41 protein-coding genes, 1 tRNA gene and 1 pseudogene (1 of these 43 running past the window's edge) are annotated in these 57,671 nt (G+C 62.7%); 11 read left to right on the top strand and 32 right to left on the bottom strand.

The features are described from left to right. Positions 1 to 81: 81 nt before the first annotated feature. A complete protein-coding gene (locus tag ACTJKX_RS04420) occupies positions 82 to 1,119 on the top strand; it encodes a transglycosylase SLT domain-containing protein (RefSeq protein WP_440724510.1) in 1,038 nt (345 codons plus the stop codon). 135 nt (positions 1,120 to 1,254) lie between these two features. On the opposite strand, the gene ACTJKX_RS04415 is transcribed toward ACTJKX_RS04420, so the two are convergent. Further along, complete coding sequence (locus ACTJKX_RS04415; RefSeq protein ID WP_440724478.1) at positions 1,255 to 2,448, bottom strand: porin; 1,194 nt, start codon at positions 2,446 to 2,448, stop codon at positions 1,255 to 1,257. Between the two features lie 295 nt (positions 2,449 to 2,743). On the opposite strand from ACTJKX_RS04415, the gene ACTJKX_RS04410 reads away from it, so the two are divergent. Continuing rightward, positions 2,744 to 4,423 (top strand): tetratricopeptide repeat protein, encoded by a 1,680-nt coding sequence (locus ACTJKX_RS04410; RefSeq protein WP_440724477.1) that lies wholly within the window; start codon positions 2,744 to 2,746, stop codon positions 4,421 to 4,423. Positions 4,424 to 4,675: 252 nt separating this feature from the next. On the opposite strand, the gene ACTJKX_RS04405 is transcribed toward ACTJKX_RS04410, so the two are convergent. The 9 genes from ACTJKX_RS04405 to ACTJKX_RS04365 form a co-directional block, all read right to left on the bottom strand. Then, positions 4,676 to 6,025, bottom strand: a complete 1,350-nt coding sequence (locus ACTJKX_RS04405; protein ID WP_440724476.1) for a porin — start codon at positions 6,023 to 6,025, stop codon at positions 4,676 to 4,678. A gap of 972 nt (positions 6,026 to 6,997) precedes the next feature. Beyond that, the gene (locus tag ACTJKX_RS04400) at positions 6,998 to 8,290 is read right to left on the bottom strand and encodes a porin (protein ID WP_440724475.1); all 1,293 of its coding nucleotides are present in this window, start codon (positions 8,288 to 8,290) and stop codon (positions 6,998 to 7,000) included. Between the two features lie 681 nt (positions 8,291 to 8,971). Beyond that, on the bottom strand, positions 8,972 to 9,742 hold the full coding sequence (locus ACTJKX_RS04395; RefSeq protein WP_415086645.1) for a hypothetical protein: 771 nt from the start codon (positions 9,740 to 9,742) through the stop codon (positions 8,972 to 8,974). 323 nt (positions 9,743 to 10,065) lie between these two features. After that, positions 10,066 to 11,028 (bottom strand): phosphotransferase, encoded by a 963-nt coding sequence (locus ACTJKX_RS04390; protein ID WP_440724474.1) that lies wholly within the window; start codon positions 11,026 to 11,028, stop codon positions 10,066 to 10,068. Positions 11,029 to 11,095: 67 nt separating this feature from the next. Beyond that, on the bottom strand, positions 11,096 to 12,262 hold the full coding sequence (locus ACTJKX_RS04385; protein WP_367625725.1) for an iron-containing alcohol dehydrogenase: 1,167 nt from the start codon (positions 12,260 to 12,262) through the stop codon (positions 11,096 to 11,098). Between the two features lie 80 nt (positions 12,263 to 12,342). Beyond that, positions 12,343 to 13,728, bottom strand: a complete 1,386-nt coding sequence (locus ACTJKX_RS04380) for an aldehyde dehydrogenase family protein (RefSeq protein ID WP_440724473.1) — start codon at positions 13,726 to 13,728, stop codon at positions 12,343 to 12,345. Positions 13,729 to 13,900: 172 nt separating this feature from the next. Continuing rightward, on the bottom strand, positions 13,901 to 15,274 hold the full coding sequence (locus ACTJKX_RS04375; protein ID WP_311934417.1) for a glutamine synthetase family protein: 1,374 nt from the start codon (positions 15,272 to 15,274) through the stop codon (positions 13,901 to 13,903). A gap of 98 nt (positions 15,275 to 15,372) precedes the next feature. Next, entirely contained in the window at positions 15,373 to 16,965 is a 1,593-nt protein-coding gene (locus ACTJKX_RS04370; protein ID WP_311934416.1) for an amino acid permease, read from the bottom strand. A gap of 113 nt (positions 16,966 to 17,078) precedes the next feature. Beyond that, positions 17,079 to 17,882 carry an N-formylglutamate amidohydrolase gene (locus tag ACTJKX_RS04365; RefSeq protein WP_440724472.1) on the bottom strand — a complete coding sequence of 268 codons (804 nt, stop codon included), beginning with the start codon at positions 17,880 to 17,882 and terminating at the stop codon, positions 17,079 to 17,081. A 119-nt stretch (positions 17,883 to 18,001) separates the two neighbouring features. Between ACTJKX_RS04365 and ACTJKX_RS04360 the strand changes: the two genes are divergently transcribed. Beyond that, the gene (locus tag ACTJKX_RS04360; RefSeq protein ID WP_311934414.1) at positions 18,002 to 18,880 is read left to right on the top strand and encodes a MurR/RpiR family transcriptional regulator; all 879 of its coding nucleotides are present in this window, start codon (positions 18,002 to 18,004) and stop codon (positions 18,878 to 18,880) included. Here ACTJKX_RS04360 and ACTJKX_RS04355 read toward each other — a convergent pair. The 8 genes and pseudogenes from ACTJKX_RS04355 to ACTJKX_RS04320 form a co-directional block, all read right to left on the bottom strand. After that, a complete protein-coding gene (locus ACTJKX_RS04355; protein WP_394309716.1) occupies positions 18,877 to 19,707 on the bottom strand; it encodes a carbohydrate ABC transporter permease in 831 nt (276 codons plus the stop codon). The genes ACTJKX_RS04360 and ACTJKX_RS04355 overlap by 4 nt on opposite strands. Beyond that, positions 19,704 to 20,567 (bottom strand): carbohydrate ABC transporter permease, encoded by an 864-nt coding sequence (locus ACTJKX_RS04350; protein ID WP_440724471.1) that lies wholly within the window; start codon positions 20,565 to 20,567, stop codon positions 19,704 to 19,706. Before ACTJKX_RS04350 ends, ACTJKX_RS04355 begins: the two co-directional genes overlap by 4 nt. A 316-nt stretch (positions 20,568 to 20,883) precedes the next feature. Continuing rightward, positions 20,884 to 22,227, bottom strand: coding sequence for an extracellular solute-binding protein (locus tag ACTJKX_RS04345; protein WP_440724470.1), 1,344 nt, complete (start codon positions 22,225 to 22,227; stop codon positions 20,884 to 20,886). Further along, positions 22,220 to 23,799, bottom strand: a pseudogene (locus tag ACTJKX_RS04340) (putative N-acetylmannosamine-6-phosphate 2-epimerase). Before ACTJKX_RS04340 ends, ACTJKX_RS04345 begins: the two are co-directional and overlap by 8 nt. Positions 23,800 to 23,889: 90 nt before the next feature. Then, positions 23,890 to 24,705 carry a GntR family transcriptional regulator gene (locus ACTJKX_RS04335; protein WP_394309722.1) on the bottom strand — a complete coding sequence of 272 codons (816 nt, stop codon included), beginning with the start codon at positions 24,703 to 24,705 and terminating at the stop codon, positions 23,890 to 23,892. 356 nt (positions 24,706 to 25,061) lie between these two features. Then, positions 25,062 to 26,219 carry a LysM peptidoglycan-binding domain-containing protein gene (locus tag ACTJKX_RS04330; protein WP_394309724.1) on the bottom strand — a complete coding sequence of 386 codons (1,158 nt, stop codon included), beginning with the start codon at positions 26,217 to 26,219 and terminating at the stop codon, positions 25,062 to 25,064. Positions 26,220 to 26,360: 141 nt separating this feature from the next. Then, the gene (gene pbpC, locus ACTJKX_RS04325; RefSeq protein WP_440724469.1) at positions 26,361 to 28,481 is read right to left on the bottom strand and encodes a penicillin-binding protein 1C; all 2,121 of its coding nucleotides are present in this window, start codon (positions 28,479 to 28,481) and stop codon (positions 26,361 to 26,363) included. Between the two features lie 193 nt (positions 28,482 to 28,674). Continuing rightward, a complete protein-coding gene (locus ACTJKX_RS04320) occupies positions 28,675 to 33,900 on the bottom strand; it encodes an MG2 domain-containing protein (protein WP_440724468.1) in 5,226 nt (1,741 codons plus the stop codon). 356 nt (positions 33,901 to 34,256) lie between these two features. On the opposite strand from ACTJKX_RS04320, the gene ACTJKX_RS04315 reads away from it, so the two are divergent. Together ACTJKX_RS04315 and ACTJKX_RS04310 are read left to right on the top strand one after the other, a co-directional pair. Beyond that, a tRNA-Phe gene (locus tag ACTJKX_RS04315) sits at positions 34,257 to 34,332 on the top strand. Positions 34,333 to 34,604: 272 nt separating this feature from the next. After that, the gene (locus ACTJKX_RS04310; protein ID WP_311934406.1) at positions 34,605 to 34,817 is read left to right on the top strand and encodes a hypothetical protein; all 213 of its coding nucleotides are present in this window, start codon (positions 34,605 to 34,607) and stop codon (positions 34,815 to 34,817) included. A 520-nt stretch (positions 34,818 to 35,337) separates the two neighbouring features. Here the strand turns inward: ACTJKX_RS04310 and ACTJKX_RS04305 are convergent. The 6 genes from ACTJKX_RS04305 to ACTJKX_RS04280 all read right to left on the bottom strand — a co-directional run bounded on the left by ACTJKX_RS04305 (position 35,338) and on the right by ACTJKX_RS04280 (position 42,466). After that, on the bottom strand, positions 35,338 to 36,096 hold the full coding sequence (locus ACTJKX_RS04305) for a hypothetical protein (protein WP_367625715.1): 759 nt from the start codon (positions 36,094 to 36,096) through the stop codon (positions 35,338 to 35,340). A gap of 336 nt (positions 36,097 to 36,432) precedes the next feature. Then, positions 36,433 to 37,479 (bottom strand): ABC transporter permease, encoded by a 1,047-nt coding sequence (locus ACTJKX_RS04300; protein WP_105865301.1) that lies wholly within the window; start codon positions 37,477 to 37,479, stop codon positions 36,433 to 36,435. Positions 37,480 to 37,555: 76 nt separating this feature from the next. After that, positions 37,556 to 39,085, bottom strand: coding sequence for a sugar ABC transporter ATP-binding protein (locus ACTJKX_RS04295; protein WP_311934403.1), 1,530 nt, complete (start codon positions 39,083 to 39,085; stop codon positions 37,556 to 37,558). Between the two features lie 139 nt (positions 39,086 to 39,224). Then, positions 39,225 to 40,151 (bottom strand): sugar ABC transporter substrate-binding protein, encoded by a 927-nt coding sequence (locus tag ACTJKX_RS04290; RefSeq protein WP_367625714.1) that lies wholly within the window; start codon positions 40,149 to 40,151, stop codon positions 39,225 to 39,227. 176 nt (positions 40,152 to 40,327) lie between these two features. Beyond that, positions 40,328 to 41,158 (bottom strand): TIM barrel protein, encoded by an 831-nt coding sequence (locus ACTJKX_RS04285; protein ID WP_440724467.1) that lies wholly within the window; start codon positions 41,156 to 41,158, stop codon positions 40,328 to 40,330. A gap of 282 nt (positions 41,159 to 41,440) precedes the next feature. Further along, positions 41,441 to 42,466, bottom strand: coding sequence for a LacI family DNA-binding transcriptional regulator (locus ACTJKX_RS04280; RefSeq protein ID WP_367625712.1), 1,026 nt, complete (start codon positions 42,464 to 42,466; stop codon positions 41,441 to 41,443). A 255-nt stretch (positions 42,467 to 42,721) separates the two neighbouring features. Between ACTJKX_RS04280 and ACTJKX_RS04275 the strand changes: the two genes are divergently transcribed. From ACTJKX_RS04275 to ACTJKX_RS04260, 4 genes are read left to right on the top strand one after another with little or no spacing between them, the layout of a single operon-like run. Then, positions 42,722 to 43,837: a fatty acid desaturase family protein gene (locus tag ACTJKX_RS04275; protein ID WP_440724466.1), complete on the top strand. Its 1,116-nt coding sequence runs from the start codon at positions 42,722 to 42,724 to the stop codon at positions 43,835 to 43,837. Positions 43,838 to 43,873: 36 nt separating this feature from the next. Continuing rightward, complete coding sequence (locus tag ACTJKX_RS04270; RefSeq protein ID WP_440724465.1) at positions 43,874 to 44,188, top strand: MocE family 2Fe-2S type ferredoxin; 315 nt, start codon at positions 43,874 to 43,876, stop codon at positions 44,186 to 44,188. Positions 44,189 to 44,192: 4 nt separating this feature from the next. Beyond that, positions 44,193 to 45,428 carry an NAD(P)/FAD-dependent oxidoreductase gene (locus ACTJKX_RS04265; protein WP_440724464.1) on the top strand — a complete coding sequence of 412 codons (1,236 nt, stop codon included), beginning with the start codon at positions 44,193 to 44,195 and terminating at the stop codon, positions 45,426 to 45,428. Between the two features lie 55 nt (positions 45,429 to 45,483). After that, on the top strand, positions 45,484 to 46,284 hold the full coding sequence (locus tag ACTJKX_RS04260) for a 3-methyl-2-oxobutanoate hydroxymethyltransferase (RefSeq protein ID WP_440724463.1): 801 nt from the start codon (positions 45,484 to 45,486) through the stop codon (positions 46,282 to 46,284). 13 nt (positions 46,285 to 46,297) lie between these two features. On the opposite strand, the gene ACTJKX_RS04255 is transcribed toward ACTJKX_RS04260, so the two are convergent. From ACTJKX_RS04255 to ACTJKX_RS04230, 6 genes are all read right to left on the bottom strand, one after another. Further along, positions 46,298 to 47,347, bottom strand: coding sequence for a Gfo/Idh/MocA family protein (locus ACTJKX_RS04255; protein ID WP_245196656.1), 1,050 nt, complete (start codon positions 47,345 to 47,347; stop codon positions 46,298 to 46,300). Positions 47,348 to 47,553: 206 nt separating this feature from the next. Next, positions 47,554 to 48,339, bottom strand: coding sequence for a ThuA domain-containing protein (locus ACTJKX_RS04250; RefSeq protein ID WP_394309744.1), 786 nt, complete (start codon positions 48,337 to 48,339; stop codon positions 47,554 to 47,556). A 203-nt stretch (positions 48,340 to 48,542) separates the two neighbouring features. After that, a complete protein-coding gene (locus ACTJKX_RS04245) occupies positions 48,543 to 49,634 on the bottom strand; it encodes an ABC transporter ATP-binding protein (protein ID WP_394309746.1) in 1,092 nt (363 codons plus the stop codon). Between the two features lie 5 nt (positions 49,635 to 49,639). Continuing rightward, complete coding sequence (locus ACTJKX_RS04240) at positions 49,640 to 50,461, bottom strand: carbohydrate ABC transporter permease (RefSeq protein WP_311934393.1); 822 nt, start codon at positions 50,459 to 50,461, stop codon at positions 49,640 to 49,642. After that, the gene (locus ACTJKX_RS04235) at positions 50,458 to 51,384 is read right to left on the bottom strand and encodes a carbohydrate ABC transporter permease (protein ID WP_394309748.1); all 927 of its coding nucleotides are present in this window, start codon (positions 51,382 to 51,384) and stop codon (positions 50,458 to 50,460) included. The genes ACTJKX_RS04240 and ACTJKX_RS04235 overlap by 4 nt, the downstream gene beginning before the upstream one ends. 330 nt (positions 51,385 to 51,714) lie before the next feature. After that, positions 51,715 to 52,974 (bottom strand): ABC transporter substrate-binding protein, encoded by a 1,260-nt coding sequence (locus ACTJKX_RS04230; protein WP_311934391.1) that lies wholly within the window; start codon positions 52,972 to 52,974, stop codon positions 51,715 to 51,717. A 563-nt stretch (positions 52,975 to 53,537) separates the two neighbouring features. Between ACTJKX_RS04230 and ACTJKX_RS04225 the strand changes: the two genes are divergently transcribed. Beyond that, positions 53,538 to 54,554, top strand: a complete 1,017-nt coding sequence (locus ACTJKX_RS04225; protein WP_440724462.1) for a substrate-binding domain-containing protein — start codon at positions 53,538 to 53,540, stop codon at positions 54,552 to 54,554. On the opposite strand, the gene ACTJKX_RS04220 is transcribed toward ACTJKX_RS04225, so the two are convergent. Together ACTJKX_RS04220 and ACTJKX_RS04215 are read right to left on the bottom strand one after the other, a co-directional pair. After that, positions 54,555 to 55,448 (bottom strand): DMT family transporter, encoded by an 894-nt coding sequence (locus ACTJKX_RS04220; protein WP_440724461.1) that lies wholly within the window; start codon positions 55,446 to 55,448, stop codon positions 54,555 to 54,557. Between the two features lie 250 nt (positions 55,449 to 55,698). Then, on the bottom strand, positions 55,699 to 56,346 hold the full coding sequence (locus ACTJKX_RS04215) for a cyclic nucleotide-binding domain-containing protein (protein ID WP_367625705.1): 648 nt from the start codon (positions 56,344 to 56,346) through the stop codon (positions 55,699 to 55,701). A 437-nt stretch (positions 56,347 to 56,783) separates the two neighbouring features. On the opposite strand from ACTJKX_RS04215, the gene ACTJKX_RS04210 reads away from it, so the two are divergent. Next, positions 56,784 to 57,671 carry the 5' portion of a tyrosine-protein phosphatase gene (locus tag ACTJKX_RS04210; RefSeq protein WP_440724460.1) on the top strand. The gene runs 9 nt beyond the window's last position, so only the first 888 of its 897 coding nucleotides appear in the window; the start codon lies at positions 56,784 to 56,786; the stop codon falls past the right edge of the window.

Below are 57,671 nucleotides of genomic sequence, written 5' to 3'. Positions count from 1 at the left end.
CGTGCCTTGCTCGATCAGGGGGATGCCCGTACCGCCTATGCCGTGGTCGCCGGCTTTACCGCCGAAAGCGATACGACCCGCATGGAGGCCGAGTTCCATTGCGGATGGATCGCCCTGCGCTTCCTGAACGATCCTCGCAGTGCCGCCCAGCATTTTGCCAATCTGAGCGCCGATTCCCAGCGGCCGATCTCGGTTGCGCGCGGCGCGTACTGGCAAGGCCGCGCTGCCGAAGCAGCCGGCGACAAGTCCGGGGCGACCGGGTTCTACCAGGCAGCCGCGCGCTACCCCATCACCTATTACGGCCAGATCGCCCGGGCTCGCTTGGGGCTGCGGACGCTCGACCTGAATGCTCTCCCCGAGGCCACGCCCGCCAGCCGCGCGGCCTTCGAGGACCTCCTGGCGGTGCGTGCCATCAACCAGCTCTACACGCTCGGCAAGCGTGACTATGCTCGTATTCTCGTCGCCGACATGGGTCGACAGTTGCAGGACAGCCAGCAACTGGCCCTGCTCGGCCAGATTGCTCTCGACAATCTGGACACCAAGACGGCCCTCACGGTCGGCAAGTCGGCCACGCAGCGTGGCCTGCCGCTCGATGCGATCGCCTTTCCGATCGGCGCCATTCCCGGCTTCGAGAGTTCGGGCAATGTCGAACGCGCCGTGGTCTACGGCATAGCCCGGCAGGAGAGCGAGTTCGGGCACGAGGTCGTCAGCAGTGCCGGCGCCCGCGGGCTGATGCAGGTGATGCCTTCGACCGCCAAGGCGACCGCGCGCCTCGCCGGCATCGCCTTCGATGCCAAGAAGCTGACCAGCGATCCGGTCTATAATGCACGCTTGGGCGAGGCTCACCTGGGCGATCTGATCGGTCGCTTCCGCGGCTCCTACATCATGACCTTTGCCGCCTACAATGCCGGTCCCGGCAAGGTTGCCGAATGGGTGAAGGCCTATGGCGACCCACGCGATCCGAAGGTCGACCCGATCGACTGGGTCGAGCGCATCCCCTACACGGAGACGCGCAATTACGTGCAGCGCGTGCTGGAGAACGTGCAGGTCTACCGCTCGCGCCTCGATACCACGAGCACCTTGCTGATCGAGGCCGATCTTCGTGGCAAGAGCCGGTGATACCGAGAGGCTTTGGAAACGCCCCTCCGTACCGTTTCGTGATTTTCGCCAAACTTTTGATTTTAAATCCAGAATTTCGATGCAGTCGGGTTTCGTGGGCGCCTGCATCTTCGAGGCTTGGAATAAATTCCCGGCTCAGAACGTCCGGCGAACGCGCAGCACCCCGGTCCAGCCTCGGATGTCCTCCTCATAGGGAAAGAAGTCCTGCCCGCCCTTGGCCCGATAGGATGAATAGAACCCCTCGATGCCGAAGGAGAGACCGCGGGTTACGGTATAGACGGCGTTGCCGCCTGCAACCCATCCTCTCACATCCGGCGCCGCCGGATTGACATAGTCCCGCGTGGTCGCTGCGCTGTAGTCGAGGTAGGAGCCGAGCAGATTCAGGGTTAGCGCGGGCGTGATGTTGATGCCCGCCTCGCCGGTAACCGTCCAGCCACGGCCAATATCCTTGCGCCCACTGAAATTCTCATAGGCGGCATCGATCTGCTGCCAGCCGAGATAGGCAGAGGCCCCATTGGCGTAGGTTCCCTCCACGGCGATATGGGCGCCGGAGCGTATCGGCAAGTTGAGACCGAAGGCTGCGCCGACGGCATAGCCATAGTCGGAACCGCCGATCTGCGGCGGCCCGGGATATCGGACCTGGTGGCCAGCGCCGAATACGGCCAGCGTGCCCCAATCGCGATCGAGGCGGACATTGCCGACGATGTCGGGCATCGCGGTTCCGCCGGCAGGGCGTCGCGGGTCGGGAAAACCGAAGAAATTCAGCACGTCGCTGCGCGTGCCGCGCGCATCCTCGAGCGATAATGTCGCCGAAAGGCCGCCGCCGAATTCCTGCGTATAAGCGATGAGGTTGGTGGTGGCGGCATAGCCGAAATAGGGCTGCAGGAGATCATTGCCATAGTCGAGGTCATAGATGCCGAAGAAACTATGGGCATAGCCGGCCGTCAGCCCGCCAAACTGCAGAAAGGCCTTGTCGATCACGAATTCGGTGGTCGTCCTCGGGCCGACATAGGCGTCGATCAGGAAGAAGGAACGAAGCAGGCCGTAATCGGTATCGGTGCGGGCGTCGAAACCGATCTGGCCGCGCGTGACAAACCCGCTGAAGTCATCCTCACGCGTTCGTTGGCGGCTCACGACATAGTCGGCCCGCACTTCGCCGCTGATCTTCACGCAGGTATCGCTGCCCGGCAGCTGCCAGAACCCCACGCCCATGTCGACGCAGGCCTGGAGATAGCTGTCTGGCGCGCCCTTGCCAACCGGCAAATCCTGCGCATGGGCAGCGCCAGCCCCCAAGATTGCACCGGCAAGGCCGATCGCCACTGCCTTCATCGTTTTTCCCCAAGGTGGCGGCCCATCCCCAACCGCGCAACCTCTAGCTGCAGAGTGCGGCAAAAACCGAAGCAACTCAATGAAATGCGGCGGGCCGAGGCTTCGCAGACCGACTATTGAGACGACGCGTTGCAAAAAGAGCACGCCGCAACGTCAAGGCGATTCTGCCTGAAGTTGCGTTAGAAGGTCGTGACGCAGCACGATCAATTCAGCGCCCCGCACGCGGAAGTAGTTCCGTTTGGCAGGAACCCTCGATAGGCTAGGAGAAAAGCCCAACCCCGCTAGAGGTCCCCGAATGTCGACGCCTTTTCAGGTCAGCCGCGACCATGCCGTCGCTCTGCATCGCAATGGACATATCGACCGGGCGATTTCTGCCTATGTGGAACTTCTGAAGCAGCAGCCCGACAGCGCCGATCTTCTCGGCCTTCTCGGCGTCGCCAAGGAACAGGGCGGAGCCCCCGAAGAAGCCGAACGCCTGTTACGCTTGAGTCTGCGGGATCGGACAACGGTTCCCCTCGCCTACCGAAATCTCAACAATCTGCTTGGTCTCCTGATCGAAGCTGGCCGGCAGGGGGACGCAAAGGCAGCCGCCGAGACCTATTTGCCAGGTGCTTGGCCTTCGGGGCGCGTCCCGGACGCCGTCGAGCAGGGTACCATCGCCAGTCTTGTCAGCGCTCTCAAAGATATCGGCCTTGCCGACCGGGCGCTCGCGATCGGTCTCCCCCACCTATCCACGATGGGAGAGGACGTCGAATTTGCCTTGTCAATCGCCGAGTTGCTCCACGCCGCTGGCCGCAATGATGAAGCCTTTGCCGTGTTGGATCGGGACTTCGGTCCAGGAGAAGAGCTACCCAACCTGCATGCGGTTCGCGCCGCACTTGCCCATGAGCGTAACGATCGTGCCGCCTGCGGCCAAAGCAGTCAACGCTTCGTTGCCAGCATGCCCATCCTGCTCGCCGAGGCCGCCTCCTCCCAGCAATTCGTGCTTGCCGTATTCAACCGCTCGCCCGAATTCATCGCCGATTTCCGGCAGCCCTATGATCACCATTATAGTGGCAACTTCCCTTCGCAACTGGCGCAGGTCTTCGCCGATCGTTTCCGCTTCATGTCCATCCTGGCGGACTCCCCGACTGCCGCCGATGCATTGCGTGGCATGCCACGCCCGGCTCTGGCACTGAACAATGTCGTCAATGCCGAACAATTGATGGTGGAGAACACGCTGCAGCGTGTCAGCGCTCTGGAGGACAGCCTTGGCATCAAGGTGATCAATCATCCCAAGCTTGCCGTGCAGGCGACACGCCAGAAGAATTCGGAGCGCTTCGCCAATATTCCCGGCATCATTTTCCCGAAAGTATACCGCTATCAAAGCGACAGGGAGCAGAGGCCCGCGCTGATTGAGGATATCGAGAACCGATGTGGCTATCCGGCCATCATTCGCACCGTCTTCCAGCAGATGGGCGCGGGCACGTGGCGCATCGATGATCGACAGGCCCTTCATGAAGCTTTGGAAAAGCTTGACGGGCTGCAGTTTTACGCAATCACTTATGCTCAGACCCGCCATGCTGATGGCAGGTTCCGTGCGCTGCGCGCGGCGTTCGTCAACAAGCAGCCCCTCGTCGTCCGCGCCGACTATAGCGACCATTGGAACGTGCGAGCTCGTCGAACTCCGGGCCAGCAGGCCTTCTATCGTGAGAACCCACGTCTGTTGGAAATTGCCAATCGTATCGTCCTCGATCCAGAACGAGAACTGGGCAGGAATATCTATGGCAAACTTCGGACCATCGCGGAAGTAATGCCGCTCGAGATTTTCGGCATGGATTTCGATCTCACAGAAGACGGAAATCTGCTGATTTTCGAGATCAACGCGACGATGAACCTGCTTTCGACTTCACCCGCCGGACTTGAATACCCGCCGGAGAGTGAACAAAAACTCTTGCATTACATGGAACGGTTTTTCTGCGGCAGAAGACAATGAATCGTCTTCTTTGCAGGAGCGGGTGTGGCGCGAGGGCATGCTGCCTACAATACCCATGGACACTTAATATCAGCGCGTACTTCAGAATAAACGCACTCGATTCTCTGGGTTAAATTCAAAAAATCTTAAATTGAGTAGGCGGCCTCGCTTAACCCTCGCTGCCTCAGTTCCCCCCGCATAAGCTGCGGCAGTAATCAACAAAAAACCCAGCTGCTTGCGCAGCTGGGTCTTTTGTGAATGACCGAAAAACGATCAGAACACGCGCTTCAGGCGGATACCAGCCTGCCAGACATTGGCCTTGTCGTCGCGGAAGCCGGTGACTTCCTCGCCATCCAGGATCGGAGTACCGTTCTGCTGCTCGACACGGGTGTAAGAGACTTCGCCCGCAATCGTCAGGCCCTTCACGATCGTGTAGGTCAGGTTACCTGCGATCGTGAATTCCTTGATGCCGTAGTCGGAGACAGCACCAGCGTCCGTGGCCAGGAAGCGGTCATACTTGGTATCGATGTAGCTGCCGACCAAGTTCGCATTGAGAACCGGCGTGATGTTGCCGCCGAGTTCCGCCACGATCGACCAGCCCTTGCCGCTGGAGAAGCGACCGGAGGTGTTGAGGAAGCGATCGCGCGAGCCCAGGATGCTGTTGCCGGCGCCGAGATAATCGGTAGCGCCGTTGGCATACTGACCTTCCACGACGAAGTGGCCACCGTCGATGAAGGGCAGCTTGATCAAGCCAGTGGCGCCGACGGCGTAACCGAGCTTGTTGGTGTGACGGACAGTGACCAGATCATCCACATCACCGTCATCATCCGCGTCGACAAGGAAGTCTTCGCCGGAACGCGCCTGATGAAGAGCACCCTGCACCGCGATTGCGCCCCAGGACTGATCCCAGCGCAGCTGAGCGACAACGTCAGGATATTGCTGGCCGCCCGAGGTATAACCAACCAAGTTGCCGTCGATCGTGCGGAAGTTGCTCGAGTCAGCGCGATGGTCACGGCCATCTTCGATCGACAGGGTAGCCTGGAAGCCACCACCGAACTGGGCGGTGTAGGCGATCAGGTTGACGGTGTTGCTCTCGGCGTAATAGGGCGCCCAGATGGTATCGCCGTAGTCGTTGTCGTAGAAGCCGAAGAACGAATGGGCATAACCAGCCGTCAGGCCACCAAACTGGATGAAGGCCTTGTCGATCGAGAAGGTGTTGCCGTTATAGGCGTTGCTGCGGCCACCAGAGCTGATCGGATGCGAGTCAGCATTGATCTGGAAGTAAGAGCGCAGCAGACCCCATTCAGTCTCGGTGCGGGCATCGAACCAGACGCGAGCCTGGGTGTTGAAGGCCGAACGGTTGTCGTTGCGATCGAAGCTGCGAGCAGCACCAAATGCAGCGGGACGATCACCACCGAAGACGCGGTAGTCGGCGCGGATTTCGCCGCCGATCTTGAGGCAGGTGTCGCTGCCCGGAATGTAGAAGAAGCCGGGACCGAAAGCCGAGCAGACCTTCACATATTCAACAGCTTCGCCCTTGGTCATGGGCAGATCGGCAGCCTGGGCAGTGCCGATGGCGGCAATACCAGCAGCGGCGCCGAGGAGAAGGGACTTCATCGTCATTAGATGACCTCCAAGACAGTTATTATTTGATCGAAAGCGCCGCTTGGTGCTCCGATCGACTCGCGAGACCCCGATCACACGTTAAACTTGCAATCCGGACACGACCCATCGAGTGAATCGTTGTCATGACATTGCTTCACTGCCTCTGGTTGTACAATAGCGATTACACCCAACAACCTAGGGTCGTAACATTTTGGCAAAGCTGTGTAGCAAAAAGGACACACGCAGCATTTTCGCCACAATTGGGCACGATTTCAGCGAAAATCCGGGCTTTCCCGGCTGTCTTCACGCTCGGACGACACAATTTCAATGCAAGAGGCCAGGGTCGACAGCCGGTTGTTCGCCGGTGGCGCTTCCGGAAGTTCGAGGGCAGCAAAATCGCTTTGCACCTGTTCGGACCGGCAATTCCGATCGATTTTCTCCCTTCCGGAGACATCGACATGGAATCATCGCCGTCGAATTGCCTACCTTCGCACGATGGCTTGAGGCGTGATTCAGGCGCAGTTCGCTCGAAGGAATTGGCCACAACGAACACCCCATTCGCTGAACGGGTCAGTTTTGGGACTGGGGTCGCCCGTGCCGCTCAGGTGCACGCTATGCCAGGGCCTGTTGCCCATTGGCATTGGCGGTGAAGATTGGAATGGGCACACCGGCCTGGCGTGATCGCAAAGTGGCACTCGGCTCACATTGCAAGACCGGCGACGGGACCTACGACATCATCGTCCCGAATAGACATAGACAATAGGCAGTATCGCCCGGCACCTCCGACGGTCACCCGTGTCTGAGGTGCCGCAGCGGGATCGTGCCTACACCCGTAACTATGACAAGGAGCACATGGAACTGATATTATGCCGGTCATTGCAAGAGCGGATTGATTGATCCTGCATACCCGCAAGGTCATCCAAATGCTTCGCTCAAAAAAGAAAGGCCCAGCTTTCGCCGGGCCTTTCCTCGAATATTTGAACTGAATGATCAGAACTGGCGCGTAATGCGCATGCCTGCCAGCCAGTTGTTATAGCTGTCACGACCCGGCAGGGTATCAATCGCACCGTGATCAACCTTACCGTGTGTATAGCCAACTTCACCGGCGACCTTCAGACCCTTAACGACCGTGTAGGTCAGGTTGCCGCTAATGGTGAACTCCTTGATGCCATAGTCACCCAGATCGGAGAACCTGTCGAACGTGGTGTCGATATAGCTACCGACCAGAACGGCCTGCAACTGCGGCGTGATGTGTCCGCCCAATTCACCCGTGATCGACCAGCCCTTACCGGCATCGACTCGGCCCGCGGCGTTCACGAAGCGATCAGACTGGGCCACGAAGGTGTTGCCAGCGCCGAGATAGTCAAGGGCACCATCAGCATACTGGCCTTCCACAACGAACCAGCCATCGATCGCGGGGATCTTGATCAAGCCGGTGGCACCGACGGCGTAGCCATACTTGTTGCTGCGGCGAACGACAACGTTCGTATCGGCAATACCATCATCATTCGTGTCGATGCTGTAGTCGGTCCCCGAACGAGACTGATGACCTGCTGCCTGAACAGCGAGCGATCCCCAAGACTGATCCCAGCGCAGCTGGGCGACCACGTCAGGAACCTGCTGGCCACCTTCACGGTAGCCGTAAAGAACAGCTGGATTTCCAACCGGGACAGGATCGCGAGTTCCCTCGACGCGATGGTCACGACCGTCTTCGATCGACAGCGTGGCGCTGAAGCCGCCGCCGAACTGGGCGGTATAGGCGAGCAGGTTAACGGTCTTGGTCTGGGCGTAGTAGTTACCCTCAAGGGTATCGCCATATTCGTTGTCGTAGAAGCCGAAGAACGAATGCGCGTAACCAGCCGTCAAACCACCGAACTGGATAAAGGCCTTGTCGATGGTGAAATCGTTACGCCGGCCGTCACCACCGCCACGGCCCACTAGCCGGTTGGAGTCAGCATTGATCTGGAAGTAGGAACGCAGCAGACCCCAGTCGGTCTCGGTGCGGGCATCGAACCAGACGCGAGCCTGGGTGTCGAAAGCCGAACGGTTGTCGTTGCGATTGTAACCGGTACCGCCGAAAGCATAGTACTTGGCGCGGATTTCACCGCCGATCTTCAGGCAGGTGTCGGTGCCGGGGATATAGAAAAAGCCCGGGCCGAAGGCCGAGCAGACCTTCACATATTCTACGGCTTCGCCCTTGGTCATGGGCAGATCGGCGGCCTGGGCAGCGCCGATGGCGGCGATACCGGCGGCTGCGCCGAGAAGAACTGACTTCATCGTCATGAGATGACCTCCAAGACATTTTTACTCGGTCGGAAACTTGACCTCTCCGACCGGCTCGCGAGACCCCGGCCCCAACCTCTGGCGGCGGCCCGGAGACGACCCATTGCGTGAATCGTTGAAAGTGACAGTGCGGCAGGTGCCACCTTTCCACAACGCGAAAACGACCCGAGCCAAGGTATTCACATCGTTTTGCCCAAGACATGTCACCCAAAAGACACAACTTTTTCCGCAATTGAGAGTCTAGGCGCCGAAATATCAATTTAAGGTTGCAATCTTCTCATCCAATCAACCCGCGTTAGAAACGAAATCGCTCTTGAATTGGCCAAAATTAAACCAGATTTATTGCACGCATAAGTTTGGTTGCTATAATGAATAATATATATACTTAAAGTTATGAAAAATTCATTGCGCACCTTTTACGTGCATTTGATCGGGAAAAGCGCTGCTGAAGGATTGTAAGCATGGCCGGCAGGGCGCTGGATGCCCTTTGCCCATCCCGGCGCTCCACCTGGACGAATCGGCGGATCGACCGATGACGAACCCGCCTCGATAAAGAACTCAGAAAAACCAACCGACCTTCGACCCAGAACTCCGAGAGCATGGAGACCAAGCCAGTCGCGCTGCAGCGCCCATGACCGAGAATCGAACCAACGGCGAGAGCGTGTCTATTTGGGAGTTGAGCTAGACCTGGGGCAAAGCACGTCTGCGCAGGTCGAGCGTCTCGGCCAGATTGCCCCGATAGGAATGATGGCCATTGTGCCGGATGGTTGCCGTGGTATCGACCCAAAGCTCGCCGCCGCACGCGCGCCATCGATCGCAAAAGGCATAGTCCTCGCCGATCGCCTCGCCGTTCACCACCGGGATGTTGAACAACGGAAACAGGCGGAACGGCACATTATGATAGGAATAGCCTTGATCCCGACAACGGGCGACCATCGTCTCCAGCATGTCGCGGCGGCACAACATGGCACCGGCCCCGACGCGTATGGCGCGCGCAAAGCCGTTGCGCACCTCCAGCCGCCCCTGCCCCGTCAGCGCCTGCGGATCCTCGAACATGACGTTCCAGCGCGACGCGGCAGCGTGAAAATCTTCAAGGTCGCGGGCGAAAACCCTGCTGGTCTTCTCATTGTCGTAGCCCTTCGACACATAGGGCGCGGCCGTGAACGGCTTGTCGTGAAGTTGGCTGAACTGGAGCAAGCGTCCGATCGTCTTGGGCAATATCTCCATGTCCGAATCCAGACAAAGAAGATAGTCGCTGCGGCCTTCGAGAAAATAGCTGACGACCGCATTCCGCGCATGCTCCAGATGTGGAATGCCAGACTGCCCGAGAAAGTCGACCTCGACCTTCCGTTCCTTCAAGTCCAGGGCGATGCTGAGGAAAGAGCGCACGGCATCGATGTCGACAAAACGGTTTCCACAGACACAGGCGATAAGAATACTTGGCTTTTTCATCGCAACACCGTCTACAATATAACTCTAAATAACTTCGAAGTTTTGAACAATTCGACACCTCAACCAAAAGTTGAATTATATAAACTTCTCTATCTCCGACATCTAAACACAAAGAATCAAATATATTTACAAAGAGATAGCGAAATAAACTTCATCGTACAACGCTAAAACATTGATCTCACGCAGACATCACCTAATAGTGAAGCGGTAAATTGGCACCACCCCCGCGACCTTCTTACGAATGAAGAAAACGGCAAGAGCAGAACTATCGACTTGCTTGGAAGACGTCGAAAGCCCCCTGTCAGGGGCAGGCCTGCGGACGATCAAAGGCCTGCGGCAGCAACGCGCACCCGATTTTCGTTGATGGCGATATAGCCGTCGAGTTTGCCCGGCCGACTTGCCACCAGGCCGTCCTGAGCATAGCCCCAGAACAGGTCACGCACAGCCGCCGCCAGACGCATGGCCATGAAGCCCTGCATCTCTTCTGCCGTCGGCGGACGCCCTAGCCAATCGGCAAGGCAGATAGGAGCCATCCCGCCATCCAGGCCGGCATTGTTGAAGAAGCTGGCGAGATCGACCAGGGACTGGCCCTGCCCGGCATATTCCCAATCGACCAGCCAAAGGCGCTGGCCATCGTCGATGATGTTATCGCCATGGACATCGTTATGGGCAAAGCCGGCAGGCAGGCCGGCAAGCTGCGCCGCCAGCTTGTCGAGCAACGGCCGGTAGCGATCGATGACTTGCTGCCAACGATTGGGTTCGGCAGACAGCCTGCGGAGGTAACCATCCAGGATGGCGAGCGGGTACCTATCGCGTAAGGGCCCCCGATAGTGCTCCGGCAAGGTGCGTCGAATCCTGTTCAGCAACGCCAGAACTTGTCGGAGCTTTCCCCGGTCGCGGAGATTCGCACTGTCGAGCATGCGCCCTTCGATATGGCGCAGGATCATCAGCCCGGGTTCCGCCCAGACCAGATCGGGTCCGAGCCCGCATGCCGCCGCGGCGCGCGTGGCAGCTTGCTCGGCAGCGCGATCGATATCGTGCGCCGGATTGTCGCCGGCAATGCGAGCCACGAAGCGACCGTGCCGTGCAGTAACCAAAAGATTTCGATTGGTCAGCCCCCCCGCAATCGGCTCGACAACGATGGCACCGTCCCACAAGGGCAAGGCTGCGAGGCGGTCGTAATGATCGGGCTTGCTCGGCATGACAGTTTCAAACATAGCGCCTCGGGATCGGCTATCCCGACACGCCAAAGGCAAAGCGCATGCGAATGACGCGCTTTGCTGCACGATTGCCAGCGCTTCGTCGCTAAGGCGGGAAGTTGTCGCCGCCCCGGCCGAGCACCATCAGATCAGGCTAGATAGCCCCTTCCAGCGTCTTGCGATAGAGTTTGAGGGCACCGGCCTTGGTGAGCGTGACGGGATTGCCGCCGGCGGTCGGATCCTTCGGAGCCATCTTCGACATCAGGTCGAATTTCTGGTCGTCGACCTTGAGGCCGGCGAGGGTATGCGGCACGCCGAGTTCCTCGCGCAGCGCCAGCGTCCAGTCGAGGAAGGCCGAATAGCGCGGCTTCAGCCCGATATAGGCGGCGAGGCGCTCGATCTTCTCCTTCACCGCCTTTTTGTTGAAGGCGATGACATAGGGCATGAACACCGCATTGGTCAGGCCGTGATGGGTGTCGTAAAGCGCGCCAACCGGATGGGAGAGAGCGTGGATGGCCCCGAGCCCCTTCTGGAAAGCGGTGGCGCCGATCGCCGCCGCCGACATCATGTGGGCACGGGCTTCGAGATCCGTGCCGTCCTTATAGGCACGCGGGAGGAACTCCTTGACCAGGCGCACGCCCTCCACCGCCATGCCCTCGGCCATCGGATGATAGAAGGGCGAGCAATAGGCTTCCAGGCAATGGGCCAGCGCATCGAGACCCGTACCGGCGGTGATGTGCTTGGGCATGCCCACCGTGAGCTCGGGATCGCAGATCACCACCTTGGGCATCATCAGGGGGTGGAAGATCACCTTCTTCGTGTGGGTCTTCTCCTGGGTGATCACCCCTGCCCGGCCGACTTCCGAACCGGTGCCGGCCGTGGTCGGCACGGCGACGATCGGCACGATGCCGCTGGGATCGGCCCGGGTCCACCAGTCGCCGATATCCTCGAAGTCCCACATCGGCCGCTTCTGGCCGGCCATGAAGGCGATGACCTTGCCGGCATCGAGACCGGAGCCCCCACCGAAGGCGACGACGCCGTCATGCCCGCCCTTGCGCAGCACTTCCAGGCCCGCATAGACGTTCGATTCGACCGGGTTCGGCTTCACGTCCGAAAAGATGGCGGCATGCAGCCCGGCCGCCCTCAGACTCTCCAGCGCGTCCTTGGTCATCTTCTGGGTGGCGAGGAAGGGATCGGTCACCAGCAGCGGCGCGGTGATGCCGGCGCTCTTGCAGGCTTCCGCCAGTTCCGAGATGCGGCCGGCGCCGAAACGGATGGCGGTGGGGTAGCTCCAATTGGCGCGGGGAGACGTGGTGGTCATGGGCAGGGTCCAGAAAATGGGGCGGGTCTTCAGAGCCGCCATTGGCGAGATGAAGGCGGGTCCGAAGACCCGCCCCCCGATCACAGGTTGCGCAAGTGATAGCTCTTGGGTTGGGTCAGCGAGTCGTAGCCGAGCCGCGACAGGCCTGTGCCGCGGCCGGTATCCTTCACGCCGGTCCAGGTCAGGCCGGGGTCGAGATAATCGCAACGGTTCATGAAGATGGTGCCCGTCTCGATCTCGCCGCCGATGCGCTCGGCCGCATCGATATCCTGGGTCCAGATCGCCGCCGTGAGGCCATAGGGTGAGTTGTTCATCAGGGCGATTGCCTCTTCGTCCGACTTCACCTTCATGATGCCGACGACGGGGCCGAAACTCTCTTCCATCATCACCGACATCGAATGGTCGACATTGGTGAGGACCTGAGGGCCGAGGTAGGCCGTGCCGGCGACGTCGGCGGTAAATTTCGACGTGTCGATATGGGCCTTGGCGCCCTTGGCAAGGGCCTCGGCCGTCTGCTTGCGCACCCAGTCGGCGAAGCGGACATTGGCCATCGGGCCGAGCGTCGTCCCCTCCTCGAGCGGGTTGCCGAGCACATATTGGCTGGTGAGACTGGTGAAGCCGTCGACGAAGCGATCGTAATGGCTCTCATGCACATAGATGCGCTCGATGCCGCAGCAGCACTGGCCCGAATTGAAGAAGGCGCCATCCACCAGGTTTTCGATCGCATGTTCGACATTGGCGTCGGCCCGCACATAGGCTGGGTCCTTGCCGCCGAGTTCGAGTGCCAGCGTCATGAAAGTGCCGGCAGCAGCCTTCTCGATGGCCCGGCCGCCCGCGACGGAACCGGTGAAATTGGTATGGTCGACCAGCCCCTTGGCCAGGATATCGCTGGTCTGCTCATGGGTGAGCACGAGGTTCTGGAACACGCCCTTGGGCAGGCCAGCCGCATCCATCGCCTTCTGGAAGCGTTCGCCGACCAGGATGGTCTGCGCGGCATGCTTGAGGATCACCGCGTTGCCGGCGATCAGGGCCGGCGCCACCGTGTTGACCGCGGTCATGAACGGGTAGTTCCAGGGCGCCACCACGAAGACCAGGCCGAGCGGCTCGCGCTTGATCATGCGCTTGAAGCCGGGGCGGTCATCGTCGGGGATGGTGGGAGCCAGGCTGTCCTTGGCAATGCGCACCATGTAGCGCACGCGCTCCTCGAAGCCGCGGAATTCGCCGCCATAGCGTACCGGCCGGCCCATCTGCTGGGCGAGTTCGGGCACGACTTCCTGGTTCATCGCCAGCATGGCGTCGAGGAACTTCAGGACATAGGCGCTACGCTCCTCGATGGAGAGCCGGCGCCATTCCTTCTGGGCCTTGCGGGCCGCGGCCAGCGCCGCGTCGATCTCGGCGGCACTGGCGGCCGGGCGACGCACCAGCTCCTTGCCGTCGATGGGAGAGATACAGACGATGTCGGACATGATTGAGAACCTCGAAAATGCTGGTCATCCCGGACGCGATGCGGCGCGAAGAGCCGCTTCGCAGATCCGGGACCGCCAGCCGAATGAGACATAACTGACGGGCGGTCCCGGATCTGCATCGCATCATTTCATGCTGCAATGCGTCCGGGATGACCTGTCTTTGTGATCACATCTAGATGATTTCGAAATAGCGTTCCAGCTGCCAATCCGAAATCGTCCGGCGGAATTCACGCTCCTCCCATTCGCGGGTGGCGGCATAGTGTTCGACGAAGGCATCGCCGAACAAGGACCGCGCCGCCTTGGAAGCCTTGAGGCGCTGCGCCGCGTCCCAGAGCGAGCGCGGCAGCTGCCTCGCCTTCGGGAATTTCTTGTCATAGGCCGAGCCCTGCACCGGCGCGTCGGGCTCGATACGATTCTCGATGCCCCACAGGCCCGATCCGATCGCCGCCGCCAGCGCGATGTAGGGATTGATGTCGGCAGCGGCCACGCGATACTCGACCCGCTGGGACTTTTCGGAGCCGGGAATGACGCGCAGGGCGCAGGTGCGGTTCTCCACGCCCCAGCTTGCATCGGTCGGGGCCCAGAAGCCCGGGATCAGGCGGGTGTAGGAATTCACCGTGCAGGCGATCATCGCCAGCAATTCGGGCATCAGCGCCTGCTGGCCACCAACGAACCAGCGCATCTCGTCCGACATCGCATGCGGCTTGGAGGGATCGTAGAATGCCCCTTTGCCCGTCTTCAGATGCGAGAGCGAGGCGTGCAGATGCCCCGATTGGCCCGGCCAGTCATGCGACCACTTGGCCATGAAGGTCGCCATCCAGCCGCGCTTCTGCGCCAGGATCTTGGTATAGGTCTTGAACAGGGCGGCCTTGTCGGCCATGGCCAGGGCCTCATCGACCTTGAGCGCTGCCTCGAGCACACCGGGGCCGGTCTCGGTGTGCAGCCCCTCGATCTCCATGTCCATCTCCCGGCACATCTGCAGGAGATCCTGGTAGAAATCGGCATGCACGCCGGCGCGCAGCATGGAGTAGCCGAAAAAGCCAGGCGTGATGTTGTTCAGATTGCGGAAGCGCTTCTCGCGCACGCTGTGCGGGGTCTCGTCGAAGACGAAGAACTCGAACTCCGCGGCGGCCGAGACCTTGTAGCCCATGTCGGCGGCACGCTTGAGCACCCGGCGCAGCGTGCCGCGCGGACAATAGCTCTCGGCCTCACCCGCAAATTCGCCGATGAAGAGCGGCATGCCGTCTTCCAGCGGGATGACGCGCATGGTCTCGGGCAGGAAGCGGGCCTCGGCATCGCGATAGCCATTGTGCCAACCGGCGAATGAGGTGTTGTCATAGAGCTGGTCGTTGGAATCCCAGCCGAGCACCACGTTGCAGAAGCCGAAGCCCTTTTCGAGAGCACTCTCGAACTTCTCGCGAGCCATGTATTTGCCGCGGAAGACGCCGTCTATGTCGAAGACACCGACTTTCACATCGGAAAATCCGTGCTCGCGCACATAGGCGATCGCCTCGGCCGCATTGGTTGGTCTCGCTGGGTTCGCCATGATCCGCTAGTTCCGTCTCTCTAGATTATTCTTGGTGGATGGTTCGGTGCACTGGATTGGCCGGCCCCGGCTGCGACCAGGGCCGGCCGTCGTCGTGTTTAGGTGCTCTGGCCGACCGCCTTCTCGGCCTCGGCGATCTCGCTGGCGCGCCTGGCGATGTCACCGCCGATCGGCGGGCCCTTGAACCGGCGCGCCTCGATGCCGAACCACAACACCAGCAGCAACACCAGCAGGCCGATGGCATAGTTGATCAGGATATCGAAGGGCGGCTGGATGCCGGCATACATCAGGACGAGCACGCCGAGCACGGCGATCGCGCCGAGAGGTTTGGACCAGATGCCGAGGCGGAAGGGTCCGAACTCGGTCCAGGTCTTGCCCTCCGCCAACAGGCCGGCAGCGATCGGCATGGCATAGGAGACATAGAGGAACAGCGCGCAGCCCGCTGCAAGCGCCGCGAAGGCCGGCGAATAGAGCGTCGCGGCGACCGAGAGCACCGCTCCGAGCCAGATCGCCGCCACCGGGGTGCGCCAGGTCGGGCTCACGCCCTTCCAGATGCCGGAAGCCGGCAGGCCGCCGTCACGGGCAAAGGCATAGATCATGCGCGAGGTCGAGGTCAGGCCGGCCAGGGCACAAATGAAATTGGCCAGCACGATGCCGATGGCCAGGATGTCCTTGAGCAGGCCCGGCGCGGGCAGGTTGTTGAACAGGTTGAACCAGCCGGCGCCGCCGTCCTTGGCGGTCTGGGCCAGGTCCGGGCTGGCCAGCACGAAGGACACCGCCATCGCAAAGCCGAACACCAGCGACCAGAACACCGAATGGATCATGCCTCTGGGCACGGCCACGCGGGCATTCTGGGTTTCCTCGGAGGTGTGCGCCGAGGCATCGAAGCCGGTGATGGTGTAGAGCGGGTAGAGCAGGCCGACCAGGAAGGCGATGAAGGCAGGCCGTGCCTCGGGCACGTAATTGCCGCCCGGATCACCCGTATTGTTCACGAAGGTGGTGAGACGCGAAAAGTCCCAACCGGCGCCCCAACCCAGGAAAGTCAGGGTCAGCACCACGGCAATCACCAGGATGAGATAGCCCGAGAAGTCGGTCAGCAACGTGGTGAGCTTGATGCCGAAATGGTTGATCAAGGCCTGGGCCAGCGTGATCAGGCTAACCGCAACGACCTGCGCGGTATAGGCAGAACTGTTGATTGCCGTTGCCTGTTCGGCCGTCATGCCCGACGGCAGCGGGTCGGTGGTGACAGCGGTCCAAGCCGTTACGTCGACATGGAAGACACCCGAAAGCACCAGGTCCCTGAACAGCAGCCAGACGCCGACATTGACCGATGCGACCACGAAGATCAGACCGAGAAGGTTGATCCACGCCGTTGCCCAGCCCCAACCGCGACCGCCGAGAATCGAGGACCAGTGATAGAGGCCGCCCGCCGTGGGATAGGCCGAACCGATCTGCCCGAGACAGGCCGCGACAACAAGGGCGAAGACACCGCCGATGACCCAGCCGATCGTCGCCTCGAAGCCGGAGCCGGTCCCCATTGCCAGCGGAAACGAGGTGATGCCGCCCGCCAGGATGCAGATGATGGAAAAGGAAATCGCAAAATTCGAAAAGCCGCCCATGCGGCGCGCCAATTCCTGCGCGTACCCCATGGAATGGAGGACTTTGACGTCCTCGTCAGTCGATCCACTCATAGAAAGTCCCCCGACTTATGGTCCAGGATCGGTCGACATTGGACCGATAGCCATTGGACCGATGGATATTGCCTTTCACACTGCTGTCGTTTCCGGCCGGCGCTCCGGCTCTCTCATTTTGGCGAATCGTCCCCCGGCAGGCCGATCTGCTTCAAGATGGTAGCAAGTTTCATGCCCCATTCTTCCTGCTGTTTCGGCGTCGCCAGGAGATCGTTGCGGATTTCGATCATCACGCTGGGAAGGCCCTGGCTTTGGCCATGGCGATCGAGCGTGTGATAGACGCGATCCCCCGGGCTGTAGGGCTCGTTGACCCCGACCACGAGATCCGGGTCCTCGCGCAGAGCTGTAATCATCGGTGCCGACAGGCTCTCGTCGCGATCGAAGAGAATGCCGACATGCCAGGGGCGCTGGGTGCCGTTATAGACCGGCGTGAAGCTGTGAATACCGATGACGGCGGCCGGTCCGTCCAGCCGCTTGGCCACCACCGCGGCGGCAACGCCGGCATGGAAGGGTTCATAAACCTCATGCACCCGCCGCGCGCGCTCGACCTCGCTGAGATCCACATTGCCGGGAATGACCGTGTCCTCGCTCTTCAGGGCAATGGCATCGAAGACCGAAGGATCGCGGTTGCAGTCGATCACGAGACGACTGACGGCGCAGGAGACCAGCGGCGCATCGAGTTCGCGTGCCATCGCACGGGCAACGCCGAGGGCACCGGGATCCCAGGCGATATGGCGTTGCAGGTCGGCGTCGGACAGGCCGAGCTTGCCATAACGCGCAGGAACGAAGTTGGAGGCGTGCTCGCAGACGAGGACATAGGCTCCCCTACCCCGACCATTGTCCAGGATAGCGGTTTCGGGCTGGGTTTCCCCTTCCGATGTCCCTCCGGCGGCTCTCTCGGCGAGCGATTCTAACATTCATTACGTCCGAGCTTGTTTTTGTATTGAGTGTTATTTTGAGTACAGCCGTAGCCGACTTGTCAATTGTGAAAATTGTGTCCACCTTCCACTCTCGCTTTTCCAGAGGGAGTCGCCTGATGACCAAAAGCCCAGACGCGGCGGCCACGGCAAGCGATGAGACCTTGGCGACGACCATCCGCGGCAAGCTCGGCTCGCTGACCCCCACGGAGCGCCGCGCCGCCCATGTCCTCTTGTCGAACTATCCGTTCGCAGGCCTTGAAACCGTTGCGCAATTTGCCTCGCGCGCCGGCATCTCCGCGCCCTCGATCCTGCGTTTCATCGCGCGGCTCGGCTTCGGCGCCTATGCCGATTTCCAGCGTCATCTCAAGGACGAGCTCGAAGCGCAGTTGCAGTCGCCGCTGATGAAGCAGGCGCCGGAGCAGGCCAACGCATCTCCACTCTCCGCCTTCGCCGCCGCAGTGGTCGCCAACATCACCCACAGCTTCGAGGCGATGGCGCCGACCGAGTTCGATGCGATTCTCGCGATCATCACGGACACCAAGCGCCGGCTGCATGTCGTCGGCGGCCGCCTCACCGAGGCCGTCGCGCTCTATACCGTGCGCCATCTCAGGGTCATCCGTCCCGACGTCACGCTGGTGGAGGGACAGGCGGCGACCTGGCGCGATCAGGTCATCGATTTCGGCAAGCGCGACGTGCTGATCGTCTTCGATATCCGGCGCTACCAGGACGATGTCATCCTGCTGGCCCAGGAGGCCACCGAACGCGGCGCCACCATCATCCTGTTCACCGATCAGTGGCTGTCGCCGATCGCCCGTTTTGCCCGCCATGTCATTTCGGCGCGCACGGGGGTGCCGTCGAATTGGGACTCGAACGCGGCGATCCTGGCGATCATCGAGGCCCTGATGGCCGCCGCCACCAAGACGCTGTGGGACCTCTCCAAGGCTCGCATGGAAGCCCTGGAGATCCTGCGCAAGAACAGCCAGCGCCCGGTTTAGCCCTTGACCGCACCGGCCGTCAGCGAGCGTCCGATATAGCGATAGGCCAGCAGGCTGAGCAGCAAGGGCGGCAGCACGGAGAGGATCATTACCGCCGCCGCCGTGCCCCATTGCACCCCGCCGCCGCTCGCGGCGAAGAAGAACGAAGCCCCGACGGTGATCGGTACGGCGCTCTGCGTCGTCAGCATCAGGCCGAACAGGAATTCGTTCCAGGCATAGATGAAGGCGAGGATCAGCGAGGAGGCGATGGCCGGGGCGGTCAAGGGCAGCACCACCCGCCACAGCACATAGAAGGTGCTGGCACCATCGACCAGCGCGGCTTCCTCGATCTCGATCGGCAGGTCCCTGACGGCATTGGCGACCAGCACCAGCACCAAGGGCAAATTGACGAGACACAGGATCAGGGCGAGCCCGAAGCGGGTGTCGAGCAAGGCCAGGCGCTGATAGATCAGATAGATCGGGATGGAGAAGATGATCAGCGGAATGGCGCGCAGATTGGTCACGCCGGGCAGCAGCCAGCGCTGGCCGACGCCATGGCGAACGATGGCATAGGCTGCCGGAAAACTGAGCAGGATCGCGAACAGGGAGCCCAACGAGGCGGCAATCAGGCTGTTGACGAGATAGTGGGCAATGTCGAAGCGGTCGGAGATTTCGAAGACCTTGGCGAAATTCTCCAGCGTCGGCGCCTCGATCAGCAAGGACGGATTCTCGGCAATCTCCGCTTCGCTCTTGAGGGCCGCGACCAGGGTGGCGATCAGCGGAAAGTTCAGCGCGAAGGCCGCGAGAAGAAAGACGATCCAGCGCAGCAGGGTGAGAAACCGTGTCATGCGCGGCGCTCCGCCAGCTTCATCAATCCCGCCACCACGACGTAGGACATGATCAGCAGGATCAGGGATGCTGCCACGGCAACCCCGATATTGCTGCCACGGAAGAAGGCTTCGTAGATGTAGATGCTGATAGTGGTGGTGCTGCCGCCGGACCCGCTGCCGGTGAGGACATAGACATTGTCGAAGACCCGGAAGCTGTCGATGAAGCGGAAGAAGAAGGTGATGGCGATGGTCGGCGCCATATAGGGCAGATCGATCCAGCGCAGCCGTCGGAAATAGCCCGCACCGTCGATGGCCGCCGCCTCCCTGATCTCGATGGGGATTGCCTGATAGGCCGAATAGAGGATCAGCAGGGCAAAGGGCGTCCACTGCAGCACCTCGATGGTCACCAGCGTGGCGAAGGCATTGTCCGGGCTGAGGAAAGCCGGGCTGTCACCGGTGAACAACAGGAAATAATAGGGGATCACGCCGACGAATTCCTGCAGCACCAGGCGATACATCAGGCCGACCAGGGCCGGGGCCAACATCATCGGCAGCATCAGGACGGCCATCAGCCAGGGGCGCCTGGCCAATAACGGGCTGAGAAAGATGGCGAGGAACAGGCCGAGCAGGATCTGTGCAATCGAGGCGGCCACGGCGAACTTCAAGGAAAAGCCCATGGCCTTCCAGAACGCGCCGTCCTGGAGCACGGTGAGGAAATTGCCAAAGCCCTGCAGGCTCGGGCTGCGCAAGGTCTCGAAGGTCACTTTCGAGAGCGCATAGATGATGTCGATGCATAGCGGCAGCGCCACCAGAAAGATCAGGAATCCGGTGATCGGAGCGATGAGCAGATAGGGTGTCTTGCTCTTGGCGAGCGCCATCAGGCTGTCTCCGGCAGATGATAGCAAGTCTCGAGAATATCGACAAAAGCCCGCCACATAGGTGCACACCTCTATCACCAAGGTCGCACCGCCCCTCACCTTACCTCTCCCCGTAGAAACGGGGCGAGGGAGCGCAGGCGTCGCGATCGGTCCTCGAACCTTCCATCTCGCCCAGCGGTTGGGCGAGATAAGATCGCTGCACGATGGAACGCGCCATCGAAGTCCCCCCGCCCCGTTTCTACGGGGAGAGGTAAGGTGAGGGGCGGTGCGACCTTGGCGGCAGGAGGTGAGTATTTACCAGCGGCAGGACAATTGCCTATTTCTTCAGCAATTCCTGCATCTTGGCGGCTGTTTCCTTCAGTGCCGCATCAAGATCGGTCTGTCCGGCCCAATAGCCGGTGAAGTTCTTGGCCTGGGTCTCATAGACCTGCAGGGCGCCAGCCGAGGTGCCGCCCGTCATCACGAAACCATATTGGCCGGCGAAGTCGCCGATCTTGGCGAGATCCGGCCGTTTCGGCAGCGCGGCAGTGAGACTGTTGTCGAGTGCCGGCGAACCGCCCGCCTCGGCATAGATCTTCATCGCCTCGGCTCCCGCGAGCCAGTTCAGGAACTTGACGGCTCCCTCCTTATGGGTCGAAGCCTTGTTGAGGCCGAAGCCGAGGCCGTGAATATGGGTGGTGCGTCCCTCGGGTCCCTTGGGTGGAGCCAGCGTGTCGATCTTGCCCGCCACCACGGCATTCTTGGCCGGATTGTCGAGATCGGCCGCGGCAGCGTTCCATTGCAGCATGGTGGCGACCTGCCCGGCGCCGAAGGCGGCATTGGCCTCGGCATATTCGTAGGACAGCGAATCCTTGGGGCTGGCGCCGGCATCGTAGAGCTTCTTGTAGAGCTCCAGGCTGGTGCGGTAGGCGGGCGAGTCCACCGTGATCTTGCCTGTGGCGTCCTGCCAATCGGCGCCGTAGGAGCGCGCCATGGTCTGGAACACCATCATGTTGAACAGAAGGTTCTTCATCTGCAGCACGGTGCCGTAGCGCGTCGGGCTGGCCCGATTGATGCTCTTGGTGAAGAACAGGGCCGTGGCTGCATAGTCGTCCCAGGTCCACTCCTCCGGCTTCACCGGCTGCAGCGGCTTGCCGAGATAATTCTGGGCGATCTCGCCATAGGTCTTCTTCCAGCCGTCATCGGCCAGGAGCTTTTCCATCAAGTCCTTGCGCACATACATGAAATGCAAGGACAGGTCCGTCGGCACCCCATATTGCTTGCCGTCGAACTGCATGGTCTTCAGCACCTTCTCGCCGAAGACCTTGGCGCTGTCGGCGGGCAGGTCCACCGGCTGCATGAAGGGCGCATATTTGCCGAGCGAATAGGTGGCGACCAGGTTGAGATCGAATTCAGTCGAGCCGGCGGCGAGGTCCGCCTGCAGCTTGTCCCAGAACCCTTCGCGGTTGAAGAAGATCAGCTTGACCTTGTCAGCCTCGGCAAGGCCGGAGCGTTCGTTGTAGGCCTTGGTGGTCGCCCGCAGGGCCGTCTCCTCCGGCCCGCCCGGCCAGCCGAGGACGGTGACCTCGGCCAGGGCGCTGGTGCTGCCCGCCAGCACCAGCGCCAGACCGGCCAGCAGCGCCCTGCATCTGTTCCTTCGGCCTCGTTTCAGCTCAAACATGATCCACCTCCGGTGCGCTTTCTGCTTTTGGGTCGACGAGATCGGCCACGCCGATCAGTCCCGCTTCGGCGCCGAGCGCGGCAGCGCGGAATTCGGGACGGTATTGGGAAGGAAGCGCCGCGGCGTGGCTGTGCAGCCGGTCAAGGAAACCTTCGGCCAGGCCGAGGCCGCCGCCGATGATGAAGCAATCCGGATCGACCAGCATCTGCAGGGAGCGCGCAGCACGAACCAACGGGAGCACCGCGCCGTCGATCAGGGATTCGGCGCGAGCATCGCCGGCCCGCGCAGCCGCCAGCAGGGCCGGCGGGTCGGGCCACTGCCCGCTGCCGCCCGCCAATCGCGCCAGGGCAGAGCCGGCGGCGACATCCTCCAATCGCTGCTCGCCTGCCATGAGATCGGTCAGGATCTGGCCGACATGCCCGGCCAGGCCGTTGCGGCCGGTCAGCAGGCGCCCGCCCAGGACCAGGCCACCGCCGACGCCCGTCGATACCGTCATGAACACCATGTCGGCGCCCTGCCCGGCACCGAAGCGATATTCGCCCCAGGCAGCGGCCTGGGCATCGTTGACCGCGGTGACGGGCACGCCCAGGCGCTCAATGAGAACCTCCACGAGAGGATAACCATCCGGCACCGGCAGGATGGCCGGGTTCAGCGCCGACCAGCGGCCGCCTGCAATCCGACCGGTGACGGCGATGCCGGCCGCGGCATAGCGTCCGCGCCAATCGGCGATGCTCGCGACGACGGCATCGAGCCAGGTTTGCGGACCACTTTCGCGGGCGGTTTCGACACGGCGCTGCTCCAGCACCCTGTTACCGTCGACCAAGGCCGAGAGCGTCTTGGTGCCGCCGATGTCGATCGCAAGGACAGGCCGTCGCTGCATGGGCGTTCCTAAGAAGATGGGGCGGAGGGCGACTTGACCGCCTCGACGAACCAGCTCGTGATATGCTCGGGGCGCGTGATGGCGGACCCGACCACCACGGCATCGGCGCCGGCCTGACGCGCAGCCTGCACCTGGGCCAGCGTGCGATAGCGCCCCTCGGCGAAAATCGGCCTGCCGAGCGCCGCGGCCCGGCGCACGAGATCGATATCCGGCTCCTCCGGCACCGGCCCGCCGACATAGCCGGACAGGGTGGTGCCGATCACGGATGCCCCTGCTTCTACAGCCGCGGTGGCATCCGCTAAGCCGGCGCAATCGGCCATGGATTGACGTCCGGCGGCATGGATGGCGGCGATCATCGCCGGCACAGGGACGGGGCGCGAGCGCTGCGTGGCATCGAATGCGATGATGTCGGCACCGGCTTCCGCCAGGTCCGCGACGTCCGTCAGCAGAGGCGTGATGAACACGGGCGTGTTTGCCTCGGCCCGTTTGATCAGGCCGATGACCGGCAGCGACGTCGCTGCCCGCACGGCCCGGACATTGGCCAGCCCCTCGATGCGCAAGGCCGCGGCGCCACCTGCCACGGCGGCCAGTGCGAAGCCGACGACGATCTCGGTCCGGTCCATCGCGCCGCCGATCACCGGCTGGCAGGACACGATCAATCCGTCGAGCGCTCGTTCAACTGCGGATGCCACCCGATGCTCCTCGCTTGCTGATGAGGAAGCCTGACATCAATAGGACCAGAATGCAACCTGTTTAATACCAGTTTGGAAATCATTCACCCTTCAGCCGCGACGGGCCAGTTCGACCATGAAATCATAGGCATCGCCGCGATAGCGGCTGCGGGTCAGTTCGACCACCCGCCCGTTTTCAAGCGAGCAGCGACGCTCCATTTCGAGAATGGGCGCTCCCGTCTCGATCTCGAGCAGGCGCGCCTCGTGGGCGGTCGCCACATCGGCCCTGACCCGCTGGAGCGCGCGTACCGGCTGGCAGCCGCGCCGCTCGAGCGTCACATAGAGCGACCCCTCGATCAGATCCGGGTTCGGCAGGAACTCTGCCGGCAGGACCGAATATTCGATCGCTATCGGGACGCGATCCGCCAGCCGGAGCCGGTGCAGGCGGCACACCCCTGCCCCCGGCGAGAGCCCCAGGGCCATGGCTTCGGTCGTGTCGGCCACACCGACCTCGCGGCGCAGCCAGGTCGTGCCGGGCACGCGACCGCGCGCCTCCATATCTTCGGAGAAGCTGGTAAACACCGTCATCGGCTTTTCCAGGCGCAGCGCTACGCTGGTCCGCGCCCCGTGACGCTGAACCAGCAACCGCTCCTCGACCAGCCCCTTGATGGCATTACGCACGGTCACGCGCGACAGATCGAGGCGCTGGGCCAGTTCACGTTCGCCCGGGATCATGGCGCCCGCCGGAACGATTCCCTCCGAGATGGCGCTCCGCAGAGCTTCCTGGAGACGCCGATACAGGGCCGTAGGGCTTTCGGCTTCCAAGCGCCCCTTGCGCTGCAGATACTCGATCAGGCGCACCACTTCCGGGCTCTCCGTCGGTTCGGCAAGATCGGCGGTCTGGTCGGACGAGAAAGATGAAGGCATGCATACACCGGTATTTTCAGGCCAGGACACAGCGCGATATCGCGGAGCAGCCGTCGATTGCAAAGGCGCGCCACGGCGAAAAGAACGGGCAAGGCATCCTCGCTCAAGCCCGCCGCGCTCGCATGAACGCGATCGCAAGGGCGCGACTGCACTTCCGCAAACCGGTGCGCAGCGTCGCTCTTGCCCCGTTGGACCTGTCTAACACGCAATCTCGATCGACGCATCGGCGACAAGAAAAGGCCGGTCAGCACTGCTGACCGGCCTGCAAAACTCTGAAACCGCATCGAAGAACAGATTTCGTGCTCAAAAAGCGAGAATCTCGATAAGGGGATGTCCAGCCGTGAACGCGCTTTGCTTTAATAGGCCAGCGCCGGCGCAAGCCTCGGCGCCGCCTGTACGGCCGCCCGGCGCAAACCCCAGCGCAGCAGAGCACCGGCAGCGGCGAAGCTCGCCGGGTCATCGGCCACACCGCCGCCAGCGGTGGCCGCGTCCTCGAGCAGGGTCAGCCCGACGATGACCACGGCCCCGACAATGGCCACCGTCGCCTTACCCCAATGAATACCCGACGAGGGTTCCGGGGATGCCGGAGGCTTGCGATCGGTGTGCACAGGCTGAGGACGCCACACCCGCGTTGCATCGGGAACGGGACGATAGCTCGGCACCAGGACCGGCTCGGGCAGCGGCGGACGCAAATGCTGGTCCGGCTTCAGTTCGATCTCGACCTTGAACTCGCTGGCGACATAGACATAGTCGCGGATTCGCCCGGTCATGCGCGGATAGGTCAAGGTGGCCTTGAGCACCGGCTCGCCCGCGCTCGATATGCCGGCAGAGAACTGGGCACCCGGCGAATGCGCATTCGCGCGCAAGGTGAGCTGGCATTCATAGGTGACGCTGTTGGACTTGCGGTCCCAACTCAACTTGCCGCCGGATACCAGCTCGCCGAGCACGGTCGAGGTTTGCTGGCGCGCCTGCGACTCGAGCCCCTTATTGCTGTAGACGAGAAGCGGCACCTTGTCGGTCGGCTGCAGGAAGATCGCCCCCTTCAGCTTGACCTTGGCCGAGAAGCCATTGCCCTTGATCTCGATGATCGGCAGGTCGTCGAGCTGATAGCCGAAACCGAAATTGTTCGCGAGCGTCCTGGCCGCCGGGTTGCTGCCAGCATCGGGCTGAGTGCGCGTATGGGAATGGGACGGAGTCGTGCCGCCCCTTGTCGGAGTGGGGGCGGGCGTGGGTGAGCTGGGTGCGGGCGGATTGGCGGGTTGTGGCTTCGCCGTCGGAGCCGGGCCTGTCGACGTACCGCGCAGAACCACGCGACGATGCTGCTTCGGCAGGTAGATCACCGCTCCAGCTTTGATGAGATCGGGATTGACGATGCCGTGTCCGGTCTTGGCCACGATCGCCGGCTCATTGTTGTAGGCATAGATCTCCGGCCAGCGCACCGGATTGCCGTAGTAGCGGCCGGCGATTCCCCACAAGGTATCGCCTTGCTTGATCACATAACGCCCTGCCTGCACGATGCCTCTCCCGGAAAATGGTTTTCTGCCAATGGTTGGAATGTGCTGCGCCCGAGGCTAGGCTTGCTTCTTGACAGGAATATTATGGTTCCGGGTGAAAAATCTTGTCCTAGGTCATCGGCCCCTTACGAAAAGCGGACGTCAATCCAACCTGATCTGCACACTGGCCGTATGCCCCCTGGCGTCGATCACCGAGAGCCGCGCAAAGCCTTTGCCTGGCTTGTCCCAAACGGCCTCCCGGCGTTCTTCGCCGATCACGATCGGCAGGCCGTCGGCGAGCCAGGTGAAGGGCGGCGCGCCCCCCATCGCCTTGAGAGCCAGCGCGGCATCCGGCTCTCCCCCGGCAACCTCGACCCGTGCGCCATCGGGCGGGAAGGAAATCACCAGAGGGGCATCGCCCGAACCGGCGGCGGCAATTTCGGGTAAGGCGCCGGGACGGAAGCGCTGCAAGGCTGGCGGCAATTCCGAGGTCCGCGCAAACACCACGCCCGACGGCGGCGGCTTGAGCGGCACCCGCTTCTCACCGATGCGCTGGAATGCATCGAACAGGATGGGAGCGGCGGCCTTGCGCCCGACCAGATCCGAGACAGGGGCGCCATCGGGCCGCCCGACCCAGACGGCGACCGTGTTGGCACCGTCGAACCCGACCGCCCAGGCATCGCGATAGCCGTAGGACGTGCCGGTCTTGTAGGCGATCTTGCCGCCAACTGCGTTCTCCGGCGGCGGCGCGCCGATCAGGACATTGCCGACCTGCCAGGCCGCGGCCTTCTCGAACAGGCGATGGGGCTGCGCGCCGAGCGCGCGGTCCTGCGGCCGCCAGATCAGTGGCAGTGCCTCTCCGTCCCGAGCCAGCGCCAAATAGAGCGTGGCGAGGTCGGTGAGCTTGACGCCAGCTCCGCCAAGACCGACGGCCAGGCCCGGCACGGCGTCGGGCGGCAAGGACGGCTCGGCGCCGGCATTCTTCATACGGGCGATCAGCCGGTTCGGACCGATGGAATTGAGCAGCATCACCGCCGGCACGTTGAGCGACTGCTGCAAGGCACGGCGCATGGTGACGGTGCCCTGAAAGGCATCGTCGAAATTCTCGGGCTTGTAGACGCCGAAGCGCGCGGGACGATCATCCACCAGCGTCTCGGGATGGGCGAGGCCATCCTCGAAGGCAAGACCATAGATGAACGGCTTCAGGGTGGACCCGGGCGAACGCAAGGATTCGGCAAGATCCATCTGGCCCGCCCTCGCCTTGTCGAAATAGCCGACGCCGCCGACATGCGCCCTCACCTCGCCGCTGGCATTGTCGACGGCAACGATGGCAACCGAGACGCCGCCGCCCAAGGCGGTCGCCCGCTCGCGCGCCAGGTTCTCGAGCTGCTCCTGCAGGAAGCGTGCAATCGTGGTGGTCACCACCGGATTGGGCTCGCTTTTGCCGGCCTGGGCCTGAAGCAGCAGGTCCTGGCGCACCAGCCGTTCGGCGACATGGGCCGCCAGAATCGGAAAGGGCTTGCGCCCCTGCGGTGCCGCTTCCAGCGTGGCGGCCTCTGCCTGGTCGGGATGGAGCGCGCCCTTGCCGGCGAGAAGCCGCAAGACCCGATTGCGGGCTGCCTTGGCCGCGGCCGGAGCCCGGTCCGGGCGGCGCGATTCAGGGGCCTGCGGCAAGGCCACCAGCATCGCCGCCTCCGCTGTCGAAAGGCGCTTGGGCTCCTTGCCGAAATAGGCGAGCGAGGCCGCCCGTGTTCCTTCCAGATTGCCGCCATAGGGCGCCAAAGCCAGATAGAGGCCGAGGATCTGCTCCTTGCTCAGTCGGTTCTCGATCTGGACGGCGCGGATCATCTCCGCCGCCTTGTCGGCAAAAGTGCGATCGGGACGCGGCTCGAGCAGGCGGGCGACCTGCATGGTCAAGGTCGAGCCGCCGGAGACGATGCGCCCCCGGCTCACCATCTGCCAGGCGGCGCGGGCCATGGCCACCGGATCGATGCCGTGATGGGAATAGAAGCGCTTGTCTTCATAGGCGACCAGCATCGACAGGAAGCGCCGGTCGACCTCCTCCGGCTTTGCCGGCAGGCGCCAATAGCCGTCCGCCGTGGTGAAGGGTCGCAGCAGCTTGCCGTCGCGGTCCACCACCAGCGGAGAATAGGTCACGTTCTCGCCCAGGGGCACCGGCCCGAGGCGCCTGACAGCTTCCGACAGCGCAAAGCCGCCGGCGTTCACGGCGACAATGGCCGTGAACAGAAGCGCGCAAAGGATATGGACGCGCCGGGCGGTCATGGGCGCAGCGCTGGTTTCACCCTCCCCTGGAGGGGGAGGGTCGACGCAAAGCGTCGGGGTGGGGTGACAATGCCAGCTTCCCAGTGGAGAGCGACAGCGAACGATACAATGTGTTTCGAGGTGAGGATCACCCCACCGCGGCCCTTCAGGCCGAGCCTCCCCCTCCAGGGGAGGGTATAGCGCGGCCTTCTCCTCATTTTTCGGTCACCGTCAGCGTGCCGGTGGCAAGCGTGGCGTTGCGCTCGGGCTGGTACATGTCCTCCACCGTGGTACCGGGCAGGATGTAGCGGCCAGGCGCCACCGCGCGCACGACATAGGCAACCTTCGCGGCCTGGTCGGTGAACGCGGCGACGAAGCGGTCGTCTCGGAACTCCGAATGAGTGACCTCGGTGAGATCCTTGAGCCAGGACATGCTGCCGGTCTCGCCGGTGACGACCAGGTTCGGATTCTCGATCTCGAAGCCGGCCGGCAGGCGATCGACGAGCAGGAAGTTGCCGGTCTGGTTGTCGCCGCTGCGGCTGGCGCTCACCACCACTACCAGCCTGGTGTTCTGCTTCACCTCGGTAGGATCCACAGCCTTGCCGTCGAGCGAGAAATAGCTCCGCGTCAGGTTCATGCCGTTGTTGGCAGCGGGCTCGGGTACGACGGGCGAACCGGAAACCGCAACCACGGCCTGCAGGGCCGAGGCGCCGGGGTTGGAGACGGAATGCGGGGTCTTGAGTGCCTCGCCGCGATAGACCTTGTAGAAGGCGCCCTGCTGCTCCGAGCCATCGGCGATCAGCTTGAGGGAACGGGCCTGGTCGGCGACGCTGCGGGCCGCAAGCACCATCCAGGTCATCTCCTGGGTCGAGGCATAACGGGATTTGGAGCGCGCATCGGTAATGACCTTGAGCGCCGTCCTGATCACCGGCAGGCTGGCATTGTTGTCCCCTGCAAGCGCCACCACCGCCGCGGCGTCGCGCAGCGGCGAACCATAATTGCGATAGGCCAGGCTGGTATCGCTGGTCTCCTTCTGGAGCGCCTCGGCTGCCGAGCCGAACGCCTCGCCGGCCCGCGGCTTGTCGCCGAGCATGCCGAGAGCGGCGGCGATCTGGGCCCGCGCCATGGCGCTGCCGAACTGGCCGATCTTGGTATCGGCGAGATATTTCAGATCACCCGCCGGCGCCCTGCCGGCCCGGGCCAGCGTGTAGAGGGCATAGGCGATATCCTCGCCCTTGCCCTCTTCCACGTCAGGCGCATTGCCGACGCGGTTGCGCAGATAGTCGACCGCCTGGTTGAGCGCCAGTTCCGGCACGACGAAGCCCTTCTCGCGAGCCCGCAGCAGGAAGTCGGTGACATAGGCCGACAGCCATAATTCACCGCTGTCGGCATTCCACAAGCCGAAGGCACCATTGGAATCCTGGCGTGCGAGCAGACGCTGCACCGTATCGCCCAGGCGTTCCTTCACCGTGCCGTCGAGATCGATCGCATTCCCGCCGAGTTCGCTGAGATAGAGCAAGGGCAGCGCGCGGCTGACGAGCTGTTCCGAGCAGCCATAGGGATAGCGATCGAGATCGCGCAGCAGGCCGGGCACGTCGAGGGCGCTGAACGGCCCCACCGAAAGCGAGACCGCGCCGGTGCCAGGCACCATTTCGGCGACCAGGTCGGCATTGACGGTGATACCGCCGCCATTGGCCGCGATGGTCTGGATCGTGCGGCGCGTCACCGGCGGATTGGCCGGCAGGACGCCGAGCGTGAAGCTCTGGTCGATGGCGACATTGCCGGGACCCGCCAAGGTGGCGACCAGCTTGCCGGTGCCGATGCCGTTGGCGGTGATGGGAATGTTGACCGGCGTACGCGAGCCAGCCGCCCCTATCTTCACGGTCTGGTAGAGGGCAGACGGCTGGGCACCGATCGGCCCTTCCATAGTGACGGCGAGCGTATAGTCGCCCGGCGCGGCCTCGGCGTTGACGAGATCGAGGCGGAAGCGCGACTGATCGCCCACGGCAAGGAAGCGCGGCAAGGTGCCGGCGATCACCACCGGATCGCGCACTTTGACGTCCGCCGAGGCATGGCCAACCTTGGTCGGTGTCCAGGCCACCGCCATCACCCGCACCAGACCGTTGAAGGCGGGAATGTCGAAGCTGATCTCGGCCGTGCCGTCGGCACCGACCTCGACCATGCCGGAGAACAGGGCCAGGGGCGCCTGCGTCGGCGGCGGGCTGTTGAAATTGGCTCCGCCGTCGCCCCCGGTGCGGATCCGCCCCTTCGCTCCTTCCATGCCGTCGATCAACTGGCCGTAGAGATCGTGCAGCTCGGCCGAAAGGCGCTTCTGGCTGTAATAGAAAGTCTCGGGCTCCGGCGGCTTGTAGCCCGTGAGGTTGAGGATGCCGACATCGACGGCCGCCACGGTGACATAGGCCTTCTCGCCGGCAAGGCCCTCGACCTTCACCGGCACCTTGAGAGGCTGGCGCGGCTTCATCAGCTCTGTCGGCGTGAGCGTGACCTTGAGCGTGCGCTCATTGCGGTCGATGCCGAACCAGGCGAGGCCGATCGCGCGCGTCGGCATGCGTTTGGCGGCAACGTCCATCGGCCGGAAATGGGTGACCACGACATAGGCGCCCGTGCCCCAATCCTTGCCGACGGTGACGGGAACGGTCGTCCCCTTTTCCGGCACGTCGACCAGGGTGGAGGACAGCAGCTTCTCGCCGACCACCTGCACCGAGGCCTTGCCGGCGAAACGGGCGTCGATCTTCACCTGCAGCGTATCGCCGGTCTTGACGCTGGTCTGGTCGAGGGCGACCGGCAGCATGTCGGGCGTGTCGGCCTTCTCGCTGGTGTAGTAGCCCGCATAGAAGGAGCTGGAGGAGGAAGCCAGCCCATCCGCCGAGATTTCGAGGCGATACTGGCCCCACTGCACCTGCGCCGAGATCTGGGCGGGCTTGTCGGCCGCGAGGTCGACCGTGCCACCCCCGACCTTGCGGGCGGTGGTGACGGCCTCGTAGTTCCAGCGATTGTTGCTCTTGTACCACTGATAGGTCGTGGTCAGGCGCTTGAGCGTCCAGGTCGCGCCCTTGGCCGCCACCTGGTTGCCCTGGGGATCGACGGCAATGGCATCGAACAGAGCCTGCTGGCCCTCGGGTACCGTTCCCTCGCCGAAGCCTGGCTTCAGCGCCAGCATCGGGCCGGTGGAGGCGATCGGCAGGGAGGCGCTGCGCACCACGCCACGGCCACCGCCTTCCTTCATGCGGATGACGAAATTGGCCTTGAGCGGACGGGTGGTCGTGGGCAGCTGCGGCAGCGGCACTGTGAATTCGGCATGGCCCTTGTCGTCGGTCTGGGCGAGATCGTCGACGGTGTTCTGCACCGTATCGACATTCTCGTCCGACAGTCCGAAGGCATAGTTCTTCCATTGCGAGAAAGGCTGGCTGTCGGTGGAAACAGAGACATCGCCCTCAATGTCGAGCCCGGCGGCCGGGGCACCGAAGAGATAGCGCCCGTCCACCTTCAGGTTGGCGCCGCTGGTGCGGTCGATGCGGGTGCCCGAGGTGGCGAGGTCGAACTCGATGCGATCGGGCACATAGTCCTCGACCAGGAAGGTGGTCTCGCCGACCGGTGCCGCCTTGGGATCGGTATAGGCGACGACGCGCCAGGTGCCGCTGGCGGCAGAGGGAATGATGGCGATGTCGGCCGTGCGGCCGCCGGCGCCCTGGTCCTTCAGCACGGTGCGCGAATATTCAACGCCATCGGGACGCTGCACCACCATGGTGACGGGCACCTCGGCCAGGGCATTGGCATTGCCGTCGCGCAACAGGATGGCGGCATGCACCGTCTCGCCGCGGCGGTAGACACCGCGCTCGACATAGACGAAGGCATCGGCCGGCCCCGGCGGGTCGCGGCCGGTAACGCCGCGATCGGTGAGGTCGAAGGCCTGCTGGGTAAGGTCGATGAAGGCGTAGTCGCTCTTCTCGTCGGACGCGACCACGAGGGCCGGCTCCTGGCCCTCATTGCCCTTGGTGAGGCCGGCATCGAAGAAGGCAGCGCCATCGGCATCCGTCTTCACCGAGCCGAGAATCTCGTTGTTGCGGGCAAGCAGGCGCACCGTGACATTGGCAAGCGGCTCGGCCGAGGCGATGGAGCGCAGGAAGACGTGCAGGCCATCCTTGCCCTTCAGTGTCGACAGGCCGAGATCGGAGACGACGAACCACTGCGTCGCGAGCTGGTTGTCCTCGTCTTCCTTCACTTCGCCGGGCTGGGCCGTCATCACATAGAGGCCGGGCTCGATCTTGCCGAGCGCCTCGTCGACCGGAAAGGCGGTGGTGACGTCCTGATTCGGGGTGCTGGTAAGGTCCATCGTGCCTTCCCAGACCTTCTTGCCCTTGGTGCGGGCAATCTCGCTGGCCTGGGAGCCGTAGATCTGGTCGAGGAAATTGGAATCGATCACGGCGGAGATCAGGCTGCGGTCGCCGACCCGGTAGAGCGCGAGCTTGGCCTGGGTGGAATTGACCGAGACCAGAGGGATGCCGTTCTGGCCGGTGCGCGGCAGGACGTAGCTCTTGCCGACGAACTGCACGGATGGCAGGCGATCGCGCACATAGATCTCATACTCGGCGTTCTTGAGCAGGCTTTCGTCCACGGCAGAAGGCAGACCCTGGCGCACGGTGACCTTGTAGCGCCCGCCATGCTTCAGGCCTTCGACACAGAGCTTGGTGCCGTCGACCGTGACGGCCGAGACAGGCCCAGGATCCTGGGTGAAATAGGGCGTGTAGTCGGCGACCGCATTGCTCAACGGATCGGAAAACTGGAAGCACAGGCGCGGCTGCGGCGCATCGCTCTCCACCGTATAATCGGTGATACGGAAGCCATGATCCTTGCGCACGTCCTCATAGGCTTCACGAATCTCGGCATTGTCGACCAGATCGAGGCTGGCGCGATAGGCGTTGAGGGCTGGCCGCCAATCCTCGCGCTTGACCAGCGCCTGGGCGACATCGTTGAGCGCGTCGGCCTGTTCCTGCGGCGTCTTGGCAAGCTGATAGGCGCGAATCGAGGCGCCAAGCGCCTTGTAGGGCAGTTCGTAGCCGTCCTGGCTGTTGAAGGGCTCGGCCACCAGCAGCAAATCGGCGAGGCGCTTCCACATCGCACCGTCATTGGGGGACAGGGCGATGAACTGCTCCACCACCACGGCGGTGTTGCGCGCATTGTCGGAGCTGATGGCCGCCTTCAGCTCCTCCTGGAGCTGAGGCGCGCTCTTCTTCATGGTCTTGGCGAGCTTGGCGATGCTGTCCTTGTAACTGTCGGCCGCATAGGAATAGCTGTCGGCCTGGAACAGCGGCGCCGCCTGCACCGGGCCGGCGGCCACCCAGCCCAGCACGGCGAGCATGAGCACGAATGCTGAGAAAAACCGCACGAAGACGCCTTGGCGCGCTGCCTGCCTGACCATGTTGCCTGTCCTCTTACCCGCCCCCGGGCTTGTTGCGGCGGTCCTGTCCACGCTAGCGAGTCGGCGTGACCCGGGCGTGTCGTCAGTTATGGATGGGACCCAATCGATAACTGACGACACGCCCGGGTCACGCGATATGCACAGGGAACGGGCCACCGAGCCCGCAAGATTAAGGGCGCCCTGGGTCGGCGGCAATCATGATTCAGAGAGTTTTTACCATCTGTACCGGTGGGAACAGGATGCGTACCGGTGTTTTTGCAGCCGGCTTATTTTTTCCGTGCAAGAGGGCTGGACAACCACGGAGGCGCTGGCTATACACCCGCGGTCTCGCGGCGGCCTCGGCTGACTCGCCGGATGCCTGAGTAGCTCAGTTGGTAGAGCATGCGACTGAAAATCGCAGTGTCGGTGGTTCGATTCCGCCCTCAGGCACCATCAGCCCTTCCGCTGATTTCCAAATTCTTCGAAATCGTCGAAAAAATCAACGCTTTGACACCAAAGCGCGCGTTGTTACGTGCTTGGTCTATCCGCTCGCAGATGTGAAAGTCTGCAAGGATCTGCGCGCTGCGACGTTCTCCAGGGTCACGGCGAGGCTCCAGTCGAAACGAATAGCCTGATAGTCGCGCGGGCCAAAGAGCGCCTCCACAACCGAACATTAACCCCATGCCGCGAACACTGTGCCGGAAGGCATAACGGTGGGGACTGATATGGACTTACGCGACACGGCGAACGTGATTGATGCGCGCCAGGCGTTTCTCGATGCGGAGTTCGATTTCATCTGCCGCCTCCCGCCAGGATATGCTGCCCCGACCTCGGGCGGCTCGCCACCGGCAGATCTGTCCGCCTTTCGCCAAGCCAAGGCCGCTGCGAGCCAATCAAGCGTTGAAACGATCACACCGCCCCGATCGCAACAAATCTAGCTGGTCAAACGACAAAAGCAGTTGTGACCATAGCCTGTCCGCACCCACGATCCTCTCATCGCCGGCCCGTTTTCGGCCCATGCCCCGAGCGACGCAACGGAAACCCGGACCGCCCCACTCCCGCGCATTTCCGTCATGGAAGCGTTCAACAAAGCCCCGGTCAGAAAGAACTCTGCCCTTCTGATCGGGGAGCGAAGTTCGGTTAAAGCGTTTTTCGATTTGGTTGAATCACCAAGAATCGCAAAAACGCATCGTATCAAAGAGTTAGAGCAAAAAAGCGTTCACGCTTGAACGCGCTTTGCTCTGGGGGTCATCGGCCCGGGCGCGTGGGCCATGGGCGGATCCATGCGCTCGGGCCTAGCCGACAATCCGATAAAAGCCGAGGATTGCTCTTCGCAGGCCTCGTGGACGCCAGCCTGTTGTCTGCTTAGCACGGGATCAGGGCAAGAGTTTGAAACGCCCGGGTCGCCCCCCTCTGAGGAGGGCACCCGATGGACGCTTCTCCCCTTCCCTGTCGCGGCTATTGCCAGGTCCAACGATTGTTCAGACCCTGGCCACGTTCCAGCGTTGGATTGTCTCCCCATTTGCGCTCGGCCCAGGTTTCGTAGAGGGCCAGGTCGAGCGCATTGTCCTGCAGGATCTTCTGACGCAGTGCCTCGCCAATATCCTGGCTGCGCAGCGCATTGGTGGGCGCGGCATTCTCATGGGGCAGTTTCTCGAACTTCCAGCCGATATCCTGGGTCATCTGCTCCATCACCGCATCGCAATTGCGATAATCGCCGACGAACCAGAACGTCTCGAACTGCCTGGACAGGAATTCGAACCTCTGGCGCTGGCTCATCTTGCGGATGCCCAGGGAGGACAAGCCGAAATAATGCCTGAAATAAAAGCGGCTGATACGGTTGTGCTTGTTGGTCGGGTACCATTGCTCGAAGGACATGCCCACGATACGATGTCTCTCGGGCGTCTTCTGCAGGAAATTATAAAGCGAGACATAGAAGGACACCGGTTCCCGGAGCAGGCCGACCTCCCGGATGACGCGACCCTCGAACCCCCGGGCGGCCGTGCGCGGCAATCTGTGGCCGAACAGGATGCGGATTTCGTCGCGGTCGGCTTGGGGCACGCGGTTCACGGGATCGAGCCAAGGCCGTTGCTCGGGCTTGGAATAGATCACGGCGGAACCGCGCGACGGAACATCATGCAGGAGATAGTCCCTGACGCTCAGGCCGGCGCATTTCAGGATATGCGGAAAGAGATAGACGGTGGTGTTGCTGCTCATCAAGTCTCGCCAGGCTCAACCTCCTGCCGGCACCGGCCGGAAGAGTTGACCCTCTCACCCCTCATTTCTTGGCCAGGGGAACATTCGTACCGCATTGACCATGGTGTCATTCGATCTTCTGTGCTGCCCCTGCCCGACAATCACTAGACCGACAAGCCATCAGCAGTCACTACAAGGATCGACTACATATAGTAAGTCGGCGGCGAGGCAACGGGCCTGTTCGCGAGGGCACGCGTGATTGCAACCAATCGTGTATGCCTCTGCAAGGGCGACAGGCCTGGAAACGACACCGGCCCGTCCTCACGAACGGGCCGTTCGATCGCGGTCCCCCTCGCCTCAGACCTTCCGGCGCCGGCGATACTGGTCGATCACCACGGCACCCACGATGATGGCGCCGAGCACGATCTGCTGCAGGGAGGCAGGAACGCCGAGGAAGGTGAAGCCTGACGTCACCACCGAGAGGATGAGGAGGCCGATCACCGTGGAGGTGATGCGTCCCACGCCGCCGGAGAGCGAGGTGCCGCCGATCACCACCGCCGCGATGGCCTGCAGCTCGTAGCCGAGGCCTGCGCCGGCCTGGCCGGAGCCGGCACGAGCGATCTGCACCACGCCGGCCAGACCCGAAAGCAGGCCAGCGAAGCCGTAGACCTTGACCAGGTGCCACTTCACGTCGATGCCCGAAACGCGAGCGGCCTGCATGTTCGAGCCGATGGCATAGGTGAACTTGCCGTAGCGCGTGTAGCACATCGCGATATGGAAGATCAGCGCCACCACCAGGAAGATCACCGTCGGCACGTCGATGGAGAAGCCGAAGAGTTCCACGGGCGAGCCGATGACGCGGAAGGAAGGCGTGAAAGTGCTGACGGGCTGGCCATTGGTGTACCAGGTGGCGAAGCCGCGCGCCGAGACCATCATGCCGAGCGTGGCGATGAAGGGCGGCACATTGGCGTAAGCGATCAACGCGCCGTTGATGACGCCGGCAAGCAGCCCCGTCGCCAGGCCCGCCAGCACGGGAATGATGAAAGGCAGGTCGGTGAGGTGAGGATAGACCACGGAGCGCGCCGTGCTCACCTGCGCAAGCGAGGCGGCGATCATGGCGGTGGCACCCACCACGGAGCCGGAGGACAGGTCGACGCCGCTGGTGATGATGGTCTGCGCCACGCCCACCGCGATGATGCCGATCACCGCCACCTGCAGGAAGATGATGCTCAGGCGCCCCGCATTGAAGAAGAAGCTCTGGCTCTTCAGCGGCCAGCCAATGAGCTCGAATATCGCCACGATGACGGCGAGAACCGCCAGGATGCTCAGTTCCTGCGGCAGCCGGCGATGCGGCTTGACGCTGGATATCTGCGGCGATTTGCCGGCAGCCTCATTCGCGGACATGGGATCCTCCAATTCTATCGCTAAGCGCCTCACGGCGCATCGTATCGGGGTTCTTCCAATTCCAGGGCCTCGCGCCTCAGCGCGCGGCCAGTTCCATGATCTTGACCTGGTCCGCCTCGGCGCGGTCGAGGATGCCGGTGGCATGGCCGGCATGCATGACGAGGATGCGGTCGCTCATGCCCAGCACTTCGGGCAGTTCCGAGGAGATCATGATCACAGCCACGCCCTCGCCCGCCAGCTTGCTGATGAGGCGGTGGATTTCGGCCTTGGCGCCGACATCGATGCCGCGCGTCGGCTCGTCGAGGATGAGTATCTTCGGCTTGGTCAGGAGCCAGCGGCCGATCAGCACCTTCTGCTGGTTGCCGCCCGACAGGTTCTCGATGCGCTCATGCAGGTTCGGCGTCTTGACGCGCAGCGCCGCGCTCATCTCGGTGCAGGCCGGCGTCACCTCGCCCGCGGCGACGAAGCCGGCCTTGACGTAGCGCTGCGTCAGCACCGCCATCTGCATGTTCTCGAGAATATCGAGGATGAGAAAGCAGCCCGTATCCTTGCGGTCCTCGGTGAGAAACGCCATGCCCTGGCGCATGGCGACCGCAGGCGAGGAGATGGAGACGGGCTTGCCGAAGACCTCGATCGTACCGGAGGAGGCCGGCGTCACGCCGAACAGGGTCTCCGCCACATTGGAGCGCCCTGCCCCGACCAGCCCGGCGAAACCAAGGATCTCGCCGGAACGCAGGTCGAAGGAGACATCGTGGAAGACGCCATCCAGCGTCAGGTTCTTCACGGACAGGACCACGTCACCGATCGGCACCGTCTCCTTGGGGAACATCTGGGTGATCTCGCGGCCGACCATGCGGCGGATGATCTCGTCGCGCGTGAGATTGGCGGCTAGGTCCGTGCCGATATATTTGCCATCGCGGAAGATCGAGACTTCGTCGGCGATCTCGAAGAGCTCGTTCATCTTGTGCGTGATGTAGACGATGCCCTTACCCTGGGCCTTGAGATCGTGGATGATCTCGAACAGATGCGCGACTTCCGTCTCGGTCAGCGCCGACGTCGGCTCGTCCATGATCAACACGTCGGAATTGTAGGAAATCGCCTTGGCGATCTCGACCATCTGGCGGTTGGCCACCGAGAGCGAGCCGACGGGCACGGTGGGGTCGATCTTGATCTTGAGCTGCTCGAACAGCTTGGCGGTGCGGCGGTTGAGCTCGCCATGGTCGACGAAACCCAGCCGGGTCAGAGGCTCGCGCCGGATCCAGACGTTCTCCGCCACCGTCATGTACTGCATCAGGTTGAGTTCCTGATGGATCATGGCGACGCCTTGCTGGAGCGCATCGAGAGGCCCGGAGAACTGCACCTCCTGCCCGCGCAGCTTCATCACGCCGCCGTCGCGCTGATAGACGCCGGCAATGATCTTCATCAGTGTCGACTTGCCGGCGCCGTTCTCGCCCATCAGGGCATGCACCGTGCCGGGACGCAATTTGAAGGAAACATTGTCGAGCGCCAGCACGCCGGGAAAGCCCTTGCGTACGCCCTCCACCTCGATGAGACAGGCAGAGTCCGAGGTACCGCGGCTCGGCGCCGCCGATTGCACTACAGCCATCCTTGTTCTCCCTCATGCCGGCGCCGGGGCTGGCGACGTGTTTCATCGGTCCGGAACCGAGGTCCGGACATTGCCGCGTCTGGCGAGAAGATCGTGAGCGCCTCCGGCCCTTCAGCCGGAGGGCTCTTATGCAGTCCGATCAGTTCTTCTTGAGGTAGTTGTCGATATTGGCCGGGGTCACCAGCTCGAAAGGCACCCAGACCATGGCGTCGACCTTCTCGCCCTTGGCAAGCTTCAGGGCCGTATCGACGGCACCCTGGCCCTGGCCGGCGGCGTTCTGGAACACGGTGACCTGCAGGTCGCCATCCTTCATGGCGCCGAGGCCGTCCTGCGTGGCGTCCACGCCGCCGACAAGGGTCTTGCCGCCAGCAAGGCCGGCCTGCTTGAGCGCCTGGATGGCGCCGATCGCCATTTCGTCATTGTTGGAGATCACGGCAGCCGGCTTGATGCCCGAGGTCAGCCAGTTGGTCATCAGGTCGATCGCCTGGGTGCGGTCCCAGTTGGCCGTCTGCTTCTGCAGTATCTTCATGCCCGTGCAGGGCTCCTTGGCGATCACGTCCTCGACGTCCTGCGTGCGCTGGCGGGCGGCCTGGTTCGACAATTCGCCCATGATCACCACGATATCGCCCTTGCCACCGAGAAGCTTGCAGATCTCCTTGGTTTCGAGCGTACCGGAATCAACCTCGTTCGAACCGACGAAGGCGACCTTCTCGGGCAGCTTCTCTTCGGAGGGCATGCGATTGACATAGACGAGCGGGATGCCGGCATCGGTGGCGAGCTTGGTCATCTGCGGGGTGGCATCGGTGTCTACAGGGTTGACGATGATGGCGTCGACCTTCTGGGCGATGAAGTTCTGGATCTGGCTGAGCTGCTTGTTGACGTCGTTCTGCCCGTCCTCGATCTGAAGGTTCACGCCGGACTTGGTCTTGGCATAGTCGGTCATGCCATTGCGCAGCACGGTGAGGAAGTTGTCGTCGAACTTGGCCATGCTGACGCCGATATTCTCGGCATAGGCCGTGCCGCACAGCAAGGCCGTTGCGGCGAGCGCGAAAAGGGTCCGTTTCATCGTGTCTCCTCCCTGGGTCGGATGTCCGGCAGCACCCGTCATTTTCCGGATAATTCCCTTTCGGGGAATTGGTCGATCGTTCAAGCGTTTGCGGTTCGCCGGGATGGCCCGCAATCACAAAGACGCGTAGAAACAAAGAGCTGGAAAAGCGCGTCCACGGATGAACGCGCTTTGCCCTAGGAAACCAAGCCTGCCGCAATCAGCGCCATGCTCGCGGCAAGGCGAGCCTGGACCTGTTTGGCGTCCATCTGCTGGATGCTTTCGGCGAAAGGCTCGAAGGAGAGCGCACCGGCATAACCGCCAGCGCGCAACGCCTCGATCTGAGCGACATTGCCCAGACGATCATCCGCTCCCACGAGACCGCGATGGCTGTCCCGCATCTCCCCCACTGCCACGGACGCATCGTCCACGCCGGAGATATGAACCAGCCCTGTGCGGTGCGGGAACAACTCCGCCTCGCCCGCGAGATGATGATGGAAGGTATCATGCACCAATTTGAAGGTCTGCGCACCATCGACAGCATCGATGGCGGCAACGGCTTCCGACTTCAGGCGCAGGGAGCAGATCTCGAAACCCAAGGGCTCGACGAGGCCGGTCAGCCCGCGCCGAGACAGGATTGGCCCGAGTGCCTGCAACGCCTCGATCAACCGGGGCAGGCGCTCGTGATCGCCGCGCCCCTCGCCGTCGTTGCGCGGCACCAGCACGAGAGCCTTGGCGCCCGCACCGGCCGCATAATCGGCGAGTTCTTCGGCTTCCGACGCGCGTGCCGCGCCCCAATCGTTGAAACGCTGCAAGGCATTGATCGACAGGATTTCGACGCCGGCGCGCTGCGCCTCCTCCCTCACCGAGGCTGCCGGCGTTCCGTCGAGGGTGGCGTTGCCGGTGAGGTCGTTGCGGATCTCGACCCTATCGATCCCCAGATTGCGGGCAAGTGCGAAGAATTCGGCAGGCCGCAGCTTCGGTGCGGTCATATGGTTGAGAGCGAAGGGTTCGGCTCCGCTTGTCATGAAACACTCCTTGCAGGCGCAAGCGCCCTATTTCCAACCTCGCCGGCGCCGTTTGCGGCGCCGTGTGCTCCGATACCGATCATCAAAAATAGAATGATTGGACCGTTTTTGATCTTAATTGGAATTAATATTCTATTTTTGCACTGCCCTGTCAAGTGCGCATTTCATTCGCGCGCTCGGCCGCGCGCGGCCGCCAACGGGCCCGAGCGCGCGCCTTGCAGTTGGCAGAACCCGGCAATCTCCCGGGCTGCGCCTTGCAAGATCAAGCAAGCACCGGCCTTCTCAGATATTTTCGGGAAGATAGAGATTGAAAGGCAGGAAGGTCTGTCCGGTTCCTTCCACGCTGCCGGCAAGGCAGGCCTGGGCCATGACGCGGACGAGTTCCACGGGCAGTTGCGGCAGCGGTGTCGCAATGACGAAGGAAATCACCTCTTCGCTCAAGGCAAGGCGCGAATCCGGCGTCAGTTCCGGGCAGACAGCCACCAGCCCCTTCGCCTTTTCCTCCCGCAAGGCGGCTATCACTCCCTCCATGCCGCCTCCGGCCACATAGAGACCGGCCAGGTCCGGATAGCGCCTGATGAGCCCGAAAGTCGCTTCATAGGCTATGCTCGACTCTTCCAGATTGACACGGCTGTCCAGCACCTCGAAATCCGGGGCATGCTCGCGGAAATAGCTGCGCAGCCCGATCTCGCGCAGTTCATGGCCATGGAAACGGTGACTGCCGAGAATGATGCCGATCTTGCCGGGCTGGCGAGCGGTGCGGGCGATGAGCCAGCCCGCCGTGCGCCCGGCCTTGCGGTTGTCGAGGCCGACATAACCGGCGCGGTGTTCGGCGGCAAAATCGGACAGCAGCGCAAAGACGGGCACATTGCGGGCCTTCAGTTCCGCCACCGCCACGGTAATCAGGGGATGGTCCACGGATACGACAGCCAGAGCCTGGCACCTCTCGCCGAGACTATGCATCCGCTCGGCCACGGCTGCCGGCGAGGTATCGCCATGGTGCTCGATCACAGCGGAGATGCGGAAGCCGGGCGCCGAGGCTGCGGCCTCCGCAATGGATTGAGCCAGCAGGCTGTAGAAAGGGGACGCGGATTTGAGCAGCAGGAAACCCAGGCGCAGATGCGGCACTTCGCGATCGAGGCGTTGCTGGATCAGCCCGGCGGCGTAGTAGCCAAGCGTCTTGGCCGCCTCGGCTACGCGTCGGGCCGTTTCCGGCCGAACCGGAAGCCGGCCGTTCAGAACGCGGTCGACCGTTGCGGGGCTGACGCCCGCCTCCTTCGCGACATCCTGGATCGTCGGCCTGGCCATGGTGGCTCTGATGGAATTACATCATGATGATAGTTGTTTTGACGTGTTTTGATAGAAACTGTCAACGCCCCATTGAGCCCCGAACCGGTGCGACATAGCATCCGGATCAAGGATGAGGCCTGATCGGAACCAGGCCATAGCGTTTTGCGATTTGACGGTATCAGCAAGAATCACAAAGACGCGTCCAAACAAAGAGTTAGGGCAAATAGGCGTTCACACTTGAACGCGTTTTGCTCTAGATATAGGGAGCTCGCGATGAGGCCGACCCGGCGCGACTACAGTCTGATCGGGCGTGATGCCCAGGCCGCCGTCGAGAGCGGCCTCGCCGCTGCCGAATGGTATCGCTGCGACATTCCCCGCAAGCGCATGAAGGAGCTCATGCAGCGCAAGGACGGCCCGGCGATCCGAGACACCGCGCTTTGGCTGGCCGGGTTGCTCGCCAGTGGCCTCGCCGCCGGGCTGCTCTGGGGAAGTTGGTGGTGCGTGCCGTTCTTCGCGCTCTACGGCATTCTCTACGGCTCGGCCTCGGACTCGCGCTGGCACGAATGCGGGCACGGCACTGCTTTCCGCACGCGCTGGATGAACGACGTCGTCTATCACATCGCCTGCTTCATGATCATGCGCGAGCCGACGATCTGGCGCTGGAGCCACACGCGCCATCACACCGATACCATCATCGTCGGCCGCGACCCCGAGATCGCGGCGATGCGGCCGCCGGCAATCCTGCGCCTCATCTCCAATATCTTCGCGATCGCCTCGACCTGGGCCGCCCTCAAGGGTCTCGTGCTGCATGCCACCGGCCGACTCAGTGAGGAGGAAGAGACCTTCGTGCCGGAGATGGAACGCAGCAAGGTCTATCTGGTCGCACGCATCTGGCTTGCCATTCTCGCCGCCACCATCGCCCTCTCGCTGGCGCTGCAGTCCTGGCTGCCGATGATGTTCGTGGGCGTCCTGCCCACTATGTATGGCGGCTGGCTGACCCTCTATTTCGGGCTGACACAGCATGCGGGCCTGGCCGAGAACGTGCTCGACCATCGTCTGAACTCCCGCACCGTCTACATGAACCCGTTCTTCCGCTTCGTGTATTGGAACATGAACTATCATGTCGAGCACCATATGTTCCCGATGGTGCCCTATCACGCACTGCCGGAACTGCATAAGGCCATGCTCGCCGACACACCGACGCCCTATCGCAGCACGATCCAGGCCTATCGGGAGATCATCCCGGCCCTGCGCCGCCAGATGAAGGATCCTGAATATTTCGTTCGCCGGATGCTGCCCGCGAGCGCCCGCCCCTATCGCCCCGATCTGCATGGCGAAGTGGTCATGCCCGACGATCCGCGCGCCCGCTTTGCCGGCCAGCATCACTGACAGACACAAGACGCAAAACCACATCGGGAGGAAAAAATGAGCAACTGGATCGATGCCTGCGATGCCGACGACATCGAGCAGGAAGACGTCCTGCGTTTCGATCATGCCGGTCGCACCTATGCACTCTATCGCAGCCCGGACGATGAATATTTCGCGACCGACGGGCTGTGCACCCACGAGCAGATCCACCTCGCGGACGGCCTGGTGATGGATAACATCATCGAATGCCCCAAGCATAATGGCCGCTTCAACTACAAGACCGGCGAGGCCAAGGGCGCTCCCGCGTGCATCAATTTGAAGACCTATGCCGTCCGGCTCGCCGACGGCAAGGTCCAGATCCAGCTGGGGTGATCCGATGCAGCCGGGCATGGTCATCGTCGGCGCCGGCGAGGCAGGCGCCAGAGCCGCCTTCGCTCTTCGCGAAAAGGGTTGGGCCGGCGCCATCACCCTGATCGGGGACGAGGTCCACGCCCCCTATGAGCGCCCGCCCCTGTCGAAGGCGACGCTGCTGGACGAAGCCGGTGCTTCCCCGCGTTATATCGTGGCGGAGGAGCGGTTCGAGGCCGAGGCCATCACCCACCTGGCCAAGCGCAGCGTGGTGGCGATCGATCGGGACCGGCGGCTGGTGCGGCTCGATGACGGCAATGCCCTTGCCTATGACAAGCTGCTGCTGGCCACCGGCGCGGCACCACGCCGGCTGCCACTGCCCGGCGCGAACCGGCCGGGATGCGTGACGCTGCGGCGCTTCGAGGATGCCCTGCATCTGAGGGAGCGCTTTCGCCCGGGCGCGGAGATCGCCATCATCGGCGGCGGCTTCATCGGATTGGAACTCGCGGCGAGCGCTCGCCAGCGCGGCGCAGCGGTCACCATCATCGAGGCCCTTCCGCGCCTGCTCAGCCGGGGCGTGCCCGCCGATGTCGCGGAAGTGGTGCAGGAGCGCCATCGCGCCGCCGGCTGCACCCTGCTGTGCGGCGAAGGCATCGCCGCCATCGAGGAGGAACCCGATGGCCTCGCCGTCCGCCTCACCAGCGGCAAGCTGGTGCTCGCAGACCTCGTCGTTCTCGGCGTCGGCGCATCGCCCAGCACGGCGTTGGCGGAGGCCGCAGGCCTTGCCGTCGACAATGGCATCGCCGTCGATGCCAGGCTGCGCACGAGCGACGAAGCCATCTTCGCCGCCGGCGATTGCTGCTCCTTTCCCCTGCCCGTCTATGGCGGACGCCGGGTGCGCCTGGAATCCTGGCGCAATGCCCAGGAGCAGGGTGCCCACGCCGCAAGCGCCATGCTGGGGGAGGACATCGCCTTCGACGCCGTTCCCTGGTTCTGGTCGGATCAGTATGACCTCTCCCTGCAGGTCGCCGGACTGGTGGACGAAGGGCGCCACACCATTCGCCGGGACGAGGCAGAGGGCTCGTTCATCCTCTGCCATCTCGACGAGGACGGGCGTCTGGTCGCCGCCAGTGGCATCGGCCCCGGCAATACGATCGCCCGCGATATCCGGCTGTGCGAAATGCTGATCGCCAAGCGCGCCCATCCGGACAGGGGCAGGCTCGCAGACCCCAACACCCGCCTCAAATCCCTTCTCTCAGCCTAAGCCACCTTTGCGCCTCGACGACGCGATCGAGCCGCGGGGCACCCTGGAGACCGTCATGGCTAGCCTTCGTCCGACCGTTGCTGACCTGCTCGCCCTTCGCGGCAAGAAGCAGATCGCCAAACTGAGAGTCACCACGCTCGAGGAGGCGGAAGCTGCCGAACGCGCCGGCATCGGCATGCTCTCGGTTCCGCCCGCGCTGATCGCCGAGCCTGCTTTCCGCGACGCGGCACCGACGACCTTTGCAGTGACCGGGCTGGAATATGGCAACTACGTCACGGCAGAGGATTACCTGCGAGCCGCCTTCCTCACCCGGCAGCAGAGTTCGGATGCCGTCTATTGCGCCGCCAGCCTGGCCACCATCCGGCGACTTCGCGACGAAGGCATCCCGGTGGTGAGCCATGTCGGCCTGATCCCCTCGCATCGGACCTGGACGGGCGGCTTCAAGGCGGTGGGCAAGACGTTCGAAACCGCCTGGCAGGTCTGGCAGCAGGCCAAGGCCCTCGAAGAGGCAGGCGCCTTCGCAGCGGAGATCGAAGTGGTGCCCGTGGAGGTCGCCACCGCGATCAGCCGGCGCACCAGCCTGTTCATGATCTCCATGGGCGCCGGCGGAGGGTGCGACGCACAATATCTGTTCGCCGATGACGTTCTCGGCGCCCATGGCGGGCATTATCCCCGTCACGCCAAGGTCTATCGCAATTTCCGTGGCGAATATGACCGCCTGCAGAAGGAACGCATTGCGGCCTTTTCCGAATACAATGCCGACGTCACCAATGGCGCTTTCCCGGCCCCGAACCAGGTCGTCGGTATTGCGGGCGATGAGTTCGCACGCTTCCTGAAGGCGCTCGATGCCGCCTGATCATCCCGGATGATCAGGCGATCGGCGGGGCCGACGCAATATCCTTGTCGAAGCAGCGATCGATCACGCGCTGGAGGTTCGCGGCGTGGCGGAAGCTGGGTTCGGCATTCTCGCCGCTCTGAACGGCCGCGATGAAGCGCTGGTAGTTGGTCTTCACCGGATCCGCATGCAGATCGCGCCAGGCCTGGCTGTGGATCCCGTCCCCGGTGCAGATGCGCAGGCTCGTATAGGGACCGTGATTGATCTCGATCGCGCCCTTGGTGCCGAACACGCTGAGCTTGAGCGTATTGGCATAGCCGGTCATGAAACGACTGGTGTGGATCACGCCCAGCGCCCCGTTCTCGAAGCGCACCGACATCACCGCGCTGTCATTGGCATCGAGCGGATAGTCGCCGATGCGGTCGCCGGGCGCCTTGTGGAAGGTCGCGAGTTGCGCCTGCAGCGCGACCGGCGTCATGCTCACCGCATAGCTGGCGAAATCCAGGATGTGGATGCCGACATCCCCCAGCACGCCCTTCGAACCATGCTCCTCGGACAGGCGCCAGAGCCAGCGCGGCTCGGTCGACCAGTCGCCCCAATGGTTGCCCACCAGCCAGCTCTGGCGATAGGAGGCCTCGACATGGCGAACCTCGCCGATCTCGCCGCGCGCGATGATGCCATGGGCCGCCTGCAGGGCCGGCACATCCCGGTAGGACAGGTTGACCATGGCGATCAGACCGGCGGCCTCGGCCGCCGTCGCCATCTCATCGGCCTGTGGGAAGGTCTCGGCCAGCGGCTTCTCGCACAGGACATGCTTGCCGGCCAGGATCAGCTTCATCGTGGTGGGATGATGGAACCTGTCAGGCGTGACATTGGCCACGGCATCGAAGCCGCCCCAGGCGATGGCCTCGTCGAGATCGCCGAAGGAATGGGGGATGCCATGCTCGTCGCTGAACTGACGGGCCCTCGCCTCGTCGATGTCGACGCCCGCCACCACTTCGGCGTCAGGAGAAGCCTGGAAGTGCCGGGCGTGGTTGGCCGCCATATTGCCGGTGCCGAGCACGAGAATGCGGATCTTGGACATGAGGTGATCCTGGGATCGCAGGCTTCCAGCCTGCTTTTGGCTAAGCAGAACTTCCCGATGTGTCCGTTCGCGGGCAACATCGAAAAACCGTGCAAGTGTTTGAGATCTTGAAGATTCCGCCTGATCGAACCCTTGATTCGATCAGGCGGACTCCACTCAGGATCGGGAAAGTGACAATGCGGGAAGGGACGCCTGCAATCCCAGGACTAACGGAAGCCCTCTTCGCCATCCTGGTGGAGTCGCGGCCCTTTCACTTCCAGGGGGACCGGCGCCTTGTCATGCGGCGTGTTGGGGGCTTCGTTGACCCGCTTCCAAGCCGTTGCCGGATTGTAGGCCCACTTCACCGCGTTGCCGAGCACCTTGCGCACGGTGGCGTTGTGATAGGTCGGATAGGCCTCGTGGCCCGGGCGGAAATAGAAGATCTTGCCGGCACCGCGCTGATAGGTCAGTCCAGAACGGAAGACTTCACCACCCTCGAACCAGGAGATGAACAGCGTCTCCATCGGCTCGGGCACGGTAAAGGGCTCGCCATACATCTCCTCGTGCTCGATCTCGAAATATTCGGGCAGGCCTTCGGCGATCGGATGGTTCTTGTTGAGCACCCACAGCCGCTCGACCTCGCCGGCCTCACGCCAGGACAGGGCGCAGGGCGTGCCCATCAGCCGCTTGAAGATCTTGGAGAAATGACCCGAATGCAGAACGATCAGGCCCATACCCTCCCAGACGCGCTCCTGCACGCGCTGGACGATCTCGTCCTTGACCTCGCCATGGGCGGTATGGCCCCACCACAAGAGCACGTCGGTATTGGCAAGCTTCTCGACGGTCAGGCCATGCTCGGGCTCGTCGAGCGTCGCCGTGCCGACACTGATGCCACCGGCCTCCTCGAGTGCCGCCGCGACCTCGCCATGGATGCCCTTGGGATAGAGCTGGCGCACCAGGGCGTTGGTCTGCTCATGCCGGTTCTCGTTCCAGACGAGTGCGCGGATAGTCATCTCGGGTTTCCTTTGCCGTGGACGGCGATTCAAAGCGCTTTAACAAAAATCTCTGCCACATCCAGGGGCATGATTGAAGGTGGCATCTGAGGATATTTCGAGGCCTTGCGATGTTCGCCAGGACCAATACGCGTCATACTCATGGCGGTCGGCTGCACGGGCCTCCCGGGAGGAGGCCCCGTGCACCCTCCCGGCGCCGCCTTTCAGGCCTGCAGCCGTCGCAAGGCCGCACCGTCGGCCTTGAAGACATGCGACAACTCCCCCGGCACGCCGATATTCACCTTGGTCGCGGCAACCACCGGGGCGTCCCCGGCGTGACGCAGTGTCACCAGCCTGCCATCCGCCGTGCGCACATAGAGGAAGTGGCTTTCGCCCAGTTCCTCGACCACCTCGACATCGCCGGTGAACGAGGCCTCCCCGCCCGTCTCCTGCAGATGTTCGGGCCGGATTCCGAGCTTCACCTTGTCGCCGGCGCGCACGCCGTTGCCGTCGACCTTGGCGACCACGCTGCCCCCGCCCGGCAAAGCGACCTTCACACCGGAAGCGTCGGCAGCCTGGACTTCGGTATCGATGAAATTCATCTGCGGCGAGCCGATGAACCCGGCGACGAACAGATTATGCGGGTTGTGATAGAGCTCCAGCGGCGCGCCCACCTGCTCGACATTGCCGGCGTTCAGCACCACGATCTTGTCGGCCAGAGTCATGGCCTCCACCTGGTCATGGGTGACGTAGACCATGGTGGCGCCCATCTGCTTGTGCAGCTTGGCGATGGAAATGCGCATCTGCACGCGCAGCGCGGCATCGAGGTTGGAGAGCGGCTCGTCGAACAGGAAGACCTTGGGGTTGCGCACGATGGCGCGGCCGATGGCGACGCGCTGGCGCTGGCCGCCGGACAGTTGCTTGGGCAAGCGCTCCAGCAGCGGCGTCAGTTCCAGGATCTTCGCTGCCTCGCGCACCTTCTGGTCGATGGTCTGCGTATCGGTTTTCGCCAGTTCCAGGCCGAAGGCCATGTTCTGGTAGACGTTCATGTGCGGATAGAGCGCATAGGACTGGAACACCATCGAGATGCCGCGATCCTTGGGTGTCTTCTCGTTCACACGCTGCCCGTCGATCAGGAGGTCGCCGGACGTGATGTCCTCCAGCCCGGCGATCAGGCGCAGCAGGGTCGACTTGCCGCAGCCGGAAGGACCAACGAAGACCACGAAATCCCTGTCCTCGATGTCCAGGTTGACGCCGTGCACGGTTTCGATCCGGCCAAAGGCCTTGCGGATATTCTTGAGTGTCACACTGGCCATGTTGCTTAACCCTTCACGGCGCCGGCGGTGAGGCCCGCTACGATCTTGCGTTGGAAGATGAGGACGAGAACGATGAGGGGCAGCGTCACGATGACCGATCCGGCCATGATGTTGCCCCAGGGCAGTTCCTGCTGGCTGGCGCCGCTCATCGAGGCGATCGCCACCGGTACGGTGCGGTTGTCGGGCGAGAAGGTCAGTGCGAACAGGAATTCGTTCCAGGCCGCGATGAAGGCGAGCAGGCCCGTCGTCACCATGGCCGGCCACATCAGCGGCATGAAGACGCGGCGCACCACCGTCCAGGGACTGGCGCCGTCGACGAAGGCCGCCTCCTCCAGTTCCCGCGGCAGCTCCTTCATGAAGGTGGTGAGCACCCATACGGTGAAGGGCAGCGTCAGGATCAGGTTGGAGAGCACCAGCGCCGGCATGGTGTTGTAGAGGCCGAAGGCGCGCACCACCTCATACATGCCCGACAGCACCGCCACCTGCGGGAACATCGACACGGCGAGGATAGTCATCAAGAGGAGCCCCCTGCCCTTGAAATGCACCCGCCCCAGCGCATAGGCGGCCGTCACGCCCAGAAAGAGCGAGATCAGCACCACCGTGACGGCGACGACGATCGAGTTCCAGATGTTCCAGGCGAAGGGCTGCTGCTCGAACACGCCGACATAGTTGGAAAAATCCAGGCTGTCGGGCAGCAGCGAGGTCGAAAACAGCGCCTGTCCCGTCCGCATCGAGGTCAGGATGGCGTAGTAGAACGGGAAGACGGCGTAGAGGACGATGACGACGACCAGCGCCCAGAACCCGATGGGTTTGAGGATCTTGCTCATCTCGTTCCGTCCTCCGAAACACGCACCTTGCCCACGGTCATGGCCAGCACGGTGATGAGGCCGATCACCAGGAACAGCAGCGTCGCCGCCGCCGAACCGAGGCCAGTCTTGGCGAAATCGACCAGTTGCAGCCGGGCAAAGCCCGACATCGAGATGGTGTCGCGGCTGCCCGAGGTCAGCACATAGATCAGGTCGAAGATGCGCAGGGCATCGAGGGCGCGGAAGACCACCGCCACCATCAGGGCCGGGCGGATCAGCGGCAGCGTCACCTTGAAGAACACCTTGACCGGGTGAATGCCGTCGACCTTGGCCGCCTCATAGCAATCGGAGGGCATCATCTGCAGCGCCGCCAGGATCAAGAGGGCCATGAAGGGCGTCGTCTTCCAGACGTCCACCATGATCACGGCCCACATCGCCGTCTGCGAATTGGCGGTCCAGGCGACCGGCTCGGAGATGATGTGGAGGGTGAGCAGGATGTGATTGAGGATGCCGAACTGGTCGTTGAGCATCCATAACCACATCTTGGCCGAGACGATGGTGGGAATGGCCCAGGGGATCAGCACGGCGGCACGCACGATGGCGCGTCCCTTGAAATTGGCGTTCAGCACCAGCGCCACGATGGTGCCGAGCACCGTCTCCAGCGCGACCGAGACCAGCGAGAACCACACGGTGTTCCAGACCGAAAGCCACCAGACCTTGTTGGCGAGCAGGCCGATCCAGCGCCCATCGACATTGGCGAGATAGTTCGAAAAGCCGACGAGCTTGTAATTGCCCGGATTGGATAGCTTGGCGTCGGTAAAGCCAAACCAAATGGTACGCAGAAGCGGCCATCCGGCGACGATCGCCAGCACGACCAGCATGGGCAGCAGGAACAGCCATGCCGACCGAACCCGGGTCCTTGTCAGTTCTGATTGACTTGCCATCGGGGGCTCCCAGAAGGAGGCAGGAAGAGTTGGCCGGCATCTCAGCCGCCACCCCAGTCACAATGCGGGAAATCCATACGCGGCCGGCCGCCGGCGAGGCTCCGAAGCGCTTTGCGACTTGAGCGAGTCACCCCGCATCGCACAGACGCTCTCGCCAATCCGTCGGATTGGCTTGGAGACAAGGAGCTCGAGCAAACAGCCGTCCGGTCGTGAACGCGCTCTGCTCCAGGGATCAGGAACCAGGCTTCGGTCGATCAAGTCGCGAAGGATGAGAGAACGGCGGAAAGAGCGCCGCGAACCGGGGGGTTCGCGGCGCAGTCGGGGAGGATCCTACCAGCCCGAGCCCTTGATATTGGCGAGTTCGCCGTCAAGGTCCTCAAGGGCCTGTTCCGCCTTCGCCTTGCCGGACAACACGCTGGCAACCGCGTTCCAGAAGGCGTTCGAAACTTCGTTGTAATTCGCGCCGGTGATCTTGGAGGGACGGGCCACCGCGCTGGTGAAGGTCGCCTTCAAATCGCCGAAGAAGGGCACGGCCTTGAGCACGTCCGGGTCCTCATAGAGGCTGGCGATGGTCGGGTTGTAGCTGCCCTCGATGGCGCGGCGCTTCTGCTCTTCCTTGGAGGTCAGATAGACGGCGAGGTCGGCAGCAAGATCGGCCTTCTTGGAATATTTGGAGACGGCGAGCTGCCAGCCGCCGAGCGTGCCGGTATTCTTGCCGTCGGCACCGCCCTTGGGCAGGGCTACGACGCCGATCTTGCCCTTGACCGGGCTGTCCGCGCCATTGCCCAGCGACCAGGCATAGGGCCAGTTGCGCATGAAGGCCGCATTGCCGGACTGGAACACGCCGCGCGCTTCCTCCTCGCCGTAATTGAGCACGCCGTCCGGCGAGATCTTGCCGATCCAGGAGGAAGCCAGCGTCACCGCCTCGGCCGCCTTGGGATTGTTGATGGTAATCTTGCCCTCGGCATCGACGATGGTGCCGCCGCCAAAGGAGTCGATCCACTCCAGCGCGTCGCAAGTCAGGCCCTCATAGGCCTTGCCCTGGAACACGAAGCCCCAGAACTTGTCGTTGCCGCCCTTGCGCTCGCCTTCCTGGACCTTGGCCGCGGCCTCTGTCATTTCCTGCCAGGTGGTCGGCGGCTTCAGCCCGTTCTTCTCCAGGAGATCCTTGCGATAATAGAGCACGCCGGCATCGGTGAACCACGGCATGGCGACGAGCTTGCCGCCCACGGTGTTGTTGTCGATGATCGCCGGGAAATGCTCCTTCTCGGCTCCCTTGGTGTAGGGCGCCAGATCGATGAAGTGATTGGCGAGAATGCCGGGCCAGATCACGTCGATCTGGAAGACGTCGATGTCGCTCGCGCCGGCCGACAGCAGTTGCTGATAGAGCGCCAGCCTTTCATTGGTATCGTTGGGTGTCGAGACGATCTTGACGGTATTGCCGGTCTTCTTGGCCCAGGCTTCCGCACCGCTCTTGCACAGCGCCAACTCCTGGCCGACTGCGCCGCAGGAAATCGCAACCTCGGTAGCGCTGGCAAAACTCGTGAGAGCGATAGAGGCAGTCGCGGCCAAGGCCCAACGCATGAACATGCGGTCTTCCTCCCTTTTATGCGCCATAGCTGCCTCCTCTATGGCAGGTCAGCATAGGCAACCGACATTTCCTCGTTCGAAGTCCCTTTTAGCAGAGCTTCTATAATCTACTTCAAAGCGCTTTGAATTCTAATTCCGACAAAAGTTTGCCTTTGTCAAGGCGACCCCATGGCAAAACTGCGTAACAACTAAGGCGAAGGAACAGTTCCCCCAAAAGTAGCATCTTTCATTGAAACAATTTGATTGAAAATCAGAGCCGTTGATGCCTTTTGAGCGATTGAGTGAGAAACTTGTGAATTTCCTGGTAAATGTGGCGGCTGCGCTACCTATTTGACGGAAAAGAATTAAGCTGACTCAGAAAAAATAATAGAAAGCGTTAGTCCAAAGCGCTTTAATGAACAAATGCAGTCTGGTCGCTGCTTGCGGTCGGGAGACTACCAGGAAGGGCATGCAGTATCGCGAGATATTTGCCGTGCCCGACGAGCGTTTCTCCCCGATCCCTGGCATGACGAGCTTGCCTCTGTTCATCGAGAGAAACAAGAAGGCCTGGAAGGAACGTTGCGGTGAACTTGAAGGAACTGTCACAGCATCTGGGCCTATCTCAGACGACTGTCAGCCGCGCGCTCAACGGCTTTCCGGAAGTTGGCGAGGCGACCCGCAAGCGTGTGCTGGAGGCGGCCGAGACCTTCCAATACCGCCCCAACGCCAGCGCCCGCAAACTCGCCACCGGCCGTGCGGGAGCGATCGGCATCGTGTTCTCGTCCGAGCGCAACATGCTGCTCGATCCGATCTTCACCGATTTTCTCGCCGGCGTCGCCACCCAGTGCTCGCGATCCGACAATGACGTGCTGGTCTCTTCCGCCCAGGGCGACGAGGCGGGCACTTATCGGCGCCTTGCCCGCGTGCGCTCGGTGGACGCCCTGTTGCTGTCCTCACCGACGATCGACGATCCGCGCATCGCGATGCTGCAACGGCTGGGCATGCCCCTGGTCGTGCATGGGCGCACGCAGACCGGCCTCAATTATCCCTATCTCGACATCGACAATGAGGGAGCCTTCCATAAGGCCACTACCTTGCTGATCGATCTGGGCCATCGCCGGATCGGGCTGCTCAATGAAAATCTGCGCTTCACCTTCGCCACGCATCGCTCGCAAGGCTGGCGCCGGGCGCTGACAGCTCGGGGCCTCGCCGCCCCTCCGGAACTCGAAGGCGGCGCCCGCATGACGGAAGAGAACGGCTATCGCATGGCGCGAGGCCTGTTCGAGCAATCAGACCCACCGACCGCCCTGCTCTGCTCGTCGATCTTCCTCGCTCTGGGGGCCATGCGGGCCGCCCGGGAAACGGGCCGGATCGTCGGAAAGAATCTGTCGCTGATCGCCCATGACGACGGCCTCGACGCCATCAGGCCGGAAACGCTGACGCCGGCCCTCACCACCACCTTCTCTTCCATCCATGCCGCCGGCGTCCGCGTCGCCGAGATCGCCATGGCCCTGGCCAACGGTGCCGATCCCACCGCCGCCGCGGAGATCTGGCCGGTCGATCTCGTCTTCCGCGGCTCTACCGTGCCCCCCGCCCCCTGATTACTCGGCTGGCGCCGACACGGTGGCGCGATCGCGATAGAAGACGAACAATCCGCTGCCGATGATGATGCAATTGCCGATGAGGATCGGCAGTGTCGGCACATCGCGCCAGACGATCCAGCCCATCAGCGTCGCCCATACCATGGCCGAATATTGGAACGGAGCGAGCATCGCAGCCGGCGCCATGGCCAAGGCACGCGTGATGCACACGAAGCAGACCATGGCAACGATACCGACGAGGAACATCAGGACAAGATCGAACCAGCCCGGCGTGGCCCAGGCAAACGGTATCGTCGCTGCGCCGATGACACCCGCACCGGCAAACTGCCAGACCACGAGGGGAAGCCAATGCGTGCGCCGCAGGCGTCGCGTCACCGTAACCGCCAAGCCAAACATGATAGCGCCGACGAGAGCAATGGGCGAGGCCGAGGAAAACAGTTCCGCCGAGGGCTGCAGCGCCACCAGAACGCCGATGAAGCCCACGATCACAGCGCCCCAACGGAACGGCTCAACCCTTTCGCCGAGCAGCGGAACCGACAAGGCGGTAATGATCAGGGGTGCCGCCATGTAGAACGTCATGACATCGGCGAGCGGCATGCTGCGCGTAGCGAAATAGAAGCAGAAGGTATCGCCGGCCATGCACAGGATCCGCACGACCTGGAGCCGCCACTGGCCGAAATCGAAGAGATCGACCTTCAGGTGCCAGACCATCGGCACGAGGATGATGGCGGCGCCGACGGAGCGCAGCAGCAGCAACTGACCGACGGAATAGTCGGCGACCAGCCATTTGCCCAGGGCATCGTTCAAGGCGAAGAGAAACACGCCGATGAGATAGAGCACGATGCCCATGCCGACACTTGTGGTCCCGATGCCGGCCCGGCGGAGGGTAGTCATTTCGGTCTCGTTTCCTGCCGGAGCGCCACGCGTTCAGCCATGAACGCATTGTGCTCCAACTCCTTGGTTCAAGGCGTCTTTGCGGGTCTTGCCGAGTCCGTCAATTCGCAAAGCGTTCCAGGCGCGTGGCATGGTGTCTGATGCGGTCCGGGCGTCCGCCGGGCATCGCCCCCACCCAGCGGATCGCCATTTGTCGTACCAATATCGGCGGGCGGCGGAAAGAGGCAATCTTGCGCAGCACGCAGGGGCATCAGGCCGCAGCCATCTTCGCCGCCATGTCAGAAGCGAGCAGGCCGTCGAGCGCGACCTTGATCAGCGGGCGGCGCACACGCAGGGCGTTGAGGGCTGCGACCGGCCATTCGACATAGCAGGCACCCGGTTCGACCGTCACGGTGGCCGAAGCGGGCTGGCGGCGCAGGAAGCCGGCCTCGCCGATAAAGGATTGCGGCCCGACAACCAGGCTGCGCCCAGCCTTCATCACATGAGACCTGCCGTCGAGCACATAATAGACCTTCTCGACCGTTTCCCCCTCGCGCAAGAGCGTGTGGTTGCCCTCGCTGCGTCGCCAATGACCGATCTTCATCAAGGAGCGGAACTCGCCCGGCGACAGGCCGCCCAGGGCGGCGAACAGCTGGCGCTCTTCGGCACTGAGACGAAACTGGGTGCGAGCAAAGACCAGCCTGGCCATCATCAGCAGATTCACGCCCAGATTGACCGCCGTCCAGAACAGCGCATCCCACAGCATGATCTCGGGCACGACCAGATAATAGAGGATGTAGAGCAGGGTCGAAACGACCAGGAGGGCGCGCAAGACCAGTTGGTCGCGACAGGTCAGCGCCGCGACAGCAATGAGGGCGGCGGCATGGATCAGGCCGAGCCGGACGATTTCGAAGAACATTTCAGCACCAGGACGGGAAGATCGGCTGGCGCATCACGTCGCCAACCACGGCGTCGACATGGTGCGTTTGCCGTCCAATTGCTGTGCGCCCTTGCACGGGTCAGCCGCTGTGAGGCCAGGCGCCAGCCAGCATCTGGGCAAGGCCTGTCCTACGCCAAGCGTGATCTGACTGCCCTGAGGCATTGGAGGGCACCTCCTCGCCACAACCCAGTTGAACCTCTTCCCATCCGGGATGCCGGCCTACGGCGCTCGGCCTTGCGTCGGCCGACATCCGTCCGGGGCGATCTCATCTCCCCTTGCGTGCACCACCGACACAAGCGCGCAATGTCCCTGCAATAATAATCAGCAGTATAGATTTGTTTCCGGCTGCATTTTTTACCCAATTCCCTGCTCAATTGGCACGCAAATCTCTCAAACCCGCTCCCAGGAAGAACACAATGTCGCCATTTTTTGTGATAACAAGGGAGATAATCAAAGATATATTTAAAAATTTTGACAATATTATCTCATTTATTCTAATAGTTCTGATGATAATTACGGCATTTTGGGCATCAATTTATGAGAAAATTAGTACGGACCGCTCCATCGCCCTTGCATCGCTGTCGATCCTGTTCGCGCTGCTGCTGTCCTACTATCGATTGAAGGAGCATGTCCGGCACAACCCAGGATCCTCCCTGCGCTACCTGCTTCCGCGCTTCCTTTTTGCACGGGCGAAGGGAGGCAGCCGGGCCGGCAGATGGTTTGCCAGGGCGCTGCTCTGGAGCATTTCAGCCGTGACGATCTATGTCGGAGTGCTGCTCTATTGGGGCAATTTCGGCACGGTGATTCGCGGACAGGTCTATCGTTCTGCCCAGCTCGGCAGCGCCACGATGTCGATCAACGTCCAGCGCTACGGCATCAGGGCCATCATCAATCTGCGCGGCAGCAATCCGGGCCAGGACTGGTACGACCGGGAGGTGGCCGATGCGAAGGCACTCGGCATTCATCACATCGATTTCCGGATGTCGGCCAAGCGAGAACTAAGCCGGGAACAAGCCGAGCAGCTCATCGCCCTGATGGCACAGGCACCGAAGCCGTTGCTGATCCATTGCGCGTCCGGCGCCGATCGCACCGGCCTTGCCGCCGCTCTCTACGTCGCTGCGATCGCCAAGGCCGGCCGCGAAAAGGCGCAGGCCCAGTTATCGCCCTTCTTCGGGCACCTGTCCCTGCCCTTCCTGCCAGGCTATGCGATGGACAGGACCTGGGAGGAGTTCGCCCAATGGCTGAACAAGGCCGGACACGAACCGCGCCCCGCGCTGGCCACGGCGAGCGGGGGCACCACCGAC

Source organism: Labrys sp. 22185 (assembly GCF_052045555.1).
Classification (GTDB): Bacteria; Pseudomonadota; Alphaproteobacteria; order Rhizobiales; family Labraceae; genus Labrys; species Labrys neptuniae.
This window is presented reverse-complemented; position numbering and strand designations above follow the sequence as displayed.

Excerpts from the sequence above, each read along its gene's own strand:
- ACTJKX_RS04235 (WP_394309748.1), bottom strand. The coding sequence starts at position 51,384 with ATGGCAAGTCAATCAGAACTGACAAGGACCCGGGTTCGGTCGGCATGG.
- ACTJKX_RS04380 (WP_440724473.1), bottom strand. The coding sequence starts at position 13,728 with ATGTCCGACATCGTCTGTATCTCTCCCATCGACGGCAAGGAGCTGGTG.
- ACTJKX_RS04345 (WP_440724470.1), bottom strand. The coding sequence starts at position 22,227 with ATGTTTGAGCTGAAACGAGGCCGAAGGAACAGATGCAGGGCGCTGCTG.
- ACTJKX_RS04220 (WP_440724461.1), bottom strand. The coding sequence starts at position 55,448 with ATGACTACCCTCCGCCGGGCCGGCATCGGGACCACAAGTGTCGGCATG.
- ACTJKX_RS04310 (WP_311934406.1), top strand. The coding sequence starts at position 34,605 with ATGGACTTACGCGACACGGCGAACGTGATTGATGCGCGCCAGGCGTTT.
- ACTJKX_RS04375 (WP_311934417.1), bottom strand. The coding sequence starts at position 15,274 with ATGGCGAACCCAGCGAGACCAACCAATGCGGCCGAGGCGATCGCCTAT.
- ACTJKX_RS04295 (WP_311934403.1), bottom strand. The coding sequence starts at position 39,085 with ATGGCTGTAGTGCAATCGGCGGCGCCGAGCCGCGGTACCTCGGACTCT.
- ACTJKX_RS04255 (WP_245196656.1), bottom strand. The coding sequence starts at position 47,347 with ATGTCCAAGATCCGCATTCTCGTGCTCGGCACCGGCAATATGGCGGCC.
- ACTJKX_RS04245 (WP_394309746.1), bottom strand. The coding sequence starts at position 49,634 with ATGGCCAGTGTGACACTCAAGAATATCCGCAAGGCCTTTGGCCGGATC.
- ACTJKX_RS04250 (WP_394309744.1), bottom strand. The coding sequence starts at position 48,339 with ATGACTATCCGCGCACTCGTCTGGAACGAGAACCGGCATGAGCAGACC.
- ACTJKX_RS04290 (WP_367625714.1), bottom strand. The coding sequence starts at position 40,151 with ATGAAACGGACCCTTTTCGCGCTCGCCGCAACGGCCTTGCTGTGCGGC.
- ACTJKX_RS04415 (WP_440724478.1), bottom strand. The coding sequence starts at position 2,448 with ATGAAGGCAGTGGCGATCGGCCTTGCCGGTGCAATCTTGGGGGCTGGC.
- ACTJKX_RS04365 (WP_440724472.1), bottom strand. The coding sequence starts at position 17,882 with ATGTTAGAATCGCTCGCCGAGAGAGCCGCCGGAGGGACATCGGAAGGG.
- ACTJKX_RS04230 (WP_311934391.1), bottom strand. The coding sequence starts at position 52,974 with ATGTTCATGCGTTGGGCCTTGGCCGCGACTGCCTCTATCGCTCTCACG.
- ACTJKX_RS04265 (WP_440724464.1), top strand. The coding sequence starts at position 44,193 with ATGCAGCCGGGCATGGTCATCGTCGGCGCCGGCGAGGCAGGCGCCAGA.
- ACTJKX_RS04270 (WP_440724465.1), top strand. The coding sequence starts at position 43,874 with ATGAGCAACTGGATCGATGCCTGCGATGCCGACGACATCGAGCAGGAA.
- ACTJKX_RS04360 (WP_311934414.1), top strand. The coding sequence starts at position 18,002 with ATGACCAAAAGCCCAGACGCGGCGGCCACGGCAAGCGATGAGACCTTG.
- ACTJKX_RS04320 (WP_440724468.1), bottom strand. The coding sequence starts at position 33,900 with ATGGTCAGGCAGGCAGCGCGCCAAGGCGTCTTCGTGCGGTTTTTCTCA.
- ACTJKX_RS04395 (WP_415086645.1), bottom strand. The coding sequence starts at position 9,742 with ATGAAAAAGCCAAGTATTCTTATCGCCTGTGTCTGTGGAAACCGTTTT.
- ACTJKX_RS04240 (WP_311934393.1), bottom strand. The coding sequence starts at position 50,461 with ATGAGCAAGATCCTCAAACCCATCGGGTTCTGGGCGCTGGTCGTCGTC.
- pbpC (WP_440724469.1), bottom strand. The coding sequence starts at position 28,481 with ATGACCGCCCGGCGCGTCCATATCCTTTGCGCGCTTCTGTTCACGGCC.
- ACTJKX_RS04305 (WP_367625715.1), bottom strand. The coding sequence starts at position 36,096 with ATGAGCAGCAACACCACCGTCTATCTCTTTCCGCATATCCTGAAATGC.
- ACTJKX_RS04280 (WP_367625712.1), bottom strand. The coding sequence starts at position 42,466 with ATGGCCAGGCCGACGATCCAGGATGTCGCGAAGGAGGCGGGCGTCAGC.
- ACTJKX_RS04260 (WP_440724463.1), top strand. The coding sequence starts at position 45,484 with ATGGCTAGCCTTCGTCCGACCGTTGCTGACCTGCTCGCCCTTCGCGGC.
- ACTJKX_RS04370 (WP_311934416.1), bottom strand. The coding sequence starts at position 16,965 with ATGAGTGGATCGACTGACGAGGACGTCAAAGTCCTCCATTCCATGGGG.
- ACTJKX_RS04355 (WP_394309716.1), bottom strand. The coding sequence starts at position 19,707 with ATGACACGGTTTCTCACCCTGCTGCGCTGGATCGTCTTTCTTCTCGCG.
- ACTJKX_RS04385 (WP_367625725.1), bottom strand. The coding sequence starts at position 12,262 with ATGACCACCACGTCTCCCCGCGCCAATTGGAGCTACCCCACCGCCATC.
- ACTJKX_RS04215 (WP_367625705.1), bottom strand. The coding sequence starts at position 56,346 with ATGTTCTTCGAAATCGTCCGGCTCGGCCTGATCCATGCCGCCGCCCTC.
- ACTJKX_RS04400 (WP_440724475.1), bottom strand. The coding sequence starts at position 8,290 with ATGACGATGAAGTCAGTTCTTCTCGGCGCAGCCGCCGGTATCGCCGCC.
- ACTJKX_RS04300 (WP_105865301.1), bottom strand. The coding sequence starts at position 37,479 with ATGTCCGCGAATGAGGCTGCCGGCAAATCGCCGCAGATATCCAGCGTC.
- ACTJKX_RS04275 (WP_440724466.1), top strand. The coding sequence starts at position 42,722 with ATGAGGCCGACCCGGCGCGACTACAGTCTGATCGGGCGTGATGCCCAG.
- ACTJKX_RS04285 (WP_440724467.1), bottom strand. The coding sequence starts at position 41,158 with ATGACAAGCGGAGCCGAACCCTTCGCTCTCAACCATATGACCGCACCG.
- ACTJKX_RS04350 (WP_440724471.1), bottom strand. The coding sequence starts at position 20,567 with ATGGCGCTCGCCAAGAGCAAGACACCCTATCTGCTCATCGCTCCGATC.
- ACTJKX_RS04335 (WP_394309722.1), bottom strand. The coding sequence starts at position 24,705 with ATGCCTTCATCTTTCTCGTCCGACCAGACCGCCGATCTTGCCGAACCG.
- ACTJKX_RS04405 (WP_440724476.1), bottom strand. The coding sequence starts at position 6,025 with ATGACGATGAAGTCCCTTCTCCTCGGCGCCGCTGCTGGTATTGCCGCC.
- ACTJKX_RS04410 (WP_440724477.1), top strand. The coding sequence starts at position 2,744 with ATGTCGACGCCTTTTCAGGTCAGCCGCGACCATGCCGTCGCTCTGCAT.
- ACTJKX_RS04420 (WP_440724510.1), top strand. The coding sequence starts at position 82 with ATGGAGGCCGAGTTCCATTGCGGATGGATCGCCCTGCGCTTCCTGAAC.